Genomic DNA, 57671 nt, shown 5'->3' on the forward strand with positions numbered 1-57671 from the left:
ACATCACCAAGGCGACGATCTCCGACATCACCGGCATCACGGCAATCAATAGAACCTATGACGGCACGACCAATGCGGCGTTGAACACGTCGGGCGCCGTCTTTAACGGTATGATCGCCGGAGATAGTCTGACGGTCAGCGGCGGCACCGGCGCCTTCGCCGACAAGAATGTCGGCACCGGCAAGACGGTCAGCATCTCCTCGCTTTCGCTCGGCGGCACAGACGCCGGCAACTATACGCTTACCTCCAATACGGCGACGGCCACGGCCAACATCACCAAGGCGACGATCTCTGCGATCACCGGCATCACCGCCGGCAACAAGACCTATGACGGCACGACCAATGTGGCGCTGAACACCGCGGGTGCGGGTTTCACCGGCATGGTCGCCGGCGACGCGCTGACGGTTGCAACCTTCAACGGCGCCTTCGCCAACAAGAATGCCGGCACCGGCAGGACGGTCAATATCTCCGGCCTGACGCTCGGCGGCACGGATGTCGGCAACTATACGCTTGCCTCCGATACGGCGACGACCACGGCCGATATCGCCAAGGCGACAATCTCTGCGATCACTGGCATCACGGCGAACAACAAGACCTATAATGGCAACACGACTGCCGTCCTGAACACGGCGGGTGCCGTCTTTAACGGCATGATCGCCGGAGATAGTCTGACGGTCAGCGGCGGCACCGGCGCCTTCGCCGACAAGAACGTCGGCACCGGCAAGACGGTCAGCATCTCCTCGCTTTTGCTCGGCGGCACAGACGCCGGCAACTATACGCTTACCTCCAATACGGCGACGGCGACGGCCAACATCACCAAGGCGACGATCTCCGACATCACCGGCATCACGGCAATCAATAGAACCTATGACGGCACGACCAATGCGGCGTTGAACACGTCGGGCGCCGTCTTTAACGGTATGATCGCCGGAGATAGTCTGACGGTCAGCGGCGGCACCGGCGCCTTCGCCGACAAGAATGTCGGCACCGGCAAGACGGTCAGCATCTCCTCGCTTTCGCTCGGCGGCACAGACGCCGGCAACTATACGCTTACCTCCAATACGGCGACGGCCACGGCCAACATCACCAAGGCGACGATCTCTGCGATCACCGGCATCACCGCCGGCAACAAGACCTATGACGGCACGACCAATGTGGCGCTGAACACCGCGGGTGCGGGTTTCACCGGCATGGTCGCCGGCGACGCGCTGACGGTTGCAACCTTCAACGGCGCCTTCGCCAACAAGAATGCCGGCACCGGCAGGACGGTCAATATCTCCGGCCTGACGCTCGGCGGCACGGATGTCGGCAACTATACGCTTGCCTCCGATACGGCGACGACCACGGCCGATATCGGCCAGCGTGTCGTCAACCTCTCGGGCAGCCGCACCTATAACGGTTCGACGGATCTCGATGCCTCGATCTTCACGCTGTCGAACCTGGTCGGCGGCGAAACGCTGACGCTGTCCGGCACCGGCACCATGTCCGACAAGAATGCCGCCTCGGGCAAGGGCGTGACGCTTGCGTCACTGACTCTGGCCGATGGCACGAATGGCGGCCTTGCCTCGAACTACACGCTGGCGGGCGGCACGGACACGGTCGATATCGCCAGGGCTATGATCTCATCGATCGGCGGGATCACCGCCAACGGCAAGATCTATGACGGTACGACGGACGCGACTTTGAACACAGCGGGCGCTGTCTTCAACGGCATGGTGTCCGGCGACACGCTTACGCTGGGCAATGGCTTCAGCGGCGCCTTTTCCGACAAGAATGCCGGCACTGGCAAGACGGTCACTATCTCCGGACTGTCGTTCGGCGGCGCGGATGCCGGCAACTATACGCTGGCTTCCAACACGGCCACGACACTTGCCGATATTGCCAAGCGCGCTATCACGGTCACGGCCGACGGCGCACACCGTACCTATGGCGATGCCAATCCGGGCTTCACCTATACCGTCGGTGGGAGCGGCCTCGTCGCGGGCGATACGCTCTCAGGGGCGTTGGTCACCTCCGCGACGACGGCGTCGGGGATCGGCAACTATGGCATCACGCTCGGGACGCTTGCTAACTCGAACTACGACATCAGCTTTACTGGGGCCGACCTGACGGTCACTCCGCGTGCGATAACGGTGACGGCGGATGGCAAGTCGAAGATCTATGGCGACGCAAACCCGGCGCTGACCTACACGACCTCGGGCCTCGTGAATAACGACACGCTCTCCGGTTCGCTATCGACTTCGGCGGGGCAGTATTCGAATGTGGGCGGCTACGGGATCACTCTCGGCAGCCTTGGCAATGCCAATTACGCGATCACCTATAATGCGGCTAATCTGACGGTCACTCCGCGGGTGATGACGGTAACGGCGGATGCGAAGTCGAAGATCTATGGCGATGCAAACCCGGCGCTGACCTACACGACCTCGGGCCTGGTCAACAACGACACGCTCTCCGGCTCGCTTTCGACATCAGCAGGGCAATATTCCGACGTCGGCGCCTATGCGATTGCCCAGGGTACACTGGCCAATGCAAACTACGCCATAAGCTATACGGGTGCCAATCTGACAGTCACCCCGCGTGCGCTGACAGTGACGGCGGACGCGCTGTCGAAGATCTATGGCGATGCCAATCCGATGCTGACCTATACCGCGACGGGTCTGCTCAATGGTGACACGCTGTCCGGATCACTCGCGACCACGGCGGGGCAATATGCCGATGTCGGCAGCTACGCCATCACCGGCTCCTTCTCGGCGTCAAGCAATTACGCGCTGACCTATGTTGGAGCCAATCTGAGCGTGAACCGACGCGCGCTCACGGTCACGGCGGATACGCTGTCGAAGACCTATGGCGATGCCAACCCGGCGCTGACCTACACCGTCGGAGGAGCGGGCCTGGTCAATGGCGACATGCTGTCCGGATCACTTTCGACCACAGCGGGGCAGTATTCCAACGTCGGCAGCTACGCCATCACCGGCTCGTTCTCGGCATCAAGCAATTACGCTCTGACCTATGTCGGAGCCAACCTGAACGTGAACCGACGCGCGATCACGGTGACGGCGGAGGCGAAATCGAAGACCTATGGTGATGCCAATCCGACGCTGACCTATGCTGCGGCAGGCCTGCTGAATGGCGACACGCTCTCCGGTTCGCTTTCGACCACGGCGGGGCAATATTCCGATGTCGGCGCCTACGCGATCACGCAAGGGTCGCTGGCCAACGTCAATTACGCGATCAGCTACATGGGCGCAGACCTCACGGTGAACCAGCGTGCCATTACGGTTGCGGCCGACTCTCTCAGCCGACGCTATGGCCTCGCCAATCCAGCACTGACCTATACCGTCATGGGGGCGGGCCTGGTCAACGGCGACAGGCTTTCGGGAGGGCTTGCCACGCCTGCAACCCGTCTCAGTGAGCCGGGTGCCTATGCGATCACCCAGGGCACGCTTCTGGCGTCCGCCAATTATCGCATGGACTTCGTTCCAGGCGTGCTGACCGTGGAAAAGGCCGCTAACCCCGAACCGGGCACACAGGCAAGCTCCATGATGCCGAGCTTCGATGCCGGCCGCTTTGCGCCGATCCCGCCGGTCTCCGACGGCACGGAAACCGCGGATGGTGGCCACGATGTGATCACCGATCCACGCTTCGAGGGCACGTTCGTCTGCCTCAACAATGGCAACGGCTGCGTTTCGCTTCCGGGCCAGGCGACGCCGTAGCTACGACATACAATCCGCCGGACGTTGGCCGTCCGGCGGACTGAACCGTCACGCACGGCCGGACCCCAACCATATGAAAGGAACCTGTTCTAATGACGTCATCCCGCTATTTGCCGAAGGCTTCAGTGCTGGCGGCAATGCTCGCTCTCGTCGGCGGTATCGCCACCGCCGCTCCGCTGCCGGGCGGGGCCAGCTCGCTGGTCGAGACCTACGACGATTGGGGCGTCGTATGCCAGATGCAGGCCAATACTCCATCCTGCCTCGCCCGTCAGATCCAAACCAGCAATCAGACGAAGCAGACCGTCCTGGCAGTCGAGATCGGCAAGGCAACGGACGGTAAGTTCCGGGGTACGCTGGTGCTGCCGCTCGGACTGGCACTGCCCCAGGGTGCTCAATTGAAGGTCGACGATGCCCCTCTCGGCAATACTCTGCCGTTCTCGACCTGCCTGCCGCAAGGCTGCCTCGTGCCGCTGACCTTCGAAGCAGACACGATTGCAAAGCTCAGGACCGGCAAAGCCCTCAACGTTACCGTTTCCGCCGCCAGCCCCGCCCAACCGCTGACCCTGGCCGTCTCCCTGAAGGGCCTTGCCGGCGCGCTCAATCGTATTGCCGACCTTACCAAATAGCGCTCTCTCCTCCGATGGCTGCAAGCATCTCGAGGTTCAGGGTCATGGGAAATCTGCTACTGGTGCCGGCGATAATCTCTAAAACGCCATGGACGTCGATGCATGGGCGCTGGTATCAGGCAACATTGTAATGTTTTTCAACTGCCTGACTGAGGATCAGTGAAGCGAAAAATGTAGTGCCTTGCCTACGCACAATCGATGGTCGACAGCTCCGCCAAAGACCTCGCTGCCGGAAAAGCGTTGGCTATGACCGGGAGCACGAGACGGCTCGGATAGTCATGGACGACACCGCCTCAGCATCAGAGCGACATCGGCAAAATTAGTTGGACAACGGTGAAATCATCCTCTCGCTGAAAAAGCAGTGAGCCGTGGTGCGCTTTCGCGACCTCTGATGCAATTGTCAAGCCCAGTCCCGAACCACGGGACCTAGGCCCTTTTTCGAACGGAGCAAGCAGCGATTGTGGATCGGTATCGAAACCATCTCCGTCGTCACGGATGATGATGCTGACTCCCGTTGGAAGAGGTTTCACTTCCACTTCCAACTTGGAGCTTGCTCCGTGAGCCAAGGCATTGTTGATGAGGTTGGAGATTGCCTCCCGAAGGCTGATTGGATCAACGGAAAGAACGATATCTTGGGTGGCAGGTTTGAAGCTGATGTCGATCTCCCTCGACATCGAAAGTGGCACCGCTTTCGACATTACGAGCTTGACAAACTCGTTGATATTCACCGGTTCGAGTCGGGCTGAATCGATGCGGTGGAGGACCATGGCATGGTCGAGCAATTGCCCCGTGAGACGCCCCAGCTCGTTGTTCCTGTCTCTGATCCGTGAGATTGAATCCTTAATTGCAGCACCGGATTTCGCATGTGAAAGCATCTCGACCTGAGCGTCGAGTGCAGCGAGCGGCGTGCGCATCTGATGTGCGGCATCGCCGATGAACCTCTGGAACATCGCGATGCGCTCGGACAGTCGGCGCATGAATCCGTCGATGGACTGGACGAGGTTGCGTATCTCGACCGGAGGCTCGGCATGAATTGGCGACAGATCGTCAGGATCGCGCGACTGGATTTCGTGCTCGATCTGTATGAGCGGCTTCAGGGCAAATCGCAGCGAGAGCGTAGTCGCCGCCACGGCAAGCAAGAACATCACGCCGATCACACCGAGCGCTTGGTATGTCAGGCTACGGGCGAGGGCGATACGCGCATGTATCGTCTGTGCGACCGTGATCTCCGCCCAGCCGGTAACGGCGGGATTTTCGATTTTTCTCGAAATAGTGGCCATGCGCACGGGCTGATCCGCATAGACGCCATTCTCGAAAACCAACTCCTTCTGCGTCTGCCGAGGCGGCGCCGTCGGGGAAAGATCCTCACTTCCGGCAACGACGATACCGCGTGGGTCGACGACGCGATAGAAGACAAGATCGTAGGCGGCGAGGCCTGAGATGGTCGAGGCTGGAGGGTCCAACGTTACGACGCCGCCTTGCACGAAGACGTTTTCAGCAAATTGGACCGCACCGCTTCCAAGGAGCCGGTCATAGGCCTCTCGTGCCGCGGTATTGGCAGCGTAGGACGCCATGCAGCCTAAAATGATAGCACCACCGGCAAGAACACCCGCAACAAGCCCAAGTATCCTGACCCTGATCGATCGACTGAATTCACGTAGAAGCAATTTGATACCCGAGGCCCCGCAACGTTCGGATCTCCACGGAAGAGCCAACGAGCTTTCGCCTTATCCTGGCGACGAATTGCTCGACGGCGTTGGAGCTTGGATCCTGATCGAAATTGAAAAGCTGATCGACCAATTCTTCCTTGGAAAAAATTCTCTCCGGTCTTGACGCGAGTATTTCAAGAACGGTCAACTCCCTTCGCGTGAGACTGAGCGGCTGGCCATCGACTGCTGCCACTCGTGCCTTGCGGTCCACCACAAGAGCGCCGAAAGAAATGCGATTATCCGGCAGCCCGTCGTTGCGTCTCATCAAGGCTCTCGCTCTTGCTTCCAGTTCCCCATAGTCGAACGGTTTGGTCAAATAGTCATCGGCACCCAGATCGAGAGCGCTGATCTTCTCGTTGACTTCCGAGCGCGCCGTCAACACGAGAACCGGCGTTTTCACGCGGCGGGCGCGAATGCTGCGCAGAACCTCGAGCCCGTCGCGGCCAGGTAATGTTAGGTCGAGAATAACCAGATCGTAGGCCTGAACATTCAGCAGATCGATGGCATTGGCTCCATCTGCTTCCAGATCCACTGCATGGCCCGCATTTTCCAAACGGATAGATATCGCTTTCGCAATGTCTTCCGTATCCTCCACGATTAAAACCCGCACGCTCCCACGCCTCCCGGCTGCTTGAGTCAGATAAGAGTCAGAATAGCTTGCTAACGTCCAAATCGCACTAGAGGAGTTGCAAACCATATTTCGGGAGGATTGATGGACACGCTATCCATTGGCGGGGCGCCGGCACCTTTGCTGCGCGTTGAAGGCGTCACGATACAATATAAAACACCTGATGCATTGATCACCGCGACCCGCCGTGTGAGCTTCGATGTGCATAATTCCGACCGTTTCATTCTTCTTGGCCCGTCGGGTTGCGGAAAATCCACTCTGTTGAAGGCGATCGGTGGCTATCTCCCCGTGGCGGAAGGTAAAATCACGATCAAGGACCGCTTGGTTGCCGAGCCTGGTCCAGATCGCATGATGGTTTTTCAGGAGTTCGATCAACTGCTTCCGTGGAAGACCGTTATCGAGAACGTCATGTTCGCGCTCACCGCATCGGGTCGCCTTTCGGGTGCGCAAGCGCGTGAGCGGGCCGAATCCTACATCGAAAAGGTGGGGCTGGCGAAGTTCATGAACAGCTACCCGCATATGCTTTCAGGCGGCATGAAGCAGCGCGTGGCAATTGCGCGCGGAATGGCCATGGAGCCCGATGTCCTTCTCATGGACGAGCCTTTCGCGGCTCTCGATGCGCTGACGCGCCGCAAGATGCAGGACGAGCTACTGCGTCTGTGGGACGATACCAAATTCACCGTTCTATTTGTCACTCACTCGATTGAAGAAGCAATCCGCGTCGGCACACGCATTCTGTTGCTGTCGCCCCATCCTGGCCAAGTCAAGGCCGAGCTCAATAGCATCGCGCCGGATCAACTCGGGACTGCCAGACAGGCGGAGCTCGAGAGCCGCATCAATGACATGCTGTTCGCATCACACTGACGGGGTGAGCAAAATGACCGATCTTTTTACCTTCAGACCCGAAGCAATAAACGACGTGAATTCCGGCAACGCTCCGATTGTAGCAAAATCTGTGAGTGCGTTCGAACGCGTCTATCGCGTCGGTTTTCTGCGGAAAGCCTTCATTCTCTTGGTTCTGGCCCTCATATGGGAGATTTATGGCCGTTGGCTAGCCAACCCTCTGCTCTTCCCGACATTCGGGCAGACGGTTGAAGCCTTTGTTGCCAATATCGTCAATGGCGTTATTCCCGATCGTATGATCGTATCGCTCAGGACGCTGGTCATCGGTTACGGGATCGGTATCGTTCTCGCCTCGCTGCTGACCACGCTTGCGATTGGATCACGGCTGGGTGCGGACCTGCTCGAGACATTGACCTCGATGTTCAATCCGCTTCCGGCGATTGCACTTCTACCACTGGCACTTATCTGGTTCGGCCTTGGTTCTGGCAGTGTCATCTTCGTTCTGGTTCACTCAGTTCTGTGGGCAATCGCACTCAACACCCATGCCGGCTTCCGCTCGGTCTCTCCCACACTCAAGATGGTTGGTCAGAACTACCACCTCAAGCGCCTCAAGCTTGTAAGACTCATCCTTATTCCCGCGGCCTTTCCCGCCATTTTGACGGGCTTGAAGGTCGGTTGGGCGTTTGCCTGGCGCACCTTGATCGCAGCAGAACTGGTTTTTGGTGTGTCGTCCGGCTCGGGTGGGCTTGGCTGGTTCATTTATGAAAACCGCAATCAGCTTGAAACGGCGAATGTGTTCGCTGGCTTGTTCACCGTCATCCTGATCGGCCTTTTCGTGGAAAACATCATTTTTGCAGCCATCGAGCGCAAGACGGTTCGCCGCTGGGGCATGCAACACTAACCTTCAAGCAAAGAGTTCATGTTCACAAGGAGGAGGAATACGTGAAACTGAAACAGGCATTCTTAGGTCTTTTTGCAGCTGGCATGCTTGGGACCGCCGCGCATGCGGAGGTCAACGAAGTCAGGATTTCCAAGGGCTTCGGCATTCTCTATCTGCCCTTGATCGTCATGGAAGATCAGAAGCTTCTTGAGAAGCATGCAAGGGAAGCCGGTCTTGGCGACGTCAAGGTTTCCTGGCTGTCGCTTGATGGCGGCAACGTCATCAACGACGCAATGATGGCCGGTACCTTGGATTTTGCCGGAACGGGTGCTCCGGGCTTCGTGACTCTGTGGTCCAAGGCAAAGGGAATCCCCAACGTTGAAGTCGTTGGCGTCTCGGGCATGAGCTCCACTTCGCTGTGGCTCAACACGAACAATCCCGAGATCAAGTCGCTCAAAGACTTCAAGAGCAGCGACAAGATTGCACTTCCCGGCATCAAAACATCGCTTTCCGCCGTCGTGCTGCAGATGATTGTCGCGAAGGAGTTCGGCGAAGAGAACTACGCGAAACTTGACCCCCTCACGGTCAGCCTTCCTCATCCCGAAGCTTTGGCGGCGCTCGTGAGCGGAAAAACCGAAATCAACGCCCATTTCACGTCCCCGCCGTTCCAGTACGTCGAAGCCAAATCGCCCAATGTTCACCGGGTGCTGAGTTCGACCGATTATCTCGGCAACATCACTCTTGACGTCACCTTCGCACCGAAGAAGTTCGTCGATGCCAACCCCAAGATGACGCAGGCCTTCATCGATGCACTCGATGAAGCCAACGGACTGATCGCCAAGGACAAGAAGCGGGCAGCGGAAATCTTCGCCAAGAGCTCCAAGGTTAAGGTGGAGCCCGCGGATGCGCAGGAGATGATCGAGGACAAGGACGCGAAGTTCGATACGACCCCAAACGGGATCATGAATTTCGCCGATTTTATGCACCGTGCCGGCTTGATCAAGACCATGCCTACCAAGTGGAGTGATATGTTCGTTCCGCAGCTTGCGGATCGCAAGGGCAGCTAAGCGTCTCCCAGCGAGGGTCGAGACATTCCGATGTCATGACCCTCGTAACCTTTTCCGACGCAAGATAGCGACGCCTTGACACCTGCATACCGCGCGAAGTCTTCAAGATATCGGCCGCTAACTCCTGCATGCACGCGTAATGCCAATAAGATCAATGGCGTGAGAACGGAGCGATAAAGGGTCTTTGGTTCGGATCCTTTCCAGCGACGCGGTCCAGAACGGACATCTCATCGTGCTCGTCATGGCCGAAGCACCGAGACCGGGATCCGTGATGTTATTGAGGCAGCTGTTCGTCCCCTTGAACGCTTTACGCTTGCCTCTTTACCAGCGGCTATCGGCCGCGACGCCGCGCTCTCCAACCGAGACGTTGACACATCGCGGAAAGGTCGCGAGAAGGCACCTGCGGAACCGATGATCTACTCGCGATGCAAACCCATTCGAAGCGGCTGGATTGAAAGTGAATAATCTCCAGCTTCGATAGTGGCGGGTAGATCTAGGTGTGTCACGCCGTTTTCTCTTCCAATATTGTCACGGGCCGATCCCACTGGATCAGGACGACGCAGCCTGTATCGCTCCACACCGAATGCTCGGTCCCGGCGGCATTGACAATGTAGGAGCCCTTGGCATAGTCGCCGGCCTCATCCGATTGCACGCCTTCGAGCACGAGAATGGTCTCCAGCCCCTCATGCCGGTGGCGGGGCACGAACGCGCCGACCTCGTATTTCAGTAGGGCGACGCCTGGCTGGTCGCCCTCGAAATGCTGAATCCAATGGATCGTGACGCCATCCCGAAACGGACCGAAAGTCAGTTCCTTCCAGCCACCCGTCGTCAGCAGTTCGCGTGTCGTTTCAGGCATTGTTGATGGTCTCCAGAATGTCGTCGACATGCGCCGTCCAGCCAACGATGGCGCCCTGCGCCTGGATCATCGCGATCGCGGCAGACTTGAATTCGGGGAAATAGCTTTCGGTTGCTTCTTCGGCTAGCAGGCATTCATAGCCGCGGTCGTTGGCCTCGCGCATGGTGGTCTGGACACAGACCTCCGTGGTGACACCGGCGAAGACGAGCTGCTTGATACCCTTACGCTTCAGGATGTCGCCGAGTCCGGTGGCGTAAAAGGCGCCCTTGCCAGGTTTTTCGATGACGATCTCGCCGTCGATGGGGGCGAGTTCGGGAAGAATTGCCGTGCCAGGCTCGCCGGCAATCAGGATGCGGCCCATCGGTCCTAGATCGCCGATCCTGAGCGAGGGATTGCCGCGGTCGCGTTTGGCGGGTGGCAGGTCGGAAAGGTCAGGTCTGTGGCACTCCATCGTGTGGATGACGGGCAGGCCCGCTGAGCGGAAGCCCGCAATCAGCCGCTTCACGTCGGGGATGATCTTCGTGATGCGGCTGACATCGTTGCCGAGACTGGCGCCGAAGCCGCCGGGCTCGGCAAAATCGCGCTGCATGTCGATGACGATCAATGCCACGGCCTCGCGTCGCAGCGCGAAGGGAAACGGTTGAGCCCTGATGTCGGTCATCCGTGATGTCCCGCCATATGAGCGCCAATCACCGAGATATCGGCGGTCGGCGCCGGTGTTTCGTAGACGAGCCTGCCTTCGGAGATCACCATGATGCGATCCGACATTTCCAGAAGTTCGTCGAGATCCTCCGACAAAAGCAGCACAGCCGCCCCGGCGTTGCGGGCACGCATGATACGGGCACGGATTTCGGCGACGGCAGAAAAATCGAGGCCGAAGCAGGGATTGGAGACGATCAACAGATCGACGTCGCCCGTCAGCTCCCGTGCCAGCACGGCACGCTGAACATTGCCGCCGGAAAGGGCCGCGATCGGCGAGGCCGATGATGCCGTCTTCACCTTGAAGTCGGAAATCAGCGATGTCGCACGCTTCTTCATTCGGCTTCTGTTTAGCCAGATCGCCTCGGTGCCGGTCTCCGTCAGGTCGAAGGTGCGGAAAGCGAGATTCTCGCTGACGGTCATGCGCGGCGCACAGGCATTCTGCAGCGGCTCTTCCGGAATGAAGCGGACGTTGTTCTTTCGTGTCTCCGGCCGCGTCGCACCATAGATCTCGCCGTTGACGCTGATCGCTCCGGTCTCGGTTGGCCGCTGCCCGGCGAGAATTTCCGTGAGTTCTTTCTGGCCATTGCCGGAAATGCCAGCGATGCCGACAATCTCGCCGGAACGCACCGTCAGCTTGTCGATCTCGATCGTCTTCAGGCCGGAGCGGTCGGGCGCCCTGACCTGGTCCACCTGCAATACCGGCTTGGCCGTATCAGTGACAGGAACGCGCGTGTCGAGTTCGGCAAGCTTGATGTCGCCGATCATCATCGCCGCCATGTCCGCCGTTGAGAGTTCGCCGACCTTGCCGCCACCGACAAGCTTGCCACGCCGCAGGATCGAGACCGCATCGGCGAATTTCGTCACCTCATGGAATTTGTGGCTGATCATCAAAACGGTCAGCTCGCCGCGTTCGGTCATGCCCCTCACCAGGCCGAGCATCTCATCTGCCTCCGCCGGCGTCAGCACGGAGGTTGGTTCGTCAAGCACGAGGAAGCTGCGGCCGAGATAAAGCTGCTTGACGATTTCGAGCTTCTGCTTTTCGCCGGCGGCAAGCTCGCTGACCCGCCGGTCGAGCGGGATCCTGAAGGGCATCCGTTCCATGAAGGCGGCAAGCGCCTTACGCTCTCTTGCCCAGTTGATGATAGCGGGTACTTCGGCGCGGCTGATGACGAGGTTTTCGGCACCGGTCAGCGACGGCACCAGCGTAAAATGCTGGTAAACCATGCCGAGGCCGTAGGTGGCGGCATCCTTGGGCGAGGCGACCGCCACCTCGTGGCCGTCCACGGACAGGGAACCTGAGGTCTGGTGATAGAAACCCATGATGCATTTGACGAGCGTCGATTTCCCCGCGCCGTTTTCACCGAGCAGCGCGTGGAAGCTACCTGCGGGAATACTCACGGATACCTGGTCCAGTGCTGTGAAGCTACCGAAACGCATGGTCATGTCGTGCGTCTCGATGCCGACCGCCTTGCCGGCTTGGGGAAGAGGGGTATCGCGAATTATGCTCACCTCAGTGCTCCTTCTCGACAATGATGGCGACGGGACCGCCGCCGGGAGGCCCTTGATGTTCGGCGCCGCGGGAGACGTAGAGATCCGTGATGCCGAAGAGGCCGGCGAGCACGCCGCCAACGAAGGCGCGCGCATGGCGCGTGCCTGAGATATCGGAATCGTCCAGCATCGTATGACGCTTGCCACGAATCTTTCCGATGGGATCCGGTTCGGCCTTGGCGAGAACGGCAGCGAGGCGGCTTTTGGCCGGCAGGCGCTCGTATGCCTCGCGCACTGGGGCTACATCGACGGCATCACGCATCACCGCGTGGTCGATCGCCAGTGGCCCCGACCATCGATCGCTCATGCCGAGCACGATGATTTCGTGATCCGTCAATTCAACGCCGGCCGAGGCGGAGGCGCGGCGCGAGAAGAGTTCATGGTTGTGACAGATGTCGGTGTCTCGGAGCGCTCCTTCGTCGACCTCGCCGAGCGCGACCGCCACGCCGAGCGCCGATGCGCCGCGCGACAGGCCCATCGATTTCAATGTGTCTCGGGTGGCGAGTGTCTTTCCCTCGGCCTCAGCCGCGCTGATGCGGCTGAGCGTGAGGAGCGGGCATTTGATCTGGACGAAATGGACGTCGCTTGGGTCGTCGATGCCGGCGTCACGCATCGCTACACGCACAGCTTCGGCCACAAGCAGAACCTGTTCGCGCCGCCCGAGATGTTGGGATGGCAGCGAAGGCGTGCGCGCGACCCCGATCGCCAGCGCGCGTTCGGCCGGCGCATCGACCACGTCTCGGGCGAACACCGTCCAGTGCGGCGAGAGCGCCCCCTCCGTCCCCCCGGACATGACGAACAAGACGCCATCGGCGCCGTGATGTCGAAAGAGTGTTTCGAAGCTGCGGGTAGCAAAGCCGCGGCTGAAGTCGTTAACGCAGCCATTGCCCTCGGTCTTACCGAGTATAGCCACGACATTCTTGGCCGCCAGGCCGTCAGCAAGAAGCGATTCGACGCCGGAGGTATCGTCCGGCCCTTGGGCGGCGACGCGATAGACATGGGCGCGTAGTGAAGGCATCAGGGCAATGCCTCGATCAAGGCCTGGGAATTGGAGACCGAACCGAAAACGCCGCCCTGCATCTTCACCATCTTGATGGCGGCAAGGTGATTTCCGTAATCGGTCGCGCCGCAGCAATCCTCGAGCAACAGGCATTCGAAGCCCCGGTCATTCGCCTCGCGCATGGTGGTTGAGACGCAGACGTCGGTCGTAATCCCGGTCAGGATGATGTTTTCGATGCGCTTCTGGTTGAGAATCAGCTCAAGGTCGGTCGCGCAGAAGGAGCCTTTGCCCGGCTTGTCGATGATTGCCTCGCCTTCGATCGGATAAAGCTCGGGAATGATGTCCCAACCGGCTTCTCCACGCACGAGGATACGGCCGCAGGGGCCGCTGTCGCCGATGCCGGCGCCGATGCGTTGCGAGCGCCATCGCTTGTTAGCCGGCAAGTCGGCGAGGTCAGGCCGATGACCCTCCCGCGTGTGGATTATGTGATAGCCCTTTGTACGCATGGCAGCCAGGACGGCCTTGATCGGCTCGATCGGCGCCTGAACCAGCGAAAGGTCGTAGCCCATGTGATCGACATAGCCGCCCCTACCGCAGAAATCCGTCTGCATGTCGATAATGATGAGCGCTGTGTTGTCCGGTCCGAGGGCGCCGTTATAGGGCCAAGGATAGGGATCGGCGTCGATATAAGTCAGTTTCTGCCCGTTGGCCGCGGCTGCGAGACTATTCATGGCTGATCTTCCTATTTGGTGAGCGAAAGCGCGCCGGGAGCGCCGCTAAGCGCACGGGTGGGCGAGGAGGTGATGATCATGATGACGAGCGTCAGCACGTACGGAGCGGCATAGAAAAGATAATATCCCTGCGTCACGCCGACGGACTGCAGAGCTGGGCCAAGCGCGCCGGCGCCGCCGAAGAGAAGCGCGGCGACGAAGCAGCCGATCGGGTTCCAGCGGGCGAAGATCACCAGCGCCACGGCCATCAGGCCCTGTCCGGAGGAGATGCGCTCGTTCCAGGAGCCTGGATAGTAGAGCGATAGATAGGCGCCGCCGATCGCAGCCAGCGAACCGCCGACAGCGGTTGCCAGCAGCCGGACACGATCGGGGTCTATGCCCATGGCGCGCGCCGCGTCCGTGCTGTCGCCCACGACGCGCAGCATGAGCCCGATCCTGGTGTTCCTGAATGCCCACCAGAGGACGAGGGCGAGGACTGCACCGAGAATGAAAAGGGTATTGATGTTCAAGGCTGCCCGTACAGGCTGCAGGTTTGACCAGAAACCGAAGGGGATCGCCGGTAGGCGCGGCGCGACAGGCTGTATGAAGGACTTGCCGAGAAAGAAGGCAAGGCCGAGACCGAACTGCATCATGGCGATGCCGATGGCGACGTCGTTGACCTTCGGCCATTTGCAGATCCAGCCGTGCACAGCGCCGAAGATCGCCCCGCTCGCCATCGCGGCGAGCACGCCGAGCCAGGGGGAGCCGCTCATGACGGCGAAGGCATAGGCGGTCATGGCGCCGAAAACGAGCGTGCCTTCAAGGCCGAGATTGATGCGGCCTGAGCGTTCGGTGATCGTCTCGCCAAGGCTGACGAATATGAAGGGCGTCGAGACGCGGATCGCGCCGGCCAGAATGGCAAGGGGCACGCCCCAGAGACCGATTGCGGCATCGTCCATCATGCGCTCCTTTTCCAGAGATCGGGATTGAAGATCTTGAAGCGGCCATAGAAGGTTTCGCCAAAGAGGATGACGATGAAGAGCGTGCCCTGCAGAACGAGCACGGTCGCGTCGGGCAGGCCCATGCGGCGCTGGATCAGGCCGCCGGACGCATCGATGCCGCCGAGAAAGATGGCGACCGGGATGATCGCAAGCGGATTGTGACGCGCCAGGAAAGCGACGAGGATGCCGGTATAACCATACCCGGCGGCAAGCGAGGCATTGGCGCTGCCCTGGACCGCGGCGACCTCGATCATGCCGGCAAGGCCGGCGAAGCTGCCGGCAATCGCCGTGAAACCGGCAATCAGCCGTCCCACGGGCAAACCCTGGATCTGCGCGGCGCGAACATTGCCGCCGGCGATGCGGGCGGCGAAGCCATAACTGGTCATCTCGAGCAATATCCACGAGCCTACACAGGCGACAACGCCGATGACGAGGCCCCAATGCACCTCCATGGCTGGAATATTGCCGAGCATATAGTCGTGAGGCAGCGGCTTGGTGGAGGGCTTGTTGAGGCTTGCCGGATCGCGCAGCGCGCCTTCAACGAACTGGTTCATCAATGCGATGGCTATATAGGCGAGCAGCAGTGAGGAGATGGTTTCGTTGACGCCGCGATAGTGGCGAAGGAAGCCGGCAAGACCGATCCAGATGCCGCCGATTGTCATGGCGGCAAGCGCCATGAGGACAAGAACGATAATCGGCGGCAACAGGCCTATGATCGGCAGTGCGATCGCCGCGGCCGCCACGCCGCCGAGAACGACGGCGCCTTCGCCGCCAATGATGACGAGGCCAAGCCTTGCTGGCAGCGCGACGCAAAGCGCGGTGAGTAACAGCGGGGAGGCGCGGCTCAAGCTGTTCTGGATGGAAAACCAGCTGCCGAAGCCGCCGGCGTACATGAAGCGAAAGAGGTCGGCCGGCGATTTGCCGACCGACAGGATGAATAGGGAGAACAGCGCGAGGCCTGCCAGGATCGCGCCAAGCGTGATCACCACAGGCTCGGCCCGCCGCGCGAGCCATTCGATGGCCGGGCGCAGCTGCGTCCGCCGCTGCTGAACGATGGACAATGCGGGCTCATTGATTTCAACCGTCATGACGGTGCTCCCTCGGTAATCAAGCCGTGGAGCCAACGACGCCTTCGACGAGATAATTCATGCTTTCGAGTTCGATCGCGTCCTCGGCGAAGCTCTTGTCCGCAGTGATGACGGCATTGCCCTTGTTGTCCTTGATGGGCCCTTTGAAGACCGAGAATTTTCCGGCCATCATCTCGGCAAGTGTCGCCTCGAATTTCTTGCGGGATTCATCCGAAACGCCAGGGCCGAGCGGGCTCATCTTGACGAAGCCATCCTTCAGTCCACCGCGAACGAAATTGCCGAGCGTTCCGCCAGCTTGTGCCTTCTTGACGAAGTCGGAGTACACATTCCCCCAGGCCCACTCCGCGCCAGTCAGATACTTCGCGGGAGCAAGGGGGCTCTGATTGGCGTGATAGCCACAGACGAAGGCACCGCGGCCGGCGGCGGTTTCGACGACGACCTTCGGGCTGTCGACATGGCAGGTGATGACGTCCGCCCCTTGGTCGATCAGCGCGTTGGTCGCTTCGGCTTCCTTTACGGCCAGTGACCATTCACCCGTGAAGATCACCTGGCAGGTGATGGCCGGATCGACGGAGCGCGCACCGAGCAGAAAGGCGTTGATGTTTTGCAAAACCTGCGGGATCGGCTTGGCAGCAACAAAGCCGATCTTCTTGCTCTTCGTGGCATAGCCGGCGGTCACGCCGTTCAGATATTGACCCTGGAAGATATAACCGAAATAGGAGCCCGTATTGACCGGGTTCTTGCCGGCCTGCCAGAGGCCGCCGCAATGGCGGAACTGGATGTTGGGATATTTGGCGGCCATGGCCAGCATATGCGGATCGAAATAACCGAATGACGTCGGGAAGATCAGCGTTGCGCCGTCAAGATTGATCATCGATTCCATCGTCTTTTGAACATCGACGGTTTCAGGGACGTTTTCTTCCTCGACCACGGTGACGCCGGGGAGCGCCTTGACGACGGCAGCGCCTTCGGCATGGGCCTGGTTATAGCCATAATCATCTTTTGGGCCGACATAGATGAAGCCGACGGTGAGGGCGGTCTGGGCATGGGCGCGAGATGACAGAAGGCCCGGCGCGACACTGGCAAGCGCACCTGCGGCCGAAGCCCGGAGAAAGTTGCGGCGATTCATGTGAAGGAGTGTCGTCATGGAATGCTCCTTGGGGCGGGAGCCCGGTTCGTAAAAAAGATCACATCAAAGTGTATGCAATCGCTATGCCAGATATTAAGTTAATGATATTACTGTAATAAAATTCCATCGAAGTTCTGATCGCCGAAAGTGGATGCAGATTTTCTTGGAATAATGCCCTTAAATAAGCAATGCACTTTTTTTGATCTTTATTTTGAAAGCTGCGCCGCGATAATCAATAGGATCGAGTTCTTCTTTTGAAAAAATATCATTTAAAAACAATAGATTAAATTGATGATTGACTTTGGTTTGTTCGTGCGTACATCTGTATGCACGAGCTGAGGGATTCGCCTATTTCTGTGAAGCAGATCAAGCGTAAGGACGTTGTGAGGCCAGGAACGACCGTCGAGCAGATGGTGCGGGCTGTGGCTGATATGATCGTAACCGGGGCGCTCCTGCCGGGCGAGAAGCTTGACGAAATCACACTCGCGGCTCGTTTCGAGGTATCACGAACCCCGGTTCGCGAAGCGCTGCGCGAACTTGGCGCGATGGGTCTCGTTGGTCGTGAACCGAACCGCAGCGCCGTCGTGACGAATGTTAGTGGTGCCTATCTGCATTCGATGTTTGAGGCAATGGCGGAGCTCGAAGCTATTTGCGCGCGCTTATCGGCGGAGCGAATGACCATCGACGAACGTCGCGCCCTCGAGCGTCAACATCGCGCTTCCGCCCGGCTGGTGCGCGCCGGGGCCGAGGAGGATTATGCCACATACAATGTCGAGTTTCACAACCAGCTCTATCGCGGCGCTCATAACGACCATATCCTTGAGCTGGTGACGCAAACGCGCGCCCGGCTCGCTCCGTTCCGTCGCGCGCAATTCCGCCTTCCCGGACGTCTCGCCAAGTCCTTCGATGAGCACGACATCATCGTCACCGCGATCATGCGCGCAGACGCTCAGGCGGCTAGACAGGCGGCTTATTCACATGTCGCCATCGTCAGCGATGCCAGCGTTGTTTTCGCCGAGCAGCGGTAGTGCCTTGAAGCTGCGGCGACGTAAATGCTGTTGCCCGATTTTACCCAATTGATCGGCCAGGTCGGGATCGATGACAAGACCGCTCGACGGTATAACCGGCTATTTGAACAATTGCTCATCATTCAGCTGCAAATTATCCCCGCATCGTGATCAGCGGCCGCAATACGCCAGCGACAATGATCTGGATTTCATCGCCGATACGGGCAGAATGAACGGGAGAGGCTGTCCAATTGGGAGGTTTGCGCGTTCAGCATGGCTAGGCTAGCGTAGGATAGGGCGATTGGACACCTTAGTGGAGATGAAACGATGTTCACTCACGTCATGATTGGAAGCAACGATTTGGAGCGAGCGAGAAGCTTCTACGACGCCACATTCGCTGCACTGGGAGGCAATGCCGGCGAGATGGACGCGAGAGGCAGGCTGATCTATACCCATGAGGGCGGCCGGCTCATGATCACGAAGCCCATCGATGGCAAGCCGGCGACCGCGGCCAATGGCGGGACTATCGGCATAGCCGCCGCGACCCCCGAACATGTCCTTGCGTGGCATGCCGCCGGTACGGCACATGGGGGCATGGCGATCGAGAGCCCGCCCACGGAGCGTCCAAACGGGTCATTCGTCGCATATCTTCGCGACCCGGACGGAAATAAATTGACCGCGCGGACTGCGCCGACGAAGTGAAGCAGGTGTCAAGCAACGCCTAGCAAACGCCGTGATCGATGCTCAAGAGGCGAATAGGCGTGGGAACGTCGCCTTCCGGCGGACCTCCGTCATGGCAGTATCGCGCCTTCCCTTTAGCCATTCCAGTCACCTTGGCGATTTCCTGAAAGCCGTCGATCGGGTGAGCGCCGGCTCTCAACTTCCCGATCGTTCCTAAACACGACGGCACATAGATAGAGTCGATGGTCGGACGTTACGGCGCGTCTGATATGCTCTCTGGTCCGACCAAGTGAGCTCGCGATAGCGCGAGCTCACTTTCGTGTTCCGATGTACCGGTCTACGAAAACATCCTTCCGAAGCCGGACACACGGCTCAGATCATACCCCACCGCCGATAGTCCGCCGTAAATTGCCGTCGCGACGCTGTCGTGTACGGGTATCCCATGTGCCGCTTCCAGTTGATCAACGAGCGAGGCGCCGGCGAGATTGGTACAAAATACAGCAATTGAATCAGGTTTTGACGGTGCGAGCTCGTCGACCATCTTGGAAATCTTTTCGCCTGTCACCTGACTGAAGCTAAAATTGTCTCGAATGCCTAAATGCCGTTCGCAGATGATATCGACCCCTTCATTGGCGAAGGACTTCACGATCGCGACCTGGACGTCGTCGGTATACGGGGAAACCAAGCCGATCCTTTTCTCATTTCGCTTACGCATCACGTCAAAGAGGGCAAGCACCGATGTAGACGCCTTCACGCCCGTTGCCTTGGTGATGCGCTCGCATAGATGACGATCGCTGTCGAGGCCGAGCCAGCCGGCACTGGTGCCGTTCCAGACGATGACATCGACCTTGGCGTCGGCCAGCAATTCGGCAGCCGTCATCATCGGACGGTCGTTGAACTGGCTCAGTAGTGCGGAGCGCCGACCACCAACTCCAGTCCGCAGGCCTCGACAACCAGCGCGACTGCCTTGTTCGTCGTGTCCTTCAGTGCCTGTTCGATCGCCTGGTCATGCCAGGTCGGCCAGTAGAGCACCTTCGTGCCGGGGGCAGCGGGGCGATGCTGGTCCATCGAGATCGGCACAGGGTATGGACCAGCGGTCGCGAGGATCGGGGCCGGCGATAACGGAGAGCATGAGCGCTGCGTCTGCAACGTCACGGGCGATGGGTCCGATATGCTCGATCGATTCCCAGCCTGAGACGCCTGGAAGCGAAATGTCGCGGCATCCCGGCCAAAGCGGGTCACTCCGCGGCTTTCGAGACAAAGCCGTCCCAGCCCGCCATGGCGATCTCGGCGACGCTTTGGAGCTCGGCTCTTTCCGCTCCGTCGCGGGCGCGGATCGCCATCCCGCTCTGAACGGTCTGGAGAAACCTGCAGACCATGGCGATATCAAGCGCCGATGGAAGTTCTCCTTTATCGACCGCCCTTTCCAGACGCGACGCGAGCACGTCGAAAGCTAGCGCTCGTGTTGACCGCATCAACTCGGCAAGCTCCGCGTGGCCATCGCTGCCCACCGTGCCAAGCGTCGCCAGGCAGCCGCGCGGCAAGTCGCAGTCCGAACCGGTCATGGCGGCGGCCGAGTCGTAGAGATAAGCTTCCACCGCTTCCCGCACGGTTGTGGCTTCATGGAAACGCCGCCAAACCAGATGTTCGTAGTATGAAGCGTAGTGTCGCAGCGCTTCGGCATAGAGTTCGTCCTTCGAGCCGAACGCCGCGTAGAGGCTTGTCGTGGCGATGCCCATGGCTTCGGTCAGATCCGAGATCGACGTCGCTTCGTAACCTTTGATCCAAAACATTCGCATGGCGCAGCTCAGCGCTGCGTCACGGTCGAACGCGCGGGGCCGGCCACGTCCGGAACCTGTTGCCGGGGGTTGCAATGATGTGCTGTTTTGATCTTTTTGCATCGATCGCTACATAAACTCATTGACTTTCATTTTCAACGTCCATATTCGTTATGTATCGATCACTACATAAATGGAGTCGAGATGATTGATCTAAAGGGAAAGAGAGCGCTTGTGACCGGCGGCTCGCGCGGTATAGGGGCGGCTATCGCCCTGACGCTTGCCGAACATGGCGCTGACGTCGCGCTGACGTTTCAGAATTCGGCCGAGCGGGCGAGGGCGGTCGTCGCCTCAATTGAGGATCTCGGCCGGCGCGGCATGGCGATCCAGGCCGATAGCGCGGATCCGATCGCGATCCGGCGGGCAGTCGATGAAGCTGTAAAGGAGCTTGGCGGCCTCGACATTTTGGTGAACAACGCCGCGGTCGCACTCTACGGATCGATCGCCGACATCAATGTCGAGGACATCGATGCGCTCCTTGCGGTAAATGTCCGCGGCACGATCCTTTCGACGCAGGCCGCCCTTCCGCATCTCGGCCCGGGGGGGCGAGTGATCACGATCGGCTCAGCCGGTGCGGATCGGATCGTCGGCGCGACGGGCACGGTCTACTTCATGACGAAATCGGCGCTGCAGTCTTTCACCCGGGGCTTAGCGCAGGAACTGGGACCGCGCGATATCACGGCCAATCTGATCCAGCCAGGTTCGACGGATACCGAGATGAACCCGGCGAATGGAGACTATTCTGAATTCCAGCGTAACCTCATCCCATTGGGCCGATATGGGGCGCCTTCGGACATCGCGGCGGCCGTCGCGTTCCTGGCTAGTCCCGCGGCAAGACAGGTCACGGGTGTGATCCTTAACGTCGATGGCGGTTTGAACACCTGACCGCGGCGATTCCTTCATGATGGCTGGCGACGCTTGCCTCGGAGCGACAAATCTTCCCGCTTGGTCGTCGCCAGGCATCTCATCAAACGTTGCTTGGGACTCGGCGGGACATCGTCTCGCTCCCCGCGATAGCACTCCCGCTGATGGTCTAGGCAGCCGCGAGACCGCCAGGTAGTCATGCACTGAAACATGCTTAGGGCGTGATTTGGCTGATCCTCCGATGTGGTTAAGCGGCTGGCGTTTGGCGATTAGGCCGTTATTGCCGATTCTATCTGAAAAGGACCAATCGCGCATTTGTGTCAACTCACAGAGATACTTTCAACTTTTCGGAATACTTTGTCTTTCTTTCCTAACGCAGGAAAGATGAAGCAAAACGCGTTAAATCGAGACCATGGACGACATTAACAGGGCTGATCAAAAACCCCCTGTGTTTTTAGGGGAAAGCGTTAATCCTGTTTCAACAAAGCCGGGCTAACTTTTCTCCTGATTGGGCAGGGCATGATGCGCCTGTGATCGAGCGGCGTCTCGATGGCTCACGGACTGCTTTTCTTTTAGAAATTTCACCTCGAGAGCTCCAGAAATACGGGTTTCGGCGAAGCGGGTTAGCGTTACGGCACCCCGAACGTAGGTGAGCAATTATGATTTTTTCTCTTCGCAATATACTTGTTGGAATTTTCCTTTTTCTCAGCGTCGCTCTGTGCGTGCTAACGGGATCTTCGACGCTTGATGCCTATCGCGATGCAGGTAAGTATGCCGACATCTCGAAGTTAACCATGCTAGATCGGGCTCTCTTCCAAACGCTTGCGAACTTCCGCAACGAGCGAGGCGATGGGTCGTCGCTCGCCAAACTTGAGCTTGGCGGGCAAGATGCAACGCTTGCCCTGTTAAGAACGGATAGGGGCATCGTCGACAAATATATGGCTGACGCGAAATCAGTCTTTGCGAACATTGACGACCAGACGCTCAAAGCCCCGATTGCCGATGTCATGAATGCCTATGATCGGGTTGTCGAATTCCGCTCAAAGCTCGACAGCGAAGTCGCCAAGAAGCTCGCTGATCGCGACCCGACGCTGCAGGCTACGACACTGGACATCGGTCAGCAGTTCTTGACCGCGTTGGAGACGGGTTCAACCGTCATTGAGAGCCGGATTCGCACGAGTGATCCCTCAATGACGGCGCTGATTCAGATCCGTGCGCTGACATGGTACACTCGCGCGACGGCCGGTGCCGCAAATCTGTTGTTCGTCAACACGCTGGCCTCTGGAGAGGCAATGAAGCCCGAGGACGTCAGCAAGATCCAGCAATTCGATTACGCTGCGAGTTTCACCTGGGGACAAATCGGCACTCTGGTCAATCATCCGTCGACACCACAGGTCGTCAAGGACGCCTATAAAGTCAGCAGCGCGACCTATTTCAGCGGCGACTTCGCAGCAAAACATAATGCATTGCTTGCAAGATTCGCGGCCGGTGAGAAGAAGGCCATGCCCCTCGACGACTGGCGTCCGCTTGGCAACGCCACCCTTCTGACCATCACGAACACCGCGGCGGCGGCCGCGGACGGCATGGTCGCCAAGGCATCCGCCAGCCAGAATGATGCATTCGTCAGCTTGATCGCCTATGGACTCACCTTCCTTGTTGCCGTGGTGCTGAGCGCCACGGGCATATGCGTCATCCTCCTTCGCGTCACCAGGCCCGTCGGCGCGCTGACTCATTCCATGACCGAACTTGCCCAAGGCAACCTCTCGGTCTCGATCAGTGGCGTTGAACGGCGTGATGAGATTGGCGCCATGGCGCGTTCCGTACAGGTTTTCCAGCAGGCAGCCCTGCGCAACAAGGCGCTCGAGGCCGAAGCCGCCGAAGCACGCATTACATCGGAGAATGAACGCCTCGAAGTGCAGCGCCGAGCCGAAGAAGAAGCCGAAGAGAGGCTGTTGCAGGCTACGGGTTCGCTTGCGACGGGACTTCGTCATCTGGCATCTGGCGACCTGCGGTGCGAGATCGAAACGCCGCTGGCTGCGCAGTTCGAAGCTCTGCGTCACGACTTCAATTCGTCGGTCAGCCAGTTGCGCGCTGCGATGTCCCAAGTCGGCCACGCCGCGTCACTGGTAAACAGCGGCAGTTACGAGATCTCGCAGGCTTCCGACAATCTTTCCAAGCGCACGGAGCAGCAGGCCGCCTCGCTGGAAGAGACGGCAGCAGCGCTGGAAGAGGTTACTGCCAATGTTCAATCGACCTCCAAGCGGGCTGGCGACGCACGCGACTTGGTGCGCGGTGCTCGATCGCGAGCGGAAAACTCCAGCCAGGTCGTCAGCAATGCCGTCAGCGCCATGGGCAGAATTGAGCATTCGTCCAAGCAGATCAGCCAGATCATCAGCGTGATCGACGAGATCGCTTTCCAGACCAACCTGCTTGCGCTCAACGCCGGTGTCGAGGCCGCGCGCGCGGGCGAAGCCGGAAAGGGCTTCGCTGTTGTAGCCCAGGAAGTTCGCGAACTGGCCCAGCGTTCTGCCAATGCCGCCAAAGAGATCAAGGCCCTGATCGGCAATTCCGAAGCTGCCGTCGGCGAGGGCGTGAAACTCGTCAACGATACTGGCGAGGGCCTCGCAGCTATCGCCGACTTGGTCCTGCAGATCAATCAGCACATGGATGCCATTGCCACCGCCGCTCAGGAACAGTCCATGGGCCTGTCGGAGATCAACAGCGCCGTCAATCATATGGACCAGGCGACGCAGCAGAATGCCGCCATGGTCGAAGAGATGAATGCAGCCGGCGCAGGCTTGGCCGAAGAGAGCAAGCGTCTTGGCGAGCTTCTGAGCGCATTCCGCACAGGCGAAACCGAGCGCATGGAGCCGCGGGCGAGGCCCCTGGCCCGGCCTGCCTCAGCCCCGACAGCAGGCCGGCTTGCTGCACGCCCCGCTCCTGTCACGCAAGGCAATGCTGCGCTTAAACATCTTCAGCAGGAATGGTCGGAGTTCTGATCGGTTTGATGTGAGGAGAGGCATCGCGGCTCTAGCGCGGTTCAAGAAGCAAGGATTGCCCCGGACGTTTTGTACGGGGCATTTTCGTTTGGCCAATTCAGTGTTCATGTGTGCCGAGATTCACCCATCTCTGCATTGCACCGTGACCTTTGCGAATGCCGATATCTCTAACTCATCAATGGGTTCTCAGCCACTTATTGGATCAGCTTAACGCAAATCTCGGTCAACGCGCCGTGAAGCTTAATGCCAAGGTGAATAGCGGAGCAGTCGACTACTCGCGCCACGCGGTGCAGGAAAAGGAAGCAGGGATGATCGAATGGTTTGACATCATCCACCGTCTTGACGTCCGAGCAAGACCTTGCTCTTCAGCGGTGCGAATGACATCGGTCTCTTGAGGCGCCATGCTGACCGAATCCCGCAATGGACGCTTGTCAGGTTCCTTTCAAGAGCGAGACGTTCAGGGTTTGAGCAACAATTAGCTGCCTGCTCATCGGGCCGGAGAGCATTCACACTTCATCACCAGCCGATATGAGGAACCTTGCCGCGAAAATCCACGCGGCAACGGACCAGCCACTTCATTCAATCTTTGGTTTCCGGAATCTGACGACGATCCTTTTTGTCGATAAGGCTCCTTTCGACCGGCTCATCGCTTCCTTGCCGCCATATTATCAGGAGTAGGAAGGCCCTATCCAGCGGTCCGCTCCATTGCGAACTTCTCAAAAGGTTACTTTAATAGATCCGCTGGGCGATATAGCAGTACTTATCAGGACTAGCTTGATGTATACTTTCTCACTGACGTTGAAGATCAACGCCTAGCGGTATGTATCAAGGCATACAATATAATAGTAGTTGTATTTTTTGATAATTTGGAAATACATTTCCATGGATCGACATATTTTGACGGATAATTAAGCACAATCCCACATCCTTCTCTTGAGGAAATCTTGGGATATGTTCCATGGCATCGATCCAGCAGAAAATCATCCTTGCAAGCGTGGCGATCTTTGTAATTGCGGGCGGCGCGACTGGTGTTGGCATATGGTCCGCCTCGACCCTGACGCAGAATGCCGAGAAAATAGCAGGGTCGGCTCAGGTGCTGCGTAATCACATGCAGGCAGATATGATGCATGACGCTTTGAGAGCGGATGTGCTGGCTGCGTTGCTCGCATCCGATCCCGCATCCGGCATTGGCTTTGAAACGGTCAACTCGGATCTTTCGGAACATGTCACGTCGTTTCGCGAGATGATCAAGGCCAACAAGGCGCTCGCGACGGATCCGGACACTCAAAGGGTGCTCGCCGGTGTGGAATCTCCGTTACTGAGCTATATCGACAACGCAACCAAAATGGTCGCGACGGCTGAGAAGGATCCGGCGGGCGCGTTAAAGGCATTGCCCGATTTCATGAAGCAATTCTCCGCTTTGGAAACCGCGATGGAGAAGGCGGGCGATCAGATACAAAACGTATCGGAGTCGATCTCGACAGAAAGTGCGCGCACAGCAGGTTCCATACGCAGCATCATGCAGGGGCTCCTAGGGCTGACGGTGCTGTTCTCCATCATGCTCTTCGTGTTGTTCCGCAGGACCGTGTCCAAACCCATCCTGGCGCTTTGCGCCGATATGGCCAAGCTCGCGGGCGGTGGCACCAATATCGTTTGTACCGGCATCGGTAGAAGCGACGAAGTAGGGACGATGGCGCAGGCTGTTGAAGTATTCCGAAAAGCAGCGATCGCCAAGGGCCAGCTCGAAGCGGACGCGGCAAAGGACCGTCAGCAGGCGGAAGCCGACAGGATCGCCACTCAGCGGCAGGCGGAAACCGATGCCGCGGACCGTTTGCGAGTCGCGACATCCGGTCTTGCCATGGGACTTAAGAGGTTGGCTTCCGGGGATCTTTCCTTCCAGCTCGATGAGCCATTCGCTCCGGATTTCGAAGCTCTTCGACACGATTTCAATACGTCATTGCAGCAATTGAGCAGCACATTGCACGCGATTGCCGAGAGTATTGTATCGATTGACAGCGGCACGCAGGAGATCTCTTCCGGAGCCAACGATCTTTCCCGCCGCACCGAGCAGCAGGCGGCATCGCTTGAAGAGACGGCCGCCGCTCTCGATCAGATTACGGTCAATGTAAGCAACTCGAGCAATCGGACGGAAGAAGCGCGAGCGGCAGCGACTGCCGCCGATCATAGCGCAACCCGGTCGGCTGATGTCGTCAGCAGGGCCGAGGAAGCCATGCAGCGCATAGAGAGCTCCTCCCAGCAGATTTCCAATATCATCGGCGTGATCGATGACATTGCCTTCCAGACTAATCTATTGGCGCTCAATGCCGGTGTGGAAGCGGCGCGCGCCGGCGAAGCCGGTAAAGGATTTGCCGTCGTGGCGCAGGAAGTGCGGGAATTGGCGCAGCGCTCCGCGGCCGCGGCAAAAGAGATCAAGGCGCTGATCAATGCTTCTTCGTCCGAGGTCGATGGTGGAGTGAAGCTGGTGCGTGAGACGGGTGTCGCATTGAAGGAAATCGGTGAGCGCATCTCGGGCATAAACCAGCACATGAACGCCATCGCCGCATCCGCCAAGGAGCAGTCGACAGGCCTTGCCGAGGTCAATGCGGCAGTCAATACGATGGATCAGACGACGCAGCAGAATGCGGCGATGGTCGAGCAGTCGACGGCAGCCTCCGCCGCACTTGCCGCCGAGGCCAGCAAGCTGCGTGAACTCGTATCTCAATTCCGCCTCGACGCCGCGGCCTCCGCCAGCTCGGCAGTCTTGCGACAAACCGCGCGCGCCATGGCTGAGCCATCGCGTCGCGCTTCCGCCGAGCCGGTCGCGCAAACGGCCCGTAGATCGGCTGCCGTTAGCGGTCGAGTCGTTTCCGATTGGAAAGAGTTTTAAGCAAGCCATGGGGCGTAATGGCCAAGGGGCTGTCTGGGATCTTTTCACATTCCCAGTTGGGTTAGAAGCGGAAAGCAGACAACTAGCTCTAGATGGACCATCTCCGGCAGCCTAGCTTCCTGCTTCACCAAACGAGAGCATTGCGCGGGCAATAGGCAACGATAGGGTCTCTATTGCCATTCAAGTGCTGACGACCTGTACTGTCCATACGGCCGCCGCTGATCGGAACGGTCGCCTGGCTATGGAAGACCCCTGAGATGGACCGAATCGCAGCATCGGAAGCAACTAAGCTGCCTACTTAAATAAAGGTTTTCTGATTTGCGGATCAAACAGTGCCGGCCGTATGCTTGCGTCTCTATTTCCGCGCGAGCGAAGAAAATCAAAATATCCCGACAATTAAAAGTATCCGTATGAATCATTGCGAAAGGCGCAATCGGTCCCTTTCAAATATTTCAACACAGCAGCGACCCGCACTGCGCTGCTTCAGCGAATTGTAGACATGCGGAACTGACCTGTAGCGGTGACTAATCGATGACCGACCATGGCCAACGAGCCATCGGTTCTTCAATGGACTGCAATCGTGTGATGAATGTTGCGTCGAGAAGGAGTCTGACGCAAATCCTTCGATCTCGGCAACCTTGAATAGACTCACCTCTTTTTTTAATGCTATGGAAGAATTGATTCGGATAATGTTATTGAAATTATTCTATGAATTTCCGATTAGAAGATATGCATGCAATATTATCGAAATTATACATCAGTTTATCCATGATTAAATTCCAGAATTGAAAAATATGCAAGGATATAACCATAGGTCGTGATTTGTAATAAGAAATATATTATGATAAAATATAAATAAGCTTGGGAGGGGAGGGTGTTTTATCTTCGTCACGCCGTGGCCGTTGTGTTGAGTGCCACGCTGCTCGCGCCGCTGTCTTTGAAAGCCGCCGAGAAGGTCGGTCAGGCGGTGTTGATCAAAACCGAGGTCACGGGTGCTGGCGGCCCGATCGCGGTCGATGATCCCGTTCATCGGGACGAGCAAATTCGCACCTCGATTTCGGGTCTCGGACAGTTCACATTTCGGGACGGCACCAGACTGGCCGTCGGAGCCGGATCGTCCGTTACCATCGACAAATTCGTGTTCGATGACTCGGGCGAGGTGAAAAAGCTGACCGTGAATGCGGCAAAGGGCAGCTTTCGCTGGATGAGCGGAAATTCGAACCACTCAGCCTATCAGATCGTGACGCCGGCGGGAACGATCGGCGTGCGCGGAACAGCGTTTGATTTTTATGTCGGAGCCAACGGCACGACGGCAGTCGTCCTGTTGAACGGCGCTGCGCAATTCTGCGGCGCTGGCGGCTGCAGGCAGCTGAAGCAGCAATGTGATTGCGTCGTTGCGAAGCGCAACGGTCAGATCAGCGAACCTCGCCGGGTCAATCGCGACGTTCTCAAAACGCTAGGCAACCAGCGGGCTCTGCCGTTTCTGTCCGGGGATCAGCAGCTTTCAGGGCGAATGGGTTTTGTCAGTGGCGGTGGCTGCGGTCTGTCGACGGCGATGAAGAGCCAGCCAAACGGGATCTCTCCACGCAGCGCTCCGGCGAACAATCCCGGCCCGACACAGCCTGATACGCCGAGCGTACCTAACACGCGGGAGCCGACACATACGGAGTCGCCGACTGCACCGACCGAAACTCCCACCACACCGAATGTCCCAAATACACCAAATACACCAAGTACACCCGACAAACCGCATAACCATGACGATGATGATGGCAAGCATCACGACGGTCATCATGGCAGGGGCGAGCACGGATGGGGCGATCATCATCGCGGCGACGAGGACAATGAAGGCGATGACGGCGATCATAATGATCAAGGTGATCACGATGGCGGGCATCACCATCGCTGAGGTCCTGAATTGCGAGAGAATAGCGAGTTAGGGCGTCTCCGAGCCTGAAAAGGCTGAATCGCAAAATCAGCTAGATATCGGCTGCCTTGTGCGCGGTCTCGTCGACGAAGTGTCCGCCTCGTCGAGAAATCTGGGCGTAAAAATCCTGCAGTAGTCCTGTTGCCGCCGCTCGCGCCTTAAATTTGGCGGCGCTGATAAGTTTGCGGCTGCCTGTCGAGCGTACCCGAAGGGCATCGACAAGCTGCCTGTGAGCAGCCTGTAGTTCCACAAATCCGGCGGATCTCGCCACGCGTTCGTCGCCGACCACCGCAAAGAGTTTGGTTCGCATGCTCTTACCCTTCAGCGTCAGCGCTCCCGCTTCGAGCAGAGCGCAATCGGGCAGCAATCCTGCCGTCGATTCGGATACCAGAATATCGAAATTGACGTCCTTGCAGGCGGATTCGATACGCGCGGCAATGTTTACGGCATCGCCGACCGCCGTGTAATTGAAACGGGTCTCGGCCCCCATATTGCCGACGCATGCAAGCCCTGTGTGGATGCCGATGCCTATTCCGACCCGCCGCGCGTCTCCGAAACCGAAGGCATCGTCGCCATTGAGGTGGGCGAGTGTTTCCCGCATGCCGAGAGCCGCGCGCACGGCCTTGCCGGCATGATCGTAGACATCGACAGGGGCATTCCAGAAGGCCATGATCGAGTCTCCGATGAACTTGTCGAGCGTGCCGTCATTGGCGATGACATGGTGGCTCAGCGCATCGAGCAGCGTGTTCAGAAACGCAACGACGGCGCTTGGGCTCATCTCCTCGCTGATCTGGGTAAAGTTTCGCACGTCGACGAACATGACCGTCAGTTCGCGTTCATCTCCCCCGAGGCGTAGTGCGTCGCGCGTATGCTCGATGCGATGGAGCAGCGATGGCGAGAGGTAGTGGCCGAAAGCCCGCCGCACGTCGCGCCGCTCCCGATCCGTCACGAGAAAGCGGAATGCCGTCGCAGCGAAGTGCGTGATCGATCCAGAGACGATCGGTGCCAGCGGGTCGAAGAGAAGCCCTCCATAAAGAAAGGCGGCCCAGGAGGCCACAAGGGCAAAAAAGGTAATTAGCAGGCCGCAGGCGAGGGCCGCGGCCGGATTGACGAAGGTGGTGACGATCACCAGAAGGCTGCCCAAGAGGGCGATGGATAGGATTTCCAGCCCATCCGCCCAGTCCGGCCGGGAAAGGAAGCGGCCTGAAAGGATCTGCTCGACGATCTGCGCGTGGATGGAGACACCCGGCACATTCTCGTCAAGGGCCGTCGTGCGGACATCTTGGAGGCCGGAAGCGGAGGTTCCGACGAAAACGATACTGCCTTCAATAGCGGTTCTGATATCGGCGGAGGCGCCTTCGGTCGCGAGTATCTTGCTTGCCGAAATATATCGCTTCGCGGTGTCGCGGCTGACATAGAGCCAAAGCTCGCCGGCTGCCGTTACCGGCGCGACGAAATTGCCGATCTTGACCCGGGTGAGGGTATTGGGTGTGCGCGGCGCGGCGTCAAGCACGTAGGTGGAGGCTCCCTGTGCCACGCGAAGCGCCTCAAGCGCGAGATTGGGATAAAGCTGCTTGCCGTCGCTGAGAAAAAGCGGAACCGCGCGCACCACTGCCGATGAAGCGCCCGGATTGAGGCTGATATGACCGAGCCCCGCGGCATTGGTTTCCAATTGCGGCAGCACAGGCGTGGCGGCCTTGATCGCCGGCGGCGCACCGGAGGGATCTTCGCCGGTATAGGCAAACCCTGCCTTGACCGGCGGCAGATAATTTCCCTCGTTGGAGAGGCCGAAACCCAGAACCACCGGCCTTCCCGACAGCGATTGGGAAAAAATCTCATCATTATCCGGTAGTTTGCCAAGCAGTGACGGATCGATGCCAATGACATCGCGAACGACGTTGCGCGGCGACAGACGGTCCGGCTCGGCGAAGAGGATATCGAAAGCGATAGCGGCCGCGCCCAGATCGGAAAGCCTGTCGACAAGGGCGGCAATCCGGTTTCTTGGCCAGGGCCATTGACCGAACTCCCGCAGCGACGCCTCGTCTATGTCGACGACCCGGACGGGCTGGTTCTCGAACGTCCGGGGCACCAGGCGCTGATACTGGTCGAATGTCAAATCGCGCGCGAGCCTTAGCAAGGGAGGATCACTTGCCCGTAGGGTCGTCAATGCCGTGACGAAGGCCAGGCCGATCACGACGCCAATTTGCTGCGCACGCGTCACCATTATGGTGTCAGCCCTTTTGCCGTGCATCCCCGGCAATAAGTAACGGTTCGAGGAACTACAAAAATCTATCGGTCTGCTGCGCCACGAAAGAATATGCTGCCTTGTTCCCGAGCATGATGCAATGATCAAAATATCGAAGAGATAGAGAACAGAATCTTGCACCGCGATTGTCGAGGCAATGCCGCGGGCGCGCGCCTCAACGGAATGACGTTCGGTCTCCCGACGCGATGCCGTTAGCGCTTGCCGAATGCGCGCAGAAAGGTCTTTGTCGCCTCTCTTGCCATACGATGGATTTCTTCCTCTGCAGTTGGACGGCCGATCTGTTGGTTAATCCGTAGATCTGTCGCGAGTAGCGCCATGTACTGCCGCGCGGCAAGTGCCGGATCCTCTATGTCGAGATGGCCAGCCAGCGCGAGCTGCGCAAGCCGGGCAGCGATGGCGGGGTATTTCTTGCCCGGTCCGTATTCCTTCCAGGTCTCGAACAGTTCGGGAAATCTGCTACCTTCGGTCTCCAGGAGCTTGCGTAGCCAGCGACCATTCGGATCACAGACCGCCTTGCGTAGGAGAAGCGATGAAAATTCGGTCAGTTCCTTTTCGAGATCGACAGGCGCCACGGGAAATGTGTCCAACACTCGAAAGAAGTCGGCGCTCGACTTCTCGGTGATCTCCGCGACTACAACCTTGAACAGATTATCCTTGTCGCCGAGTTGATTGTACACCGTCTGACGCGACACGCCGGCCCTTGCCGCGATGGCATCGATGCTCGCCGCCGCGAACCCCTCCTCGGCAAAAACGTCTGCGGCCGCCTTCAGGATTGCCTGACGTTTGCTGGTGGCGGGCGGACTCTCTATCTCGGAAGAAACCGCTGCGGGCGAAGTTTTCATGACACCACCATATAGGACTTGACTAATTGGACAATACTGTCCAAAATATTTTACAGGAATGACGGGCTCCGCATTGAACCATTTCCGTCGTTCCACCGTCCTATCTATAATCGCCCACTCAATCCCCGTCACATGCTTTTTGTATGAGGCCTTGCTTCGTCGGGGAATGTCGTGTGCGGGAAAGGTCTTTCCGTGCAGAGCAAGGATTACGTTTCATCCCCCAGGGCTAGCGGCTCCCACCATGCGATCGTCCTGGGCCTTCTTTCAGCCGTCGGTCTCTTCGCCCTCGACATGTATCTACCCGCGTTGCCGACGATCAGTCTGGATCTTCACGCCGACAGCCATGCAGTCCAGGCAAGCCTGATCTCCTTCTTCGCCGCCATGGCCGTGTCGCAGATTATCTACGGTCCGCTGTCGGACATGTTTGGCCGTAAACAGCCTCTCTATGTCGGTCTGGCGCTCTACATCCTCGGCGCGATCGGCTGCGCGCTCTCCACCGATATTGGCTGGCTGGTCGCCTTCCGTTTCATTCAGGGCACCGGCGCCTGTGCCGGCGTCGTGATTGCCCGCGCCATCGTGCGCGACCTGCATACGGGAGCGGCCGCCGCGCAACTGATGTCGCGGCTTATGCTGGTCTTCAGTATCTCACCCATCCTGGCGCCGCTCGCGGGCAGCATCGTGACGGTGTTCGGGAACTGGCGGCTGATCTTTTGGGTCATGGTCTTCGCCGGCGCTGTCGGCTTCGTCGCGGGCCGCTTTTTCCTCGAGGAGACCCGTCCGGTTGCGGCGCGCAGTGAGAGCAGCCTCGGCGGGGCGTTGAAGGCCTATGGAACACTCGTTAGGGACCCGTATTATCTCGGTCTGGTGCTGATGGCTTCCTTTGGCATGTCCAGCTACATGATTTATGTCGCCAACTCCTCCTTCGTGCTCATCGGCCATTACGGGCTCTCTCCGAGCTTTTACAGCGTGGTCTTTTCCGTGAACGCCATTGGCTTCATTGGCATGTCGCAGATGAACGGCTGGCTTGCCCGCCGGATTGGTTTGCGTAAGGTGATTCGCGGTGCGGTATCTGGTTATGCGCTGACGATGGTGGCGCTGGCCGTCCTGATGGCCGGCGGAGTCGATCGCCTAGACATCATGGCTGCCTTCCTGTTTGCGGGCTATGCTTTTCTTGGAATGATCGTGCCGAATGCGGCGGTACTGGCGCTTGAACATCATGGTCGTATCGCCGGCACGGCCTCGGCGATGATGGGAACGGTCCAGTTCATGACGTCGGCGCTGGTGGTTGGCGTCAGCGGTATGTTCATGGATGGCACGGCGAGACCGATGGTAGCCGTCGTTGCCATCTGCTCGGCCATCGTGCTCCTCCTTTCGATCGCGGTGCTAAAGAGCAGGCATGTGGTGGCCGCCGAATAGATCCTGCTGGGCCTATTGCAGCGCCTGGTGCATGCCACTTCACCGAGCCCTCTTCGGCGAGCGAACTGTGCCGCCTAAGGGGTGGTATGCTTGGAAGAAAGGGACACACTGCTTGTGTTGGCGCGCGATTGGTACGAACGCGATGGCTGGCTCGGTCTGATGAGGCCGGTCATGGCGCGGCAGTACCTATCTAAGCGAGGCGTCACCGGTTCGAATCCGATCAACGGCACGGTATCCGTCGCTGTGGTGAGCTGATGCTCACCTTCTGTCGAAAGTCTGCGAACCGATGTCCAGGCAGGGGTGATGCCAACGCCCGCGGGCAACAACAATTTTTCGCGCCCCTCCCGAAACTCGGCGACGTTGTTGCTCTCGTCTCAGGAACTGGACCTGCGGCATGTAGGCGGCGACTTCACATTTCAAACACGATGCCGTCGATAATCTTTCGGCGTCCTGGCGTTTCGCAACACAGTCTGCCAGACTGCGCCGTCTTCTCTCTCGCGCATGGCCAAGACGCTTGGTTGCAGATCCTTCCCGCGACTTCAGGCGAGTCTGCCGCAGTCTTGTTTTGACGTTATCGCGCTGATCACATAGCCTCGAATGATCGGAGAAATTTCCAGCAACCCGTTCTGCCTTCGCGCGGGTTGCTATCCCTTTATTCCGGCCGAAAGCATGATCGCGCGCGTGATCTGCTTCTGAAAGACAAGGTAGAGAATGGCGACGGGAAGGCCGGCCAGAACAGCGGCGGCCATGTCCTTGGCAAAACGCACGCCGAAGACATCCTTCACCTGGGTAATCCCAACGGGAATGGTGATCGTGCCGTCCGATGTCGCGACCAGGAAGGGCCACAGGAAATTATTCCATGCCGCGATGAAGGTTGTGATGCCGAGCGCGGTGATCACGCCCCAGTTCATCGGCACATAGATCTTCCAGAGCGTTCTCAAGTGCCCGGCATTGTCGAGCATCGCCGCCTCGCGGAATTCCTTTGGAATCTGGTCGAAGAATTGCTTGAGGATGATGATGACCGATGGCACCACCAACTGCGGCAGCACGATGCCGCCCCAGCTGTTGATGAGTCCGAACATGTTCATCAGCACGAAATGGTTGATGATGAGCGCCTCCGCCGGCACCATCACCGAGGCGATCAACGCCCCATAAATCACGCGGCGGCCGGGAAACTGGATTTGGCTGAGCGCGTAGGCGCAGCCGACGCTCATCACAAGCACGAGAACCGCGATGATCGCCGAGGTGCCGACCGAGTTCATATACCATTGCACGATGCTGGAGTGCTCGACCACGTAACGGTAGGGTTGGAGCGTCGGCGCCTTCGGGAAAAGCCCGGGTGTCCGACTGACCACCTCCGTGTCGGATTTGAGCGATGTCATGACCGCCCAGTAGAGCGGAAAGAACCAGATAAGGGCACCGAATGCCGTCAGCGCGGTCAGTGCGCGCCCGCTCCAACCTCTCGAAGCGACACGACTGTTCGCCGTGGCCAGCTCTGTCCGCGCACTTGTCGTGAGAACGCTCATTTTTCCCCTCGCGCACGCAGGAACTGATATTGCAGGACCGAGGCAATGAGAATGATGGCGAACAGGATGGTGGCGACGGCGGCACCTTCGCCACCCTTGTTCTGCTTGAAGGCGAGATCGTAGATGACTGTCATGACAACGGCCTGCGCGTCCGCCGGCGTGTGGGCGAAATAGCCGAGCAGATAAGGTTGCGCGAAGATCTTGAACTGCGCAATCAGCTGCAGTGTCAGAACCAGCGCCGTGACCGGCCAGATCAATGGCCATGTTATTCGCGAAAACACCCGCCAGCGGTTGGCATTGTCGAGGGCGGCCGCCTCGTAGACCTCGGGCGAGATGCTGCGCAGCGCCGCAAGAAACAGAAGGATGTTGAAGCCGATCGTCCACCAGATGGTGACCACGGCAACCGACGGCATGAAATAGGTTGGCGAACGCAACACCGGAAGCGGCCGCCCTCCGGTGAACAGACCGATGATATTCTGGATGACGCCGTATTGCATGTTTGCAATCCAGGTCCAGATCTGCGTCACCACTGATACCGGCAGGATCGAGGGCAGGAAAAAACAGGCGAGAACCAGCATCTGTATGCGGCCGCTCAGGCGATTGATGCCCATGGCAATGAACAGCGCCAGAAACGTGCCGGGGACGACGGTCAGGACGATGAAGTAGAGCGTGTTCACAAGCGCCTTTTGAAATTGGGGTGAGGAGAGCTGGCGCGCATAATTGTCGAGGCCAACCCATTCGCCGGGGCCGATCAGCGGTGCATTGGTCAGGCTCATCGCCACCATCCGCCATGTCGGGTAGGCAAATATCACTAGAAACGCGACGACCGCCGGTGCGACAAGCAGCGCGGCAACCACATGATCCTGTTTCCTGTTGCTGACCGCGGCCATCCGCCACCTCTCTCGCTAATGCAGCCCCGGGGCAGGGAGGCGTCCCGGGGCCGTGGAAGAAAACGTCACTGAGAGTTCATGTGATCGCGAAACTTCTCGAGCGTTTCCTTCACATCGCCCTCGCCATTGAGCGGTCCCGACGCCATGTTTTGCCAATCGTCGTCGAATTTCGAAGCCGCGCCCGTCAGCGGCGTCTTTGGCATGTAGAAGGCGTTGAGCGCCATGGCGGCATAATCCGCCTGCGGCTTGAGCGCCTTGTAGGCGGCCGAGGTGCTAACCGGCAGATAGGCCGGTATATGGCCGGCGGCAGCCCATTCCAGCGAGTTGACATTCATCCATCGGATGACCTCGAGAACCGCGGCGCGTTTTTCCGGCGTCATGGTGACGCCGACATTGTTGGGGATCACGAAGGAGTGCGAGTCCGACCAATTGGCGGGTTTGCCCATCCAGGCCGGGATGTTGACCATGCCGTATTCGAAACCGTTGCCCTTGGCGACTTCGGTTTCCATGGTCGGCAGTTCCCAGTTGCCGTTCAGGAAGAAGGCGGATTGTCCGGCGATGAAGGTGGGAGTGATGGTTTCGGTGTCGATATAGGGCTGCGCCCAGCCCTGTTTCACCCAATCGGCGACTTCATTGTAGGCTTTTTCCATCTTGTCGAAATTGTCGCCCTGCAGGAACTTGCCGTCCGCGGTCAGTTGGCCGCCTTGCTGGCCAAATAGGGTGTAGATATCGCGCAGATCGCCGTTGGACGAAGAAATGACGACGCCGTTCTTGCCGGCGTCCTTTGCCTTGGCCAGCACTGCGCGCCAGCCTTCCAGCGTGTCGATGCCGGTAGGCTTGCCGTCGTTGCCCAATGCGCCCAGCTCTTTCAGTATGGTCTTGTTATAGTAGAGCACTTCCCCATGCACGTCGAAGGGGACGGCGTAGCGCAGATTGTCGACCGTCGAGGCGGCGATCGCGTTCGGTGGATAGTCGCTGTCCTTCAGGCCGACGGCCTCGAGCTCTTTCGGATCGATCGGCGAGATGGTCTTGGCCGCAACCGCGGCCGCCAGGCGTGACAGGTGGTATGTGGCGATGTCGGGCCCCTGGCCGACGGCGGCGGATGTCTGCAGCTTGGTATAGTAGGGAATACCCCATTCGAGCGTCGTGCCCGTGATCTGGATCTTGTCCTTGTGCTCCTGGTTGAAACGCTGGATCAGCGCCTTCATCCGTACGCCGTCGCCTCCGGACAGAAAGTCCCACCAGACGACGTTTTCGACCGCGAATGCCGGAAAGGCAGTCATGAGGGCTAACGCCGCGATCGATGTTCTCAACAGGTTACGCATTCTCTCTCCTCCAGGCTGCTTCTGTTTTCCTCCCGGGCCGCTCTTCACTAAGCGGCCCTTATGCCTCGCGCGGCGGCCAACGAGCCGCGTTATATCCCCTTGCAACTATCTGGACCGCCTCGACCTCCTCCCGGTCATATGCGGCGGTTCAATCTTTTGGCCACCTATCCGGCTGCCGTCTCGATAATGCAATCAAGCAAGGTTGCCGCCACCGGATCGACACCGGCCGCTTCGCGCATCAGGCCGAAGGTCGTGGCGACGATACGGCCGGCACCAACCTTCCTCTCGGCGATGGTTGCACATGGCTTGTGGATCCAGCCCACCATCGTGCCCGCGTGCACCAAGCCGTCGAAATGGATCGGCCGAAAGCCGGTGATGACGCGGTTCGGGTTGACGCCGACGAAGGAGAGATCGGTCAACGGGCCGCCCGGCAGGCGCTCGAATTTTCCCGAACGCTTCACCCAGCTGAAGCCGGTGACCCAATTGCCCTTCCAGATGGTGCCGTTGCGTTCGGTGACGCGCATCTGCGGCATGGATTGCCCGCGATCGCCCCCGGCCGGGTAATTCCAGTTGGGCTGGTCGTTGCGCAAATTGCCGAACGGCAGCGGCGGCACATCGGCAAGCGACACAAAATGGGCGCCGTGCTCCATGGCGTCGATATCGGCCTGACTGAGAGAAGACGCAACCCGCACGTCCGCCTTGCCGGCCTCGACAACCGCATAGCCAAGCGCTGCTAGATAGTGCGCGATCTCGGGTTCGGCCGAGAAGACGGAAAGAGCCGGCTCGGAGCGGCTGCCATAGACGCTGACGTCCAAGCTGTTGCGCGCAATCTCCTTGCCGCTGGCGGTGATCGTAAACTGGACGCTGACCTGACCGCCGGCCATGGTGGCGGTGAAGGGCAGAGAAATTGCCGGTAGATGATGCACCGAGGTCGCGCTAATAGCCGGGATCGCCATTTTTCCAGCGTCCGTCCCATCGATGCTCCAGCTCAGTTCGGCCGCGTGGATTGCCTTGCCACCGGTCGAGATTTCGAGCTCCACGCTCGCCGTATCGCCTGCCCACACGGCATAATGCTGCATGCGCGGGATGATGACGACATCGGTGTTAATCTCGTGGAAGCGATTGTGGTAGGCGCGCGTATTGCGCTGCATGTCCATCAGGCCATTGGCTTCCCAGTGCAAATCGGTCAGCTCGGTGATGACATAGCCCTGAATGGAGGCATGGCGGCGCATCTCCTCGATTTCGAATTTGAGCGCATTGAACTGATGCCACTGCGTGTCTTCGATGAAGGAGCTGAAGGACGGAAAGACCTTGTCGAACTGATAGGTGCGGAAGCGCTGTTCGACGCCATGCGGATAGGTCGCGCCGTCGCTGTCCCACTCCAGGCCATTGATGAACCAGAAAGGTTCCTTGCCGTCCTGCTTGAGCTTGTCGGGATGCGGCAGACCCCACACGCCGAACTCGGAGACGACGAGCGGCTCGTCGCCGCGCCGTCTCGCATCGCCGTTCGGCGAATAGGACCACGCGGGCCGCGCGGCGAAAGCCGATACCCAGTCGGTCCATTCGCGTGCCATTTCCGGAACCGAGGCGTAATAGTGATAGTCGTCTATGTCGGAGACGACATGGAAGTTCGGAATGCAGGCGGAATTGTCAACGACCAGCCGTGTCGGGTCCATCCTCTTCAGCCAGTGATAGGCGCCTTCCAACCAGGCTCGCTGATCGGCGCTTTCGACGAGGCGTGTTCCCCAATCCTCGTTGATGATGGTCCAGATCACGATGGAAGGGTGATTGCCGTCGCGTCGCAGGATTCCTTCCATCGTATCGAGCAGGCGCTTCGCTGATTTCTCGGTGAAGGTCTGAATGTTTGGAATTTCCGTCCAGACCAGCAGGCCAAACCGGTCCGCCACATCGTAGTAGCGTGGATCGGGAGCCTTGATATGACAGCGCAGGAGGTTGAGGCCGAGTTCCTTCGACTTGCGTGCCTGATCCTCCAGAAATTCCAGCGACGGCGGCGTATAGATGCCCTCGGGATAATAATCCTGATCCAGCGCGCCGCGCATGTAGAAGGGGTGCCCGTTCAGAAAGAACTTTCCATCCCTTGCCTCGAAGGTGCGAAAACCGAAATTCTCCTCGGCGGCATCGATAACGTTGCCCCCCTCGGATAGCTCGGCAACGGCCCGATAAAGAGCGGGATCGTCGAGCGACCACGCTTCGACATCGGCGACCTTGAGCGCAGCCGAAATCCGGGCCTTGTCGTTGAGCGCAAATTCGCTCGAAGCTGCGACCGCTCCCTTGCGATCCAGAATGGTGATCTTCAAGGCGCCGGTAAAAGCCGCTGCCAGCTCGACATCGATAGCGACATCGCCCGTTGCGAGATCGGCGCGAATGGCCTGGTGGGTGATATGCGCCTCGCTGCGGCATTCCAGCCAGACCGATTGCCAGATGCCACCCAGCATTCCGTACCAGCTTTGCTTGCCGTGCGGGATCTCGTCGAACGGGAAATCCGGGAAGGCTCGGGCATCGGCGCTTGGCAGCGTAACCTTCACATCCAGACGCAACTCGCCGGTCAACAGATCGAAAGGGATGACGAATTCGAAGGGCAGATAGCCTCCTTCGTGAGAACCGAGCGCGCGGCCGTTGACCGATACTTCGGCGAAATAGTTCACGGCGCCGAAATGCACGATGACCTGACGGCCAAGCCATTCCTGCGGCACGGTGAAGGCGCGGGAATAGGTTGCCACGCCGGCCGCGGCACGCAGAACCGGAAAATGAGCCTGCCAGGGCGCGGGCACGGCGATCGTAGTCGGCGTCCGCCCTTCCAGCTGAAAGTCCCAGGTTCCGTCGAGAGACAGGCGCGCACGCGGCCCGGAACGGGTATCGGCGAAACGGCGGGAGGCGATGGTCATGGCCACGAGCTTTTCGGTTGGATTAAGTCACAAAATAAGTTACACGAAAGTTTCGTAACTTATAAACTTAACTTCCGCAAGGGCCGTAGCTTCACATTGTCCGTCAGATTTCCTAACGTGCGCGCAGACTGCCCTTGAGTCCGAGAAAGAAACCGAGTGAACGACAAGACGACGAAACGACCGACCATGTCCGATATCGCCTCGCAGGTCGGCGTTTCGCATGCGACGGTTTCACTGGTGCTGAACGAGGCTCCCGGCAAGAGGGTCTCGGAGAAAGTGCGCGAACGCGTGCTGGCTGTCGCCGCGGAACTTGGCTACCAGAAGACAGCGCCGGCCAATGACCCGATCGGCGGCATCATCGTTTTGCTGATAGACGATCTCATGGCCTCGCAGCATGCTGCGCCGCTGATAGAAGGTGTTCGGAGCGCGGCGGAAGAGCAGGGCTTGGCGGCGTTCACCGTCGTGACGGGCGGACAGGTCGAATTCGCCGAATCCATTCTCGACTATCTCGGACGGCGCCAGATCGTCGGCGTAATCTACGCCACGCTCATCACCCAGCTAGCGCCGATCCTGCCTTCCAACCTTGGCAACTATCCAGCCGTCCTTTTGAATTGCCACCAGCAGCGGGCCGAGTTCTCTTCGATCATTCCAGGCGATCATGCCGGCGGTTATGCGGCGACGGAAGTCTTGATCAAGGCCGGCCATCGCCGCATCGCCATGATCGATGCCGGCAGGCAGCGGCTTGAAGCGGCGCGCGATCGCCTGAGCGGCTATCGCCAGGCGCTGACCACCTACGATATCGCCGTCGATCCGGAACTGATCCTTTCAGAAGCCTGGTCCCTCGATCTCGGGCGGGAAAAGATGCTGCAGCTCCTCGATCTGCCATTGCCGCCGACGGCGGTTTTCTGCTTTTCCGACCGGGTCGCGATGGGCGCTTATGATGCGATCAGGATGCGTGGGTTGAGGATTCCCGACGACATTTCGGTCGTCGGTTTCGACGATGAAAGTCTTGCCCGAAAAATCCTGCCGCCGCTTACAACATTGAAGCTGCCGCACGAGGATATGGGTCGTTGGGCGGTCTCCGAGCTTTTGGAAAAAGTAATGCAGCCGAAGAAGCCACCAGTGAGGCTGAAGATGGAGTGCCAGTTGATCCTTCGCGCTTCAGTCGCGCCGCCGCCTTGAGTGCGATGAAGGGACAGCTCCTTGGGCATGGTCGGCCCCAGATGCGCCTGAGCGACGACATATGAGTGAGATGCTGCCCTGGCTGAAGTCCGTAAAGAAGAGCGGAGCGGTAATGGCCCGTTTGCGCACCGCGATCGTCTGCGGGATTCGCTCAGTTTAGCTGGGGCGTCGTATTCTTGATTGGCGAGAAAGTGGAGCACCGCCACGGGGCTGTCGAATACAGCACCGTTGCTCTCTTGAGTCTTCGTTCAAGCTGCTTCGTATACCGCCATTAAAGTTTTTTGCTCTGGAGCCAGTGTCGGATGGCCTGAATGAGTTCTTCCTTGCGCTCCAACGGCAGCCAATGCCCGCAGGGCATACTCGCCACGGTAAGGTCTCGGCAGGCTGCACGCATCGGGTCGCCCTGACGATTTCCGTTGATGCTGCAGATCTGATCGAAGTCGCCGTTAACGAACAGCACCGGCTGCGACAGTCGGCCCCCATTGGGCGCCTCGCGCGCGTAGACGGTGTTGGCATCACCGTTCAGATACAACGCGCAGGTAGGGAGGAAGCCGCGAAGCTTGAACGCGTGCACCAGCTCTTCGAAGTCCGCCGGCGGCCACAGTGCCAGGTCGGGCCGGGTGGGCGGGGCTCGGTGTGCGGCGCCGAAGCGCCCACCGTTGCGCGTGACTTTCGCGGATGGCGAAACCTCGCCGACGGCGGCAGGGCTGCCCGATCGAAAGATCGATGCCAACGATGCTTCCGCATCCGCGTCGAGGTCAGCCACCGCCGTATCGAAATGCGTCGTGTAGTACCGATAGTAATCCCATTGGCCGTCCGGATATTGGTCGGCGGGGTAAATCGTTCGATCGACCAGCGCAACGAGCGTAGGCAGGGCGTTCCCGTCGGGAAAATACGCCCACGAGATCAGTACGACGCCACGGCAGCGTTTCGGCTCATGCGCGGCCAAGGCACCGGCTACGATGCTGCCCCAGTCGTGGCCAACCCAGATTGCAGCCTCGCGGCCAAGGTGGTCATGGAGCTCCGCCATGTCCGCCACGATTTCCTCGATGGTATAGGCATCGTTGGCTGCAGGTGCGAAAGAGCTGCCAAAGCCGCGAAGATCAGGAGCGATGCAGCGCCACCCGTCGGCGGCGAAGGCGTTCATCTGGGCGCACCACATCAGACCTATGCTCGGCCAGCCGTGGAGGAAGATCATCAGCGGTCCGTCGGCCGGCCCGCATTCGATGTAATGCGTTGTCTGACGGGGCGTGCTGAAGGTGCGGGAAACCAGCGTTGATGAGAGCATTCCCCCCGCTGCGCCCGCCAGGACGGCCGCGTCGGTCACGAGGGGGATGGACCGTTGGTCGGGATGCCCGATCAGGATCGGACCTTCGACGGGATGGTGTTGGATCATAGGCATGCGCAACCGTACGCCGAGCAGATGCTTGCGATTAGGCCTGAAATCACACATGAAGTATGAAGCAAAACTTCAAGGTGGATCACTTGCGACAGAAAAATATCCTCGAAGGCGTGGCTGTGTTTGTCGCCGTGGCCGAAGCTGGTAGCTTTTCCGAAGCAGCGCGGCGTCTCGGTATCTCTCCATCCGCGGCCAGCCAGGCGATCCGAAGCCTCGAGGAGCGTCTCGGCACGCCGCTTTTGCGCCGCTCGACCCGCAGTTTGAGTTTGACGGAAGTCGGTACCGACTATCTCCTGGCGGCGGCTCCTGCCCTGTCGCAATTGAGGCGAGCGGCGGAGGAGGCCGCACGGCGGGGTGGTCGGCCAGCTGGCCCCTTGCGCCTCACCATGCCGCGCGCGCCCTTCGACCTGCTCATCGCCGCAGCACTGGCGGCTTTTCAGGACACCTATCCCGAGGTGGAGCTTGAGATCGCGGTCGAGGCGCGCATGATCGACATCGTCAAGCAAGGCTACGACGCAGGATTACGCTATGGTAATTGCCTCGAGAAGGACATGGTGGCAGTGCCAGTCGCGCCCAAGTCAGAAGCCGTTCTCGTCGCTTCACCTGCCTATCTTCATGCTCGAGGGATGCCAAATCTCCCAAGCGATCTGCTCAGTCACCGCGCCGTGGTGTGCCGCAGTCAGACAACCGGCTTGATCATACCATGGATCCTGCAATCCGCAGGCGAGACCGTACAGATCGCGCCGCCCGCGGCCACGATCGTTCACGATCTCGCCTCACAGATCGAGCTGACTGTAAGGGGCTTAGGAATTGTCAGCGCTCCGGCTGCGAGCGTGTCCGACCTCCTGGCCGCTGGAAAGTTGTCACGGGTCCTGCCCGAATGGTCTTCGCCGCTGGAGGCGCTTTATCTCTACTTTCCGAGCAGGCGCCATCAATCAGCGGCATTGCGCGCGTTCGTCGCGTTTCTGAAGGGACGCTCCTATCTTCCCTCCAACTGAGTAATGGTCAGGTCAAAAACGTAGATGGGCGAGATGAAGCCTCATCCCGCCCGGGATCAAATTCGCGCTCGGCCTTAAGACTGATCAGCCTGAAGGTTAGCAAGCAGTGTGGAGCACACCGAATTCTACGAACCGGCCACCTTCGCTATCCGATCAAGCAAACGATAATCCAGCGCTGAAACTTGCCATTAACGCAAGAGCCGACGCTTAACTTCGTTTCGAGATCTTGCGGTCAAGCTGCGGCATCGCGCAATTAACGCAATCGGTCCCATCCTTTGGGCAGAGCAGGCGGTCAAGCGGGTGCCGCATCGTCAGATTGGAGGGGGCGGCGTCCTTCAACGCCGGCGCGTTCCCTGATGTCACCGGCTGCAAGTGAGCATCCGCCGTCAACGGCGCTAGGGGGTAGAATCACGCAACAGCAGGCGCGTGCCGACCTCTACGATGGATCTGATCGCGGGGAGGAGTTCCTTCCCCAACTCGGTCAACTCGTATTCCACCGTGGGCGGTGATGTCGGTAAAACCTTGCGCGTGAGGACGCCGCGCTGTTCGAGATCCCGCAGCCTGCTCGTCATCACCTTCGCCGAGATGAAAGGATTGTCCCGGCGCAATTCCGAGAACCGGCGTGGGCCTTCGCTCAAGGACCAGAGCACCTCCGGCGTCCAGCAGCCGCCAAGGAGATCCATGCATTTCGACATGGGGCAGCCCGGGGGCGTCTCCACCTTCTTTCGTACCTTGAGTACCATTACCCTTCCTTCAACGGCAGTTTCCAGTTGGTTACCGGAAAATGAAGGTAACCGCGAGATACGTGGTTTCCCGTGGTAACGATGGCCGTTATGTACAGGCCATCGAATTCATTGCAACCACGAAATGGACTGAACGATGTACGCAGTAACTGGAGCAACAGGACAACTTGGCCGCCTCGTGATCGAGGCGCTGCTGAAAACCATTCCCGCCAACCGGATCGTCGCGGCGGTTCGCAATCCGGCAAAGGCCAGGGATCTGGCCGAACGCGGGGTGATCGTGCGCGAGGCGGATTATAGCCGGCCCGACACGCTTGGTCCGGCGCTGACCGGCGTGGAGAAATTGCTGCTGATTTCCTCGACCGAGGTCAGCGGCCGTCTTCCGCGGCATAGCGCTGTGATCGAGGCAGCCAAAGCGAACGGAGTTTCGCTGATCGCCTATACCAGCATGCTGCACGCCGACACGTCGCCGGCAAGGCTCGCAATCGAGCATCGCCAGACAGAAGAGGTCATCGCGGCCTCGGAACTGCCCGCGGTGATCCTACGCAACGGCTGGTACACCGAGAATCACCTCATGGCGCTCCCCGCAGCACTAGAGCACGGCGCCTTCGTCGGTGCCGCAAAGGATGGGCGCTTCTCGTCAGCGGCCCGGCAGGACTATGCCGAGGCTGCAGCCGTGGTGCTGGCGACCGATGGGCATGCCGGGAAGACCTATGAGCTTGCAGCCGACCAAGCCTTTACCCTTGCCGAGCTTGCCGCAGAGGTCTCGCGCCAGTCGGGCAAGGCCGTCGTCTACAACGACCTGTCCGAGATTGCCTATCGTGATGTCCTGACGGGCGCCGGCCTGCCAGGCGACCTCGCCGCTCTTCTGGCCGATGCCGACGCCGCTGCCTCGCGCGGTGCGCTGTTCGACGGCGGTGGTGCGCTCGGGCGGTTGATCGGTCGTCCGACCACTTCGATGCAGAGCCTGGTCGCCGCCGCGTTGCGCGCCTGAGCCAGGTCTTCAGGCGATGTCACGTCGACAGAACGGCCGTGGTTTCCTGTTGGGCGGAGCCGCCTGACCTCCATCCCACCTCGCAAGCTCGCGTGACACCAACGCGTCCGCGAGGTGAGGAAGTTCCACTCATCAACGCGATCAAGTTCAATTCGTCTCGTAAGATTAATCCAGAGAGCTGCCCCATGCCCATGAAATATCAAACAAACGACAAGGCGACGTCTTCAACAACGCGTCTGGAGCACAATTTGTCCCGCGCCGTCTCAGTCGGTTTCAGCGCTGGACTGACTGCCGGCGTGATCGTTCTCGTGCCCGTTCTGATCCTGCAACTGTCCCGGGGCGTTGGGATCGTACCTGAGATGCAACTGGCAGCCAGCAGCCTGATGGGCATGGCTGCCTATGCGGGCGCGACCGGCTTCGTCTTCGGGACGTTGCTCCACTTTTTCGTGTCGGTCGTTCCAGCCGTCGTCTACGCGCTGGTCGTCTGGCAAGTGCCGGTGGTGAACCGCTGGACGTGGATCGGTGGTCCTGTGCTCGGCATCATCCTGTTCTTCTTCATGGGCTTTGTCGTATTGCCGCTCAGCGCCTTCACGACACCCGCATCGGTGACCCCGATGCCCTTCGTGCCGGCCCTGCTGATCCATATGTTCGGTCTTGGGTTGCCGATCGCATGGGTTGTCAGGCGCGGATGGGCTCGGTCGAACAGTGTCGCTTGATCTGCTATGCGCGGTGATCAGCCTCGCTGGTAAGACAAGGTGAGGAAGAGCCCGATTTAGCGCGAAACGACAGCGGGTTGAACGCGGTTGATCGCCTCTCATCGGCGAGTGGATATGTGTGGTAACAGCAGATAGGATGCATGCTCTCCGCCCGTCGCCAGCGTATCCGTCCCGCCATAGAGGGTGGCGTCGCGGTTAGGATGCGCGGCGAAGAACAGCCCGGAGTTGCTGGAGTTCGGAAGATCGTAGTCCTTGGCGCGAACGATGTTTGCGCCCGGGCCGTAGCCGAAATCCTTGCCCTGGATGGTCAGAGCCAGACGATAGCCCTTCGGAATGACGATGCTCGTCGGTTCGGTGAATTCCACATCCACTGGGTAAAGCTGCTCGGGCGTCATCGGCTCCGACGTCAGATGCGGATGGAACGGAGCATACTCGGTCGAGCGTGCCGGATCGACCGCTCGGTGCGACACGCGCAGATAGCCGAGGCCGAGCGGTACATTCGGGTCGCTGTTGCCCATGAAGGCGACGTCGCGGCCTTGCGGATCGATCAGCCGCGCGGCCGCGAAGATGTCCATGTCCGCTGTGGAGGAGCCGACCCAGAGCCTGACACCGATCGGGCCGGTGAACTCCGTCTCCTCAGTGAACGGCGCGGAGGTGAACGTCAGCCCTTCGCCCAGGCCGGGATAGGATTTCTCCGCGGGTGCGGCGGTTCCGAGCGCGGGGTCCATCGATCCGTTTGCCGCGTCGAGATAATAACGCTGCCACTGCGTTCCAGGCAGCGGCCACGCCGCGGCACCGCGCCACGCCGTTCCGTCGGGACGACGGATCTGCAACGCCACCCGCGGTTCCTTCTCCCATCCGTTGTTCACGCCCTTGAGGAAGTGATCGAAGAAGCGCTTCTGCAGCGCCAGCGCTTCGTCTGAATAGAAGGGCGTCAGATGATCGCCGGTCTGGATGCGCAGCCATTTCTGCTTGCTGGCGGCAGAGCGAAACCCCTGCGTGCTCCAGTCCGTCCAGTTGGCGACATCGAGCAGTGGCACCGTGATGCGGCTTCCGTCGGGGATTCGCTCGCGATAATAGGCATCATCGAACGGATGCTTGGCGAAGGCCTCGACCGGATCGACGCGGTTCTGCTTCAAGACATCAGGAGGGAGAGGCGCCCCCGTATCCTTGCCGCCATCGATGGAGTCGATGAGCGGCGTTTCTGCGTTGCCATTCTGGTTGGGCACCACCTGATGGGTCCACCAATATTCCCAGGCGACGTTGAGGATCCCGCCATAGTAGGCGATCTCACGATACTGATCGAAGGCTCCCTCCCACGGCAGGATCGCCGCAAGACCCTGAGGGTGTAAGGCGGCAACCTGATACTGATTTATCGCCTGGAATGACGTGCCCAGCAGGCCGACCTTTCCCGAGCTCCAGGGCTGCCGCGCTGCCCAGGTGATCAGCGTCGCATAATCTTGCGTTTCGCGCGGCGAGAAGGGATCGAGCACGCCTGGTGAGGCGCCGGCGCCGCGGACATCGGCATGGATGACGATGTAGCCGTTCGCGACCCAGCGTTCTGGATCGGGCGCCTCGAAGCGGATGTAGCGGCAGGAGGATTTTTTGCAGAGATCAGGGTATTTTGCGATCAGCTTCGCCCACGACGTCTTGTAGGCGGGCGCATCCGCGAGGCTCGTATCCTTGCCATAGGGGCCCATCAGAATCAGGATCGGGTACCGGCCCGGCTTTTCCGGGCGATAGATGTTGGCGCGCAGCTGCAGGCCATCGGTCATGGTGACCGGCACATCATGGTCGAAGAGCATCCCGGGAACGCCGGAGGCGACAGGCGTCGCCAGGCTCGGCTTGGCAAAAGCGAGCGCGAGAGTGAAGGCAAGGGGCAGTAGTTTGGTCAATCGCATCGGAGGTTTTCCTTTGTTGTCCGCAGGCCGAGCAGCGGCGTTCTTCAGCGCGCGCGATGTTCCGCGACCGAAGTCATGCAGGAATGTGAGTGTGCTTGTACCTTTGGGTTCGCTTCATGGGAGGGCCGATGATGCCCGCGCGTCGGCGTTGCGGAGAGCCGCGCCGATATCGTCCATGAGCCGCGGATGGGTCGGTTGCCAGCTCAGGCGCCGCTGCGTGAGTTCACTGGACACCGGATTGTCGGCGCCGACGAAGGGCGCGAGCCAGCCGAAATGCTTGTGTGCGTCTTTCGGAAACAAACCTTCGACGCGGATTCCGAGGTGGCTGCCGATCGCCTCCGCGATGGCGCGCACCGGGATTCCTTCTTCGGCGACCGCATGATAGCAGGTGGCGGCTTCGCCTTGTTCGAGGACGAGGCGGAAGAGGCGCGATGCGTCGAGCCGATGGACAGCGCCCCACCTGTTTTCGCTATCGCCGATGACATAGGCGGAGACCCGCTTCTTGCGCGCGATAGCGATCAACTGGGTGACGAGGCCCTGCCGGGTTTCGTCGTGTACCGAAGGCGGTAGCCGAACGATCGTGGCCCTCACGCCGCGGGCTGCGAGCGCCAGGGCTGCCCCCTCGGATCGAGCCCTGAGACCGCCCACAGCATTCGGATCGGCGGGATCCGTTTCAACGGCCAGCCATCCCTGAACCATCGCCATTGTCGGAAAGGCAATGACCAGCGATCGCTGATCTCCGCGCAGCGCGTTGCCGAGCGTCTCGATCGCGCGCCGGTCCGCCTCGACGGCGGCGGTCATAAACCGCTTGACGATATTGGTCGGGCTGCCGCCGAGCATGACCCGCAGGCGCGTCGCGAGACTGGCGTGCGAGAAGGCATGGAAGAAGGCGGTGTGAATCACGCCGTCCGCCCGGGCCGCGCCGCGTGCGAGGCTTTCGAGCTCCTCGATGCCACCGCGCTGCGGTTTCGCGCCGGCCGCTTCAAGGCGTGCGGCGGCTTCCGCCGAACGCACGAGCCCGGTGACTTCGTGCCCGGCCTCGATGAGCTCGCGGACGATGGCGGCCCCGATGAAGCCGGTGGCACCGGTCACGAATATGCGCATGGCGCTTCTCCTCTATTGACTTCAAACCCAATTTAGGCGGTTGCTCAGGAACGATCCATGCCGCATAGTTCGAATATGGTTTTCGATCGTTCAGGAAGTCACGAATGGATGCACTCTCGGATGTGCTCTCGCTTCTGAAGCTGCGTAGCTACGTGTCGGGCGGCTTCGATGCGGGCGGTGATTGGGCGATCAGCTTCGGGCCGCATGAGGGGATCAAGTTCCACGCCGTCGTGACCGGCTCGTGCTGGATATCGGTGGAAGGCGAGTCTCCTGTTCAGGTCAGCGCCGGCGAATGTTTCCTGCTGCCGCGTGGCCGGCCGTTCCAGATCGCCAGCGACCTGTCGGTCGCGCCGGTCCCTGTCAGCCAGGTCCTGCCGCCACGGCCGGAAGGGCGCATCCTCACCTACAATGGCGGTGGAGACTATCTCAGCATCGGCGGCTACTTCACGCTGTCGGAGGGCCAGTCGGAGCTGCTCTTGAACGTCCTTCCGCCACTCCTGCACATCCGTGATCGTCCTGGCAGCGCGACCCTGAATTGGTGCGTCGAGCGCATGCGGCAGGAGCTGTCGGAGGGACAGCCCGGCGATTTCATCGTCGCGCAGCAATTGGCGACGATCGTGCTGGTGCAGGCGCTGCGGCTTTACCTGTCCGACCGGACGGCCGAGGAAGCAGGCTGGCTCTCCGCGCTCGCGGATAAGCGTTTGCGCGCGGCCATCGCCGCAATGCACGGAGCACCTGGCCAGCGATGGACGCTGCAGACCCTCGCCAAGGAGGCTGGGATGTCGCGCACCGCCTTCGCGGTGACCTTCAAGGAAAGGGTTGGCCTTTCGCCGATGGACTATCTGACGCGCTGGCGCATGATGCAGGCGGCGGACAGGCTGACCTCGACGCGTCAGTCGCTTGCCGAGATCGGGTTGGCGCTTGGCTACGAATCCGAAAAGTCCTTCAGTACCGCTTTCAAGCGGGTGATGAACTGCTCGCCCCGGCAATATGGCCGCCGGCAGGTCGAGGCGGGTGAAGCTGGACGTCGCCTAGCGTCTGGTAGTGAGCAGTCCTTCTCGTCACTCCCTTAACGGTGGAGCGGACACGTTCAACATGGTTCCCGTTTTGGTCGCCGGCCGGCAGGAGGATCCCCGCGGTTGGCCGCGAGGATCTGTCCGACAACGGCATGTCCGCGATCCTGTCCGACATGCCCGGCCGAGAGATCTGCCATCAGGAAATTTCGTCCGAGCAATTGAAGCAGCGATTCCTCCGTTACGGCGCGAAAGCCAGGCATGCCGTGCATTCGCGTCTGTGCTCTCAAGCTCCGAGTGGAGCCGGAGCTTTGGGGTTTGGGGAGACCTTGCGCACCTCTTCAAGTGCGCCCGCGATCGAGGCCCGACGCACCTCCTCGCTGCGCCCGAGCCCCTCGGCGATAATAAACTCGATATCCGTGACACCCATGAATGCGAATGCGGAGCGGAGCAGCGTCTCGGCATGTTCGAACGAGTGATACGGCGAGCCATCGCTGTAGACGTTGCCGCGCGCCAGCGCGACGATCACGCGCTTTCCCTGGGCGAGACCGATCGGCCCGTTTTCGCCGCGCGCGAAGGTCTTTCCCCGCACGACGATATGATCGATCCAGGCCTTGAGCTGGGTGGGAACAGAGAAATTGTAGAAGCCGGCCCCGATCACCACAACGTCCGCGTCGAGGAATTGCTGCACGTCAGTGCCGGCGTCGAGCACCTTGAACGCGTCGAGGGTGAGATGCGGGAGCGGTTCGCTGGCAAGGTCGCGATAGGTGACTTCAACCGCGTCATGTGTTTCGACGATCCGCTCGACGATAGCGGCAGAGAGCACCCGGCTTGCCGAGTTTTCGCCCATGATACTGGAGTCGAGATGAAGAAGTTTCACTGGATATCTCCGGTCTTGATTTGTGACCAGGACTATCTATGTGACCACAGGTGCTCCGCCAAGAACGCATAATTTTAGGACCTGGTCACATGGATATGCCTGCCTCGCCGGCCGTCAGCGCCCAATGCCACAAGGTCGGCAAAGTGCTCGCCATCGTCGGCGACAAATGGACAGTGATGATCGTCAGGATACTGGTCGAGCGGCCGCATCGCTTCAACGAGATCAAACGGACGGTCGGGGGCATCTCGCAGCAGATGCTGACACGCACCCTGAAGGCGCTCGAGCGCGACGGGATGGTGAGCCGGACGGTCTATCCGACGGTCCCACCGCAAGTCGAATATGCCCTGACGGAACTTGGACAATCCCTGGCTGTGCCGGTCCGCGCACTGGGTGCGTGGGCGGGAGAGCATATCGACGAGATCGAGAACAACCGGGCGCGTTATGATCAAGACAAGCATGCTCCTACCGGTCGCGGTGGATCAGAGTAGGCCCGCCGTCTGGCGGACGGGCAGCTCGACATGGCGGCTGAACCCGCCCATCGTTGCGCCGGTGACAAATACGTTCATGACAGAAGTCTCCTAAATTCGAAGTGGGGACAGAAGCCGTCAGCCGGGCCTACGCCGGCCTGATTGCCTCAATTCTGGAGACGTTGATGGCGGGTTTCGCCCGGGGTGCCGCCTCTACCATCCTGTCGATCAGCGCCTTGCATTCCTCTTTCCCGGTCGCGAGCAATTCGCGCATCGACTTCACGCGCGAGAACATCCACAGCATGAAAGTCAAAATGAAGATTGGAAGGCCGCTGAGGCGCACTTTCGACTTCGGATAGACTGGGTAGCCAAGCCCTTTGATCAGCGCGAAGCTTTCCTTCACCCCGCGTGCGACGAGCTTTGCTTCGCCCCAGGAGGCACCGCCGCCGCGCCGCTCGCCCGCCACCGCGACGCTTTCGAACCCGATGCATAGCGGAACGTGGCAACGCAGCCAGAGGGGCATATCGGGTTCGTGGGCCGCGGGTAGTCCGGCGGCGCTGAACACGTCCACCCAGCGCTGCTCACTCATGATCGTCTTTTGAGATTTCGAAATAGTGGGCTTGAGCTTGCCGTCTTTGTCAATCACCGCCTGCACGAAAGGCATGCCGAACGAGCATCGCTCGGCGCCGACCGCATCGCGCAGCCGCTCCGGTTCGAAACTGACAAACATGAACTGGATGCTCTTGGCGGCGCTGCGCTGCAAAGCCGGCAGCACGGCATCGGCCTGATAGTCGATGACCGTCACGATGATGAGGTCGTAAGGTGTCTCCTCGTCGAGCACGTCCGCGATTTGTACGTCGGCGCGCTCACCCGTGACGGTGACGATGCCGTTGTCGCGCCGCAACTGCTGAAGCCGGGCCGACATCGGCCGAGCGATGACAGTGACGTGGTTGCCGGCGCGAGCCAATTGGAACGCGAATGTGCTGCCGATTTTGCCGCAACCAAGGACGGCAATGCGTAAGGACTTCGACGAGAGTGGAGGTGAAGGCATGAACAAGTCCCCGATTTCGGTCGAGAACAAATCAACCGCAACGGCGTATGCTGGTAAAGTAGTGACCTTATGGTAGTATAAAGACTAACAGGATGAGCGAATATCTGCCTATCGAAAACATGCTTGGGCGCTATCTCCGCGATCGCCGTGCCAAGCTCGATCCCGCAGCTCTGGGGTTCTCCTCGGAACGTCGCCGGACTCGCGGTCTGCGCCGCGAGGAAGTCGCGCAACGGGCCAACATCAGCCCGACCTGGTACACCTGCCTCGAACAGGGGCGCGGCGGCGCGCCATCAGCCGAGGTGCTCGATCGCCTCTCGCGGGCCTTCATGCTCACAGATGCCGAACGTGAGCACCTTTTTCTGCTCGGCCTCGGCCGCCCGCCCGAGGCCCGCTACCAGAAGAACAATGGCGTGACGCCGCGACTGCAGCGCGTGCTGGACGCGCTGGACCCGAGCCCGGCCCTGATCAGAACCGCCATTTGGGACGTCGTCGCCTGGAATCGAGCAGCAACCGTGCTGCTGACCGATTATGGAGCGTTGCCACCGGATGAGCGCAATCTGTTGCGCATGATATTCCTCAATCCGCACGCCCGCACGATGCAACATGATTGGGAGAGCGTGGCGCACTTTGTGGTGGGCGCGTTCAAGCTGGACGCCGCGCGTGCGGGGGCGGCGGCTGAGGTGGAGCCTCTTATCGACGAGCTCTGCCGGCTGAGCCCCGATTTCAGAAGGATGTGGCGCGACAACGAAGTTCATGGCGCCCATGGCGAGGCGGTCAAACATATACACCATCCGGTTCTCGGCCCGCTCGCCTTCGAATATTCGGCGTTTTCTGTCGATGGTAGGACTGATCTCAGCATGGTGGTCTACAATCCGGCGACGCCAGAGGATGCTGAACGGATCAGGTCCTTGATTGCCTAGCCGTTTTGGCCTCGCCTGCGGCGTTTGTCGACCGACTTGCTTCCTGAGGCCCGCCGAATTTCAGATAGTGTCCTTCAACGCCGCTAACATGAACACCCGCGAGTGGTGGGAAAAGAGATGCAGGTTTAAAGCTCTGTCGCCCTAAAACTTCGGACCGCCGTTCCGAGCGATACGGCAGGCGATATCTCCTCCGGGGGATGACCGTCCGCCTCCACCTGCTTGTGTGAACGCTTGGGAACGTTCGGCTTCCCCCGCAATGTCCAGATCATGGCGCAAGACTCTTTGAGGCGGGTTCAGGCATAACGCGTCGTGGCTCCGGCAGATTAGGCGAGCAAGTCCCGAGAACTCCAATACGCACGCCGGTTCTCTGTGGCCTTTTCTCTGGAGCACCGCGGTTATGACGCGGCGTTGAGAAAGTCGATGAGGCTGAAGGGCGCATGCTCACCCAGGCAAAGGTCCAGGACTCGGCGCGCGTCAATGGCAGCGGCCTTGCTGCGCGCGAACATCGCCGCCTCATAGACGGTCAGCGCATTCTCGATGTTTCCAGGCTGAGCGGCTATGGCCTCGCCGAGTTCGGCCCCGTCGAGCATCGCCAGGTTTGCGCCGTCGCCGGCCGGAGGCGACAGATGCGCGGCGTCGCCGAGCAGCGTCACTCCTGGCGCACGATCCCATCGATGACCAACCGGGAGCGCGTTGACCGCTCGCAGGACCGGCGCCGTGTCGCTGCCGGTGATCAATGAGGTGAGAGTGGGTGTCCACCCGTCGAATTCGGCTGCTATCCGTGTTTTCACAGTCTCGGCGTCGTTGAAGTCGATGTCCGCAAACCAAGCCGCAGGTCGCATCAGTTGAACATAGGTGTGGAGAGCGCCTGTCGGCTCCCGGTGCGCGGTGATCCCCTTGCCCGGTTCGAGCGTGAACATTCCGCCGGCCCCGACCGCCGCGGCCGTTGCGGGAAACCGCCGATCAGCGTCATGCAGGTAGGTCTCGACGAAGGAAACGCCGACATAGCCGGGTTTCGCGTCTGACAACAGCGGGCGTACCTTTGACCAGGCGCCATCGGCTCCCACGAGCAACGCGGTCTCTACAGCCGAGCCATCGGTGAACGTCAGTTCGTGACGACCGGCGCCAAGCGGCCTGGCTCCGGCGAGCTTCCGCCCCCACCGGATCGTCCCGGCAGGCAAGGAGTCGATGAGGATCCGCCGCAGGTCGCCCCGGAGCACCTCGGGACGTCGGCCGTCTCCGGGTTGGTCGAGCAGCACATTGCCGTTTCGGTCGAGGGCGCGCGTCGCGTCGCCACCGTCGTGAACGATTGCGCGGAATGCGTCGGTCAGGCCGGCGGCAGCGAGCGCGCGCTGACCGTCATGTTCGTGAACGTCAAGCTGGCCGCCTTGAGTGCGGGCGTGCGGGGAGGGCTCCGCTTCGAAGATCGTGGCGGTGATGCCGTGAAGGTGGAGCACGCGGGCGAGGGTCAGGCCGCCCAGGCCTGCGCCAACAATGGTAACGGGAGTGGTTATGATGGCACCTCGAGATGATTGGAACATTGTTCCATATAGCAGGAATTGGAACGGCGTTCCAGATATGTCATCATAGGCGCATGTCTAAACGAGCTCATCAGACCACGCGGCGCGCGGACGCCCTTTCCAAGGCGCGGATTGTCAAGGCGGCGGTCGAGATTCTCGATGCGCGCGGGGAGGCCGCTCTGACATTTCGAGCGTTGGCGACACAGCTGGCGACGGGCAGCGGGGCGATCTACTGGCATATCGCCGACAGGAACGACCTGCTCGCCGCCGCGACGGGAGACGTTCTCGTCCGCGCCCTGGCGAAAGTGGCCAAGGAAGAGGAGCCAAGAGCAGCGATCCGCGCCATCGCGCTTGCGGTATTCGATGCGATTGACGCTCACCCCTGGGCCGGCGCTCACCTTTCCCGCGAACCATGGCATTCCGCGGTTGGAGAGATCTTCGAACGCATCGGCGGATGGCTCCAGCCGCTTGGTGTTCCTGCGGATGCACAATTCGACTGCGCCTCCGCGCTGACGAACTACATCCTCGGTGTGGCCGGCCAGAACGCGGCCAACGCCCGCACGCTTCCGGACGGAACGGATCGTAAGGCGTGGCTGGAAACCATAGCCACGGGCTGGATTCAGGATGATCCCGAAGCGCGTCCATTTCTTCGGCGGGTGGCGGCGCAGCTGAGCGAACATGACGATCGCCAACAGTTCATTGCCGGCGTCGACTTCATCCTGGCGGGCGCCTGCGTCGAGCGAAACGCTTGAGGCGGGACGGTGCTCATGCGCCGACAGCCATCTGGAGCGTAGCGCCGAGCTTCTTGGCCCTTAGGACGCAGGGAGGTCCTGCTGCCGCGCATAGCGCGCGGGCGGCAGCCCGACATGGCGGGTGAAGGCGACACTGAACGCGCTTGCCGAGCCGTAGCCGACGCGTTCCGCGATCTCGGCGATGCCAGCTTCGCTGCGCCGGAGCATGTTCTTAGCCAGAGCCATGCGCCAGTTCAGAAGATAGGCCATCGGCGCAAGACCGACGGCGCGACTGAAACGTTCGAAAAAGGCCGAGCGGGAAAGAGCCGCCTCCTTCGCCAGTTGTGCGACCGTCCAGACCTTGGTCGGGCTCTCGTGCATCCGGCGTAACGTCACGGCAAGACGTTCGTCAGCGAGCCCGTGCACGAGGCCGGGTGATGCAGGTGTCGCCGCCGTCGAGCGAAGTGCTTCTATCAGCAGGACTTCGAGCAAGTGGGTGAGGATGACGTCGCGTGCCGGCCGCCGGTCGCGGAATTCGTCTCTGACGAGCTCGACGAGGGTGGTAAGCCGAGGCTGGCCGCGGACATGCACGACCTGGGGAAGCAGCGACACCAGCAGGCCCGCATCGGCAGAATCGAAGCTGCAATGGCCCGCCAACATCGTCAGATCGGGCGGTTCGCTCTGATCGCCGATCCTGAATTCGCCCGAGCCAAGCGCAATGGCCACCGCTTCAGGGAAGTCGGTCGGGGGTGGCACGAGGCTGGACATTGCGACGCCGTAGGACTCGGGGACCAGGATGAAGTCGCCTGAGCGCACTTCGATCGGCTCGCGCCCGTCAATCGCGAGGCGGCAGGAGCCCTCAAGAACGACGCAATAGAAGGGCTGCCCGGTATCCGAACGGCGGATGTGCCAACTCCCGGCGCCGACGACGCGCTTCGCATGTCGGGCGCTCGGATTGAGCAGCGCAACGACCTCCGCCAGTGGATCGATCATATGTCGGACTTTCACTAATCAAACTTGGACTATTGATTATAGATGGTCCAGGCAAGTGGGTCTATCGTCTTCGTGTAGACAATCAAACCTGCGAGACCTGCATGAAGACCATATTGATTACCGGCTGCTCTTCCGGCTTCGGACTTGAGACCGTCAGATATTTCGTCGACCGCGACTGGACGGTCATC

The 57671-nt window shown here is 59.9% G+C and carries 49 protein-coding genes (1 of these 49 only partly in view); 22 read left to right on the plus strand and 27 right to left on the minus strand.

Annotated elements, in window-relative coordinates; genetic code table 11:
- A partial coding sequence (locus JJQ51_RS01240) for a beta strand repeat-containing protein (protein ID WP_269244159.1) occupies positions 1-3713 on the plus strand: 3713 nt, incomplete at its 5' end.
- A gap of 137 nt (positions 3714-3850) precedes the next feature.
- A complete protein-coding gene (locus JJQ51_RS01245) occupies positions 3851-4339 on the plus strand; it encodes an invasion associated locus B family protein (RefSeq protein WP_269244351.1) in 489 nt (162 codons plus the stop codon).
- Between the two features lie 299 nt (positions 4340-4638).
- Here the strand turns inward: JJQ51_RS01245 and JJQ51_RS01250 are convergent, their stop codons facing one another.
- Entirely contained in the window at positions 4639-6054 is a 1416-nt protein-coding gene (locus JJQ51_RS01250) for a sensor histidine kinase (protein WP_269244160.1), read from the minus strand.
- Positions 5993-6658, minus strand: a complete 666-nt coding sequence (locus JJQ51_RS01255; RefSeq protein ID WP_269244352.1) for a response regulator transcription factor — start codon at positions 6656-6658, stop codon at positions 5993-5995. Before JJQ51_RS01255 ends, JJQ51_RS01250 begins: the two co-directional genes overlap by 62 nt.
- Before the next feature lie 102 nt (positions 6659-6760).
- Between JJQ51_RS01255 and JJQ51_RS01260 the strand changes: the two genes are divergently transcribed.
- From JJQ51_RS01260 to JJQ51_RS01270, 3 genes are all read left to right on the plus strand, one after another.
- Positions 6761-7540 (plus strand): ABC transporter ATP-binding protein, encoded by a 780-nt coding sequence (locus tag JJQ51_RS01260; RefSeq protein WP_269244161.1) that lies wholly within the window; start codon positions 6761-6763, stop codon positions 7538-7540.
- A gap of 13 nt (positions 7541-7553) precedes the next feature.
- Entirely contained in the window at positions 7554-8420 is an 867-nt protein-coding gene (locus tag JJQ51_RS01265; RefSeq protein WP_269244162.1) for an ABC transporter permease, read from the plus strand.
- Between the two features lie 83 nt (positions 8421-8503).
- Entirely contained in the window at positions 8504-9466 is a 963-nt protein-coding gene (locus JJQ51_RS01270) for an ABC transporter substrate-binding protein (protein ID WP_269244353.1), read from the plus strand.
- Positions 9467-9968: 502 nt separating this feature from the next.
- Here JJQ51_RS01270 and JJQ51_RS01280 read toward each other — a convergent pair.
- From JJQ51_RS01280 to JJQ51_RS01315, 8 genes are read right to left on the minus strand one after another with little or no spacing between them, the layout of a single operon-like run.
- The gene (locus tag JJQ51_RS01280) at positions 9969-10322 is read right to left on the minus strand and encodes a cupin domain-containing protein (RefSeq protein WP_269244163.1); all 354 of its coding nucleotides are present in this window, start codon (positions 10320-10322) and stop codon (positions 9969-9971) included.
- Complete coding sequence (locus JJQ51_RS01285; RefSeq protein ID WP_145322972.1) at positions 10315-10983, minus strand: cysteine hydrolase family protein; 669 nt, start codon at positions 10981-10983, stop codon at positions 10315-10317. Before JJQ51_RS01285 ends, JJQ51_RS01280 begins: the two co-directional genes overlap by 8 nt.
- On the minus strand, positions 10980-12533 hold the full coding sequence (locus tag JJQ51_RS01290) for an ABC transporter ATP-binding protein (RefSeq protein WP_269244164.1): 1554 nt from the start codon (positions 12531-12533) through the stop codon (positions 10980-10982). The genes JJQ51_RS01285 and JJQ51_RS01290 overlap by 4 nt, the downstream gene beginning before the upstream one ends.
- 1 nt (position 12534) lies before the next feature.
- Entirely contained in the window at positions 12535-13590 is a 1056-nt protein-coding gene (locus JJQ51_RS01295; protein WP_269244165.1) for a ring-opening amidohydrolase, read from the minus strand.
- Positions 13590-14303 (minus strand): biuret amidohydrolase, encoded by a 714-nt coding sequence (gene biuH, locus JJQ51_RS01300; protein WP_145636645.1) that lies wholly within the window; start codon positions 14301-14303, stop codon positions 13590-13592. Before biuH ends, JJQ51_RS01295 begins: the two co-directional genes overlap by 1 nt.
- A gap of 11 nt (positions 14304-14314) precedes the next feature.
- Entirely contained in the window at positions 14315-15241 is a 927-nt protein-coding gene (locus JJQ51_RS01305) for an ABC transporter permease (protein ID WP_183811500.1), read from the minus strand.
- On the minus strand, positions 15241-16371 hold the full coding sequence (locus JJQ51_RS01310; RefSeq protein ID WP_145636647.1) for an ABC transporter permease: 1131 nt from the start codon (positions 16369-16371) through the stop codon (positions 15241-15243). Before JJQ51_RS01310 ends, JJQ51_RS01305 begins: the two co-directional genes overlap by 1 nt.
- Positions 16372-16390: 19 nt before the next feature.
- Complete coding sequence (locus JJQ51_RS01315) at positions 16391-17518, minus strand: BMP family ABC transporter substrate-binding protein (protein ID WP_145636650.1); 1128 nt, start codon at positions 17516-17518, stop codon at positions 16391-16393.
- Positions 17519-17826: 308 nt separating this feature from the next.
- Between JJQ51_RS01315 and JJQ51_RS01320 the strand changes: the two genes are divergently transcribed.
- Positions 17827-18528: a GntR family transcriptional regulator gene (locus tag JJQ51_RS01320; RefSeq protein WP_210296399.1), complete on the plus strand. Its 702-nt coding sequence runs from the start codon at positions 17827-17829 to the stop codon at positions 18526-18528.
- 306 nt (positions 18529-18834) lie between these two features.
- The gene (locus JJQ51_RS01325; protein WP_269244166.1) at positions 18835-19209 is read left to right on the plus strand and encodes a VOC family protein; all 375 of its coding nucleotides are present in this window, start codon (positions 18835-18837) and stop codon (positions 19207-19209) included.
- Between the two features lie 316 nt (positions 19210-19525).
- Here the strand turns inward: JJQ51_RS01325 and JJQ51_RS01330 are convergent, their stop codons facing one another.
- From JJQ51_RS01330 to JJQ51_RS01340, 3 genes are all read right to left on the minus strand, one after another.
- Positions 19526-20071 carry a maleate cis-trans isomerase family protein gene (locus JJQ51_RS01330; protein WP_183811496.1) on the minus strand — a complete coding sequence of 182 codons (546 nt, stop codon included), beginning with the start codon at positions 20069-20071 and terminating at the stop codon, positions 19526-19528.
- A 20-nt stretch (positions 20072-20091) separates the two neighbouring features.
- On the minus strand, positions 20092-20256 hold the full coding sequence (locus JJQ51_RS01335) for a hypothetical protein (protein WP_183811566.1): 165 nt from the start codon (positions 20254-20256) through the stop codon (positions 20092-20094).
- A 170-nt stretch (positions 20257-20426) separates the two neighbouring features.
- A complete protein-coding gene (locus JJQ51_RS01340) occupies positions 20427-21089 on the minus strand; it encodes a TetR/AcrR family transcriptional regulator (RefSeq protein WP_269244167.1) in 663 nt (220 codons plus the stop codon).
- A gap of 81 nt (positions 21090-21170) precedes the next feature.
- On the opposite strand from JJQ51_RS01340, the gene JJQ51_RS01345 reads away from it, so the two are divergent.
- The 4 genes from JJQ51_RS01345 (at position 21171) to JJQ51_RS01360 (ending at position 29685) form a co-directional block, all read left to right on the plus strand.
- Positions 21171-21911: an SDR family NAD(P)-dependent oxidoreductase gene (locus JJQ51_RS01345; protein WP_183811492.1), complete on the plus strand. Its 741-nt coding sequence runs from the start codon at positions 21171-21173 to the stop codon at positions 21909-21911.
- Positions 21912-22549: 638 nt separating this feature from the next.
- A complete protein-coding gene (locus tag JJQ51_RS01350; RefSeq protein ID WP_269244168.1) occupies positions 22550-24889 on the plus strand; it encodes a methyl-accepting chemotaxis protein in 2340 nt (779 codons plus the stop codon).
- A gap of 958 nt (positions 24890-25847) precedes the next feature.
- Positions 25848-27776, plus strand: a complete 1929-nt coding sequence (locus JJQ51_RS01355; protein WP_269244169.1) for a methyl-accepting chemotaxis protein — start codon at positions 25848-25850, stop codon at positions 27774-27776.
- An 874-nt stretch (positions 27777-28650) separates the two neighbouring features.
- Positions 28651-29685, plus strand: coding sequence for a FecR family protein (locus JJQ51_RS01360; RefSeq protein ID WP_145636664.1), 1035 nt, complete (start codon positions 28651-28653; stop codon positions 29683-29685).
- A 70-nt stretch (positions 29686-29755) separates the two neighbouring features.
- Here the strand turns inward: JJQ51_RS01360 and JJQ51_RS01365 are convergent, their stop codons facing one another.
- Positions 29756-31927, minus strand: coding sequence for a CHASE2 domain-containing protein (locus JJQ51_RS01365; protein ID WP_269244170.1), 2172 nt, complete (start codon positions 31925-31927; stop codon positions 29756-29758).
- Positions 31928-32160: 233 nt separating this feature from the next.
- A complete protein-coding gene (locus tag JJQ51_RS01370) occupies positions 32161-32811 on the minus strand; it encodes a TetR/AcrR family transcriptional regulator (protein WP_145323004.1) in 651 nt (216 codons plus the stop codon).
- Positions 32812-33003: 192 nt separating this feature from the next.
- On the opposite strand from JJQ51_RS01370, the gene JJQ51_RS01375 reads away from it, so the two are divergent.
- Both JJQ51_RS01375 and JJQ51_RS01380 read left to right on the plus strand, forming a co-directional pair.
- Positions 33004-34227 (plus strand): multidrug effflux MFS transporter, encoded by a 1224-nt coding sequence (locus tag JJQ51_RS01375; RefSeq protein WP_145636667.1) that lies wholly within the window; start codon positions 33004-33006, stop codon positions 34225-34227.
- 90 nt (positions 34228-34317) lie between these two features.
- A complete protein-coding gene (locus JJQ51_RS01380; RefSeq protein ID WP_186450370.1) occupies positions 34318-34482 on the plus strand; it encodes a hypothetical protein in 165 nt (54 codons plus the stop codon).
- A gap of 389 nt (positions 34483-34871) precedes the next feature.
- Here JJQ51_RS01380 and JJQ51_RS01385 read toward each other — a convergent pair whose 3' ends face one another.
- The 4 genes from JJQ51_RS01385 to JJQ51_RS01400 form a co-directional block, all read right to left on the minus strand.
- A complete protein-coding gene (locus tag JJQ51_RS01385; RefSeq protein WP_233790093.1) occupies positions 34872-35609 on the minus strand; it encodes a carbohydrate ABC transporter permease in 738 nt (245 codons plus the stop codon).
- Positions 35610-35749: 140 nt separating this feature from the next.
- Positions 35750-36643 (minus strand): carbohydrate ABC transporter permease, encoded by an 894-nt coding sequence (locus tag JJQ51_RS01390; RefSeq protein WP_183811478.1) that lies wholly within the window; start codon positions 36641-36643, stop codon positions 35750-35752.
- 65 nt (positions 36644-36708) lie between these two features.
- Complete coding sequence (locus JJQ51_RS01395) at positions 36709-37968, minus strand: extracellular solute-binding protein (RefSeq protein WP_113331632.1); 1260 nt, start codon at positions 37966-37968, stop codon at positions 36709-36711.
- A gap of 164 nt (positions 37969-38132) precedes the next feature.
- The gene (locus JJQ51_RS01400) at positions 38133-40874 is read right to left on the minus strand and encodes a glycoside hydrolase family 2 protein (RefSeq protein WP_269244354.1); all 2742 of its coding nucleotides are present in this window, start codon (positions 40872-40874) and stop codon (positions 38133-38135) included.
- A 156-nt stretch (positions 40875-41030) separates the two neighbouring features.
- Here JJQ51_RS01400 and JJQ51_RS01405 point away from each other — a divergent pair, with 156 nt between their 5' ends.
- Positions 41031-42056, plus strand: a complete 1026-nt coding sequence (locus JJQ51_RS01405) for a LacI family DNA-binding transcriptional regulator (protein ID WP_233790079.1) — start codon at positions 41031-41033, stop codon at positions 42054-42056.
- Positions 42057-42327: 271 nt separating this feature from the next.
- Here the strand turns inward: JJQ51_RS01405 and JJQ51_RS01410 are convergent, their stop codons facing one another.
- A complete protein-coding gene (locus tag JJQ51_RS01410; RefSeq protein WP_145636732.1) occupies positions 42328-43344 on the minus strand; it encodes an alpha/beta hydrolase in 1017 nt (338 codons plus the stop codon).
- A 197-nt stretch (positions 43345-43541) separates the two neighbouring features.
- On the opposite strand from JJQ51_RS01410, the gene JJQ51_RS01415 reads away from it, so the two are divergent.
- Positions 43542-44453, plus strand: coding sequence for a LysR family transcriptional regulator (locus JJQ51_RS01415; RefSeq protein ID WP_173002553.1), 912 nt, complete (start codon positions 43542-43544; stop codon positions 44451-44453).
- Between the two features lie 395 nt (positions 44454-44848).
- Here the strand turns inward: JJQ51_RS01415 and JJQ51_RS01420 are convergent, their stop codons facing one another.
- Entirely contained in the window at positions 44849-45196 is a 348-nt protein-coding gene (locus JJQ51_RS01420) for a winged helix-turn-helix transcriptional regulator (RefSeq protein WP_113352124.1), read from the minus strand.
- 136 nt (positions 45197-45332) lie between these two features.
- Here JJQ51_RS01420 and JJQ51_RS01425 point away from each other — a divergent pair, with 136 nt between their 5' ends.
- Both JJQ51_RS01425 and JJQ51_RS01430 read left to right on the plus strand, forming a co-directional pair.
- Positions 45333-46187 carry an SDR family oxidoreductase gene (locus JJQ51_RS01425; protein WP_145636678.1) on the plus strand — a complete coding sequence of 285 codons (855 nt, stop codon included), beginning with the start codon at positions 45333-45335 and terminating at the stop codon, positions 46185-46187.
- Between the two features lie 191 nt (positions 46188-46378).
- Positions 46379-46903 carry a hypothetical protein gene (locus tag JJQ51_RS01430; RefSeq protein WP_210248405.1) on the plus strand — a complete coding sequence of 175 codons (525 nt, stop codon included), beginning with the start codon at positions 46379-46381 and terminating at the stop codon, positions 46901-46903.
- 98 nt (positions 46904-47001) lie between these two features.
- On the opposite strand, the gene JJQ51_RS01435 is transcribed toward JJQ51_RS01430, so the two are convergent.
- Entirely contained in the window at positions 47002-48804 is a 1803-nt protein-coding gene (locus tag JJQ51_RS01435) for a CocE/NonD family hydrolase (protein WP_269244171.1), read from the minus strand.
- A gap of 114 nt (positions 48805-48918) precedes the next feature.
- The gene (locus tag JJQ51_RS01440) at positions 48919-49908 is read right to left on the minus strand and encodes an SDR family oxidoreductase (protein ID WP_269244172.1); all 990 of its coding nucleotides are present in this window, start codon (positions 49906-49908) and stop codon (positions 48919-48921) included.
- A gap of 104 nt (positions 49909-50012) precedes the next feature.
- On the opposite strand from JJQ51_RS01440, the gene JJQ51_RS01445 reads away from it, so the two are divergent.
- Positions 50013-50981 carry an AraC family transcriptional regulator gene (locus JJQ51_RS01445; RefSeq protein WP_269244173.1) on the plus strand — a complete coding sequence of 323 codons (969 nt, stop codon included), beginning with the start codon at positions 50013-50015 and terminating at the stop codon, positions 50979-50981.
- 226 nt (positions 50982-51207) lie between these two features.
- Here JJQ51_RS01445 and JJQ51_RS01450 read toward each other — a convergent pair whose 3' ends face one another.
- Entirely contained in the window at positions 51208-51801 is a 594-nt protein-coding gene (locus JJQ51_RS01450; RefSeq protein ID WP_145636686.1) for an FMN-dependent NADH-azoreductase, read from the minus strand.
- An 89-nt stretch (positions 51802-51890) separates the two neighbouring features.
- On the opposite strand from JJQ51_RS01450, the gene JJQ51_RS01455 reads away from it, so the two are divergent.
- Positions 51891-52289, plus strand: a complete 399-nt coding sequence (locus JJQ51_RS01455; RefSeq protein WP_113352118.1) for a winged helix-turn-helix transcriptional regulator — start codon at positions 51891-51893, stop codon at positions 52287-52289.
- Between the two features lie 127 nt (positions 52290-52416).
- On the opposite strand, the gene JJQ51_RS01460 is transcribed toward JJQ51_RS01455, so the two are convergent.
- Positions 52417-53349 (minus strand): ketopantoate reductase family protein, encoded by a 933-nt coding sequence (locus JJQ51_RS01460; RefSeq protein ID WP_269244174.1) that lies wholly within the window; start codon positions 53347-53349, stop codon positions 52417-52419.
- A 62-nt stretch (positions 53350-53411) separates the two neighbouring features.
- Between JJQ51_RS01460 and JJQ51_RS01465 the strand changes: the two genes are divergently transcribed.
- A complete protein-coding gene (locus JJQ51_RS01465) occupies positions 53412-54239 on the plus strand; it encodes a helix-turn-helix transcriptional regulator (protein ID WP_152094393.1) in 828 nt (275 codons plus the stop codon).
- Positions 54240-54634: 395 nt separating this feature from the next.
- On the opposite strand, the gene JJQ51_RS01470 is transcribed toward JJQ51_RS01465, so the two are convergent.
- Positions 54635-55780 (minus strand): FAD-dependent oxidoreductase, encoded by a 1146-nt coding sequence (locus tag JJQ51_RS01470; protein WP_269244175.1) that lies wholly within the window; start codon positions 55778-55780, stop codon positions 54635-54637.
- A gap of 53 nt (positions 55781-55833) precedes the next feature.
- Between JJQ51_RS01470 and JJQ51_RS01475 the strand changes: the two genes are divergently transcribed.
- A complete protein-coding gene (locus JJQ51_RS01475; protein WP_173002554.1) occupies positions 55834-56511 on the plus strand; it encodes a TetR/AcrR family transcriptional regulator in 678 nt (225 codons plus the stop codon).
- 60 nt (positions 56512-56571) lie between these two features.
- Here JJQ51_RS01475 and JJQ51_RS01480 read toward each other — a convergent pair whose 3' ends face one another.
- Positions 56572-57483 (minus strand): AraC family transcriptional regulator, encoded by a 912-nt coding sequence (locus tag JJQ51_RS01480; RefSeq protein WP_269244176.1) that lies wholly within the window; start codon positions 57481-57483, stop codon positions 56572-56574.
- A 101-nt stretch (positions 57484-57584) separates the two neighbouring features.
- On the opposite strand from JJQ51_RS01480, the gene JJQ51_RS01485 reads away from it, so the two are divergent.
- Positions 57585-57671 carry the 5' end (the start) of an SDR family oxidoreductase gene (locus JJQ51_RS01485; protein WP_145636741.1) on the plus strand. It continues 657 nt past the right edge of the window, so 87 of the gene's 744 nt are visible here — the first part of the coding sequence; its start codon is at positions 57585-57587; the stop codon falls past the right edge of the window.

Origin of the sequence: Rhizobium sp. AG207R, from assembly GCF_027109195.1 — a bacterium.
Lineage (GTDB): Bacteria > Pseudomonadota > Alphaproteobacteria > Rhizobiales > Rhizobiaceae > Rhizobium > Rhizobium dioscoreae.

Coding starts and splice junctions, on each gene's coding strand:
- JJQ51_RS01245 (WP_269244351.1), top strand. CDS start 3,851: ATGCTCGCTCTCGTCGGCGGTATCGCCACCGCCGCTCCGCTGCCGGGC.
- JJQ51_RS01265 (WP_269244162.1), top strand. CDS start 7,554: ATGACCGATCTTTTTACCTTCAGACCCGAAGCAATAAACGACGTGAAT.
- JJQ51_RS01345 (WP_183811492.1), top strand. CDS start 21,171: ATGATTGATCTAAAGGGAAAGAGAGCGCTTGTGACCGGCGGCTCGCGC.
- JJQ51_RS01325 (WP_269244166.1), top strand. CDS start 18,835: ATGTTCACTCACGTCATGATTGGAAGCAACGATTTGGAGCGAGCGAGA.
- JJQ51_RS01295 (WP_269244165.1), bottom strand. CDS start 13,590: ATGCCTTCACTACGCGCCCATGTCTATCGCGTCGCCGCCCAAGGGCCG.
- JJQ51_RS01365 (WP_269244170.1), bottom strand. CDS start 31,927: ATGGTGACGCGTGCGCAGCAAATTGGCGTCGTGATCGGCCTGGCCTTC.
- JJQ51_RS01385 (WP_233790093.1), bottom strand. CDS start 35,609: ATGACATCGCTCAAATCCGACACGGAGGTGGTCAGTCGGACACCCGGG.
- JJQ51_RS01480 (WP_269244176.1), bottom strand. CDS start 57,483: ATGATCGATCCACTGGCGGAGGTCGTTGCGCTGCTCAATCCGAGCGCC.
- JJQ51_RS01425 (WP_145636678.1), top strand. CDS start 45,333: ATGTACGCAGTAACTGGAGCAACAGGACAACTTGGCCGCCTCGTGATC.
- JJQ51_RS01305 (WP_183811500.1), bottom strand. CDS start 15,241: ATGGACGATGCCGCAATCGGTCTCTGGGGCGTGCCCCTTGCCATTCTG.
- JJQ51_RS01315 (WP_145636650.1), bottom strand. CDS start 17,518: ATGACGACACTCCTTCACATGAATCGCCGCAACTTTCTCCGGGCTTCG.
- JJQ51_RS01435 (WP_269244171.1), bottom strand. CDS start 48,804: ATGCGATTGACCAAACTACTGCCCCTTGCCTTCACTCTCGCGCTCGCT.
- JJQ51_RS01320 (WP_210296399.1), top strand. CDS start 17,827: ATGCACGAGCTGAGGGATTCGCCTATTTCTGTGAAGCAGATCAAGCGT.
- JJQ51_RS01395 (WP_113331632.1), bottom strand. CDS start 37,968: ATGCGTAACCTGTTGAGAACATCGATCGCGGCGTTAGCCCTCATGACT.
- JJQ51_RS01340 (WP_269244167.1), bottom strand. CDS start 21,089: ATGCAAAAAGATCAAAACAGCACATCATTGCAACCCCCGGCAACAGGT.
- JJQ51_RS01400 (WP_269244354.1), bottom strand. CDS start 40,874: ATGACCATCGCCTCCCGCCGTTTCGCCGATACCCGTTCCGGGCCGCGT.
- JJQ51_RS01445 (WP_269244173.1), top strand. CDS start 50,013: ATGGATGCACTCTCGGATGTGCTCTCGCTTCTGAAGCTGCGTAGCTAC.
- JJQ51_RS01475 (WP_173002554.1), top strand. CDS start 55,834: ATGTCTAAACGAGCTCATCAGACCACGCGGCGCGCGGACGCCCTTTCC.
- JJQ51_RS01335 (WP_183811566.1), bottom strand. CDS start 20,256: ATGGACCAGCATCGCCCCGCTGCCCCCGGCACGAAGGTGCTCTACTGG.
- JJQ51_RS01430 (WP_210248405.1), top strand. CDS start 46,379: ATGAAATATCAAACAAACGACAAGGCGACGTCTTCAACAACGCGTCTG.
- JJQ51_RS01455 (WP_113352118.1), top strand. CDS start 51,891: ATGGATATGCCTGCCTCGCCGGCCGTCAGCGCCCAATGCCACAAGGTC.
- JJQ51_RS01330 (WP_183811496.1), bottom strand. CDS start 20,071: ATGATGACGGCTGCCGAATTGCTGGCCGACGCCAAGGTCGATGTCATC.
- JJQ51_RS01470 (WP_269244175.1), bottom strand. CDS start 55,780: ATGTTCCAATCATCTCGAGGTGCCATCATAACCACTCCCGTTACCATT.
- JJQ51_RS01260 (WP_269244161.1), top strand. CDS start 6,761: ATGGACACGCTATCCATTGGCGGGGCGCCGGCACCTTTGCTGCGCGTT.
- JJQ51_RS01280 (WP_269244163.1), bottom strand. CDS start 10,322: ATGCCTGAAACGACACGCGAACTGCTGACGACGGGTGGCTGGAAGGAA.
- JJQ51_RS01350 (WP_269244168.1), top strand. CDS start 22,550: ATGATTTTTTCTCTTCGCAATATACTTGTTGGAATTTTCCTTTTTCTC.
- biuH (WP_145636645.1), bottom strand. CDS start 14,303: ATGAATAGTCTCGCAGCCGCGGCCAACGGGCAGAAACTGACTTATATC.
- JJQ51_RS01355 (WP_269244169.1), top strand. CDS start 25,848: ATGGCATCGATCCAGCAGAAAATCATCCTTGCAAGCGTGGCGATCTTT.
- JJQ51_RS01420 (WP_113352124.1), bottom strand. CDS start 45,196: ATGGTACTCAAGGTACGAAAGAAGGTGGAGACGCCCCCGGGCTGCCCC.
- JJQ51_RS01410 (WP_145636732.1), bottom strand. CDS start 43,344: ATGCTCTCATCAACGCTGGTTTCCCGCACCTTCAGCACGCCCCGTCAG.
- JJQ51_RS01465 (WP_152094393.1), top strand. CDS start 53,412: ATGAGCGAATATCTGCCTATCGAAAACATGCTTGGGCGCTATCTCCGC.
- JJQ51_RS01370 (WP_145323004.1), bottom strand. CDS start 32,811: ATGAAAACTTCGCCCGCAGCGGTTTCTTCCGAGATAGAGAGTCCGCCC.
- JJQ51_RS01285 (WP_145322972.1), bottom strand. CDS start 10,983: ATGACCGACATCAGGGCTCAACCGTTTCCCTTCGCGCTGCGACGCGAG.
- JJQ51_RS01270 (WP_269244353.1), top strand. CDS start 8,504: ATGCTTGGGACCGCCGCGCATGCGGAGGTCAACGAAGTCAGGATTTCC.
- JJQ51_RS01390 (WP_183811478.1), bottom strand. CDS start 36,643: ATGGCCGCGGTCAGCAACAGGAAACAGGATCATGTGGTTGCCGCGCTG.
- JJQ51_RS01310 (WP_145636647.1), bottom strand. CDS start 16,371: ATGACGGTTGAAATCAATGAGCCCGCATTGTCCATCGTTCAGCAGCGG.
- JJQ51_RS01440 (WP_269244172.1), bottom strand. CDS start 49,908: ATGCGCATATTCGTGACCGGTGCCACCGGCTTCATCGGGGCCGCCATC.